Raw genomic sequence first — 56,626 nt, forward strand, 5'->3', positions numbered from 1 at the left:
CTACGAATTATTCCGTTCAGGGAAACCTTGTTGAGAAAGGCGAAGTGCTTTATTTGCGTTATGAAGAAAGCCTGGAGATTGGGAAGGTTTCAACAACGGTGAAAATAGATCAAGAACAAGTGACCGTGATTCGAAGAGGAGCACTTTCCATGCGTCAGCAGTTTGCGCCAGGACAAGTGTCAGAATCTCTTTATAAAACGCCGTTCGGAGCGATGCCGATGCAAATTCGAACAGAACGTATTGAGCAGCTGGTGGACAAGGAGAAGTTGAAGGGCCGTTTAACGCTACGCTATTTGCTTTACCTTGAAGAAGATGAAACGCAGCGACATGAGCTGTCGCTAAGCTGGAAAGGAGCAAGTCAATGAACAGTGTGGAACAAAAGAAAGAGCAGTTAAAAGAAGAGATTAAGCAGGCCGTCATCAAAGCGAACCTTGCATCCGAAAGTGAAATGCCTGAAGTAATTCTGGAATCACCGAAAGATAAAGCGCACGGTGATTATGCAACGAATATGGCGATGCAGCTTGCTCGTATTGCAAAGAAAGCACCTCGTGCCATTGCAGAGGATCTAAAAGCAAATCTTGATATGACAAAAGCAGGCATCAAACAAATTGATATTGCGGGTCCAGGATTTATTAACTTTTTCATGGATACAGCTTATTTAACAGAGCTCATTCCAACGATTCTTGATAAAGGAAATAACTACGGTCGTTCCGCTGACAAGAATGAAAAAATCCAGGTAGAGTTCGTTTCAGCCAATCCGACTGGAAGCTTGCACCTCGGTCACGCGCGAGGAGCAGCAGTTGGCGATACGCTATGTAACGTACTAGACCGTGCTGGTTATGATGTATCACGTGAATATTACATCAATGATGCTGGAAACCAAATTCATAACCTTACTGTATCTCTTGAAGCGCGCTACATGCAGGCACTTGGAAAAGAAAAAGACATGCCTGAAGATGGCTATCAAGGACAGGATATCGTTCAGTTCGGGAAAGATCTTGTTGAGAAAGAAGGCGATCGTCTCCTTCAACTTAACGACAAAGAGCGCTATGCTTATTTCCGTGAATATGGACTTGAGCGCGAGCTTGAAAAGCTTAAAAAAGATTTGAAGGAATTTGGCGTTGAATTTGATGTCTGGTTCTCTGAAACATCTCTTTATCAATCAAACAAGATCGATAACGTTCTTGCGAAGTTAAAAGAGCGTGGTGAAACGTTTGAGCAGGACGGTGCAACTTGGTTCCGTTCCACCACTTACGGCGACGACAAAGATCGCGTTTTGATCAAAGGTGACGGCTCTTATACGTACTTAACGCCGGATATCGCTTACCACCAGGATAAGCTATCACGCGGTTTTGATAAGTTGATCAATATCTGGGGAGCAGACCATCACGGTTACATCCCAAGAATGAAAGCAGCCATTGAAGCGCTTGGCTATAAGCGTGAGCAGCTTGAAGTGGAAATCATTCAGATGGTGAATCTCTTTAAAGACGGCGAGAAAATGAAAATGAGTAAACGAACAGGGAAAGCCGTTACCCTTCGTGAATTAATGGATGAAGTGGGCATTGATGCAATGCGCTATTTCTTCTCCATGAGAAGCTCGGATTCACATCTTGATTTTGATATGGATCTTGCTGTATCTCGTTCGAACGAAAACCCTGTGTACTACGTGCAGTATGCGCATGCTCGCGTATGTAGCATTCTTCGTCAAGGCGAAGAAATGGGCTTAACAGAAGACGCAGATCTTTCTCTCATTACATCTGAGAAAGAAATGGACCTTCTTAAGAAGCTCGGTGAACTTCCTGAGGCGATTGCAGAAGCAGCGGAGAAGCGCATGACGCACCGCATCACGAACTATGCATTTGAGCTTGCTCAGGCGCTTCACAGCTTTTATAATGCGGAACGCGTGTTGGATTCAGAAGATCTTGCGAAAAGCGCAGCACGCTTTAAGCTAATGAAGGCCGTTCGTCAAACGATCCAAAACACGCTAGAGATCATCGGCGTCACAGCTCCAGAAAAAATGTAATAACGAAGTCCTGTCGCGTTTGCGACAGGACTTTTTTTCTTAATCACGATGCCGTTCCAATCATTTTTTATAATGAATCATTCATTCGGTCATACTTTAAAGAAGAGGTGATCGGATGAAGACGGTATTAATCGCAACATTAACGGGATTTTTAGTAGGTCTTATTTTTGCTTTCTTAAAACTTCCGATTCCAGCTCCGCCTGCTTTTGCAGGAATTGCTGGTATTGTTGGCATTTACCTTGGATTTAAAGCGTACGAGTGGATGGTCGGATTTTTTTCATTATAAGGAAATGAGGTTAACGGATTGGCGTATGTAAAGGTAGACGATCTTGACTTATTTTATGAAGAGAAAGGGAGCGGGCTGCCGCTAATTTTTCTTCATCCACCGGGGATGGGGCATGTTGTGTTTCATGAACAGGGGAAGCTTGCGGAGCATTTTCGCATCATTGTTTTTGATATGAGAGGTCACGGGAGAAGCGGTTTAGGTTCAAAGGAATTTTCGATTGCTCTGTTAGCAAATGATTTAAACCTTCTGATGGAGGCACTCAGCATAAAAGAAGCAGTGCTGATTGGCTATTCCAGCGGAGGAAGTGTCGCTCAGGAATTTGCCATTCAGCATCAAGAAAAAGTAGCCGGACTCCTTTTATGTGGTGGGTTTTCTGAGGTGAGCGATCCATTTCTTCAAGCTGAATTTCGGGCGGGGAAGGCGCTTGTTCATAAGATGAAGGTGCTTTTTTGGATTCTTGCGAAAGGACATGCGAGAAGCGAGGCAGAATTTAAAATGTTACGTTCGTACATCGTTAGCACGAATCCATACCTGCTTGAGAACTTTTACGAAAAAGGACGTCGCTATGTGTGCACGAACAAACTAAGCGCGCTCCATATACCGTTTCTGCACGTAACGGGAGAGCGCGCCTTTTACTTTCATCATTATCAAAAAAAGTATCGAAACTATGTACCGCACTGTCAGCTCGTGCGCGTCTCGAATGCGTATCATGAGCTACCAACAAAATCGTGGAGAGAGTTAAATCAGATTATTTATCAGTTTGCTACTTCCATTGAATTGAACCGCCGTTAAGTCGCTTTACACCGCGAACGGCTGAAAGATCTTCGACAAGCTGGAGAGCTGCGAGATCTTTTTTCTTTGCTTCAATCATAATGTCTGCATCTTCTCCGTGTTCTTTCAACATGTTAAGAAACGGAATCGCAAACTCACTGTCCACATAATCAGCATGACTGCGATACGCACTCGTTGATTTGGGGGAAGAAAGGTGGAATTTAGGTCGAATGCTGTGCGATTCCCACGTCTTATACACTCGCTCAAAGAATTGATCAGGCAGGCCATCGCCTGGATTCGCCATATGATGATGGTAGTCGAAAATAAACGGCACGCCAGTTTGCTCACATGCTTCTAGTGTTTCTTTTGCAGTATAGGTTTTGTCGTCATTTTCAAGCGTTACGTGCGAGCGGACGGCAGTTGGCATTTTATCGAAGTTTTTATAAAACCGTTTCAATGTTTCCACTTTATCTCCATAAGCGCCACCAATATGGATATTGACGATTGAACGTGTGTCAAGACCCATTGCCTCTAACATGGCGACATGATAATGCAGATCACCAATTGCATTTTCTGTTACGTGTGATTTGGGACTTGTGAAAAGTGTAAATTGATTTGGGTGGAAGCTTACGCGAAGCTTGTGCTTCTTTACTAGATTTCCGATTTCTTCAAACAGTTCTCGAAAAGGCGTGATATAATCCCAAGTTGCTTCAGGATGCGTTGCAAGCGGCACGATGGATGAAGACATGCGATAAAGATCAATTTCATGCGCAATATTATAATGAAGCGCTCGAAGCGTACTTTTTAAATTCGTCTCTGTAATCCTGTGCAGTTTGGCTTCTCGCTCTTCTTTCGGTAGCTTTGACCACGTTGCAAATGTCATTGTTCGCGCGGGGGAAGCTTCGTATAATGCGAGCGCGTTCGATACATAGCCGAATCGAAGTTGCATGATGAGGTCGACTCCTTTCTTGAAAGGTCTGATCGTTTCATTCCCTTTGACCTTAAGTTAAAACGGAATGTAGCACATTTAAGCTTAAGGCTCTTCTCTAATAAGTTGTAGCTTTTCAATCAATTATTGATATTGAATAAAAAACCACATTTCGCTAATTGTAGCGGAAGGAGGCTCACCGCCCTCCCCGCGGAAAGCGGGTAGGAGCGGAAATTACCACTTATCTAAAAACAACAATATCTACGAAAAGAGCCAAACTTAAAGAAATGGACTAAAAAGACGTGCGATTGGAGCAAGCATGCGGTTCCCAATCGTTCGATCTTGAAGTCTTTTCAAATCGAGGCGTTCAGACTGAAGCAGGTCCTTTTTAATAACCTCCTTGATCTCCGTAACAAAGTCAGGAGAGTGTAAAAGGCAATTGATCTCGCCATTAATGTGAAAACTTCGCTGATCAAAATTCGCCGTACCAATATCACAAAACGTATCATCAATAACCATCACTTTGGCGTGGTAAAACCCGTTCATATATTGATACACTTCACAACCAGCCTGGATCAGTTCGACGAGATAGGGATAAGATGCTTCTTTTACGAGGGGATGATCAGCGCGCATTGGTAAAATGATTTGCACAGACACGCCGCATTTTAATGCACGTAAAAGACTCGTCTGGACGGTTTGTCCTGGAATATAGTAGGGTGTCCCAATTTTGATTGATGTGGTTGCTTTATCAATGTAAGAAGCGAATGATTTTTCGATATCACTTCCATTTGTAATATGAAATGTAAGTGTTTCGGCCCCTTTTTCCAAATCGGCTGAAACAGCTTCAATAGGAGAGGAATGGTTTTCCATCCAATCTTGAACAAATTGATCTTGTAGTCCTTTTACAGCTTCACCAGTTAACCTAAGGTGGTAGTCGCGCCAATAGCCGAATTTCGGGTCTTTGCCCGCATATTCGTTGCCCACATTAAACCCACCTATATAGCCGATCTTTCCGTCAATAACCGTTATCTTCCGATGGTTGCGTTCATTTAAAGAAGTAAAGAGATTCGGAAAAGAAATTTTTCTAGAATAGGAAAAGTGGATGCCGCATGAGCGCATCTTGGTAATGGTGGATTTCTTTAAGCCATGACTACCTCCGTAGTCTGTAAGTAGGTAAATGAGAACGCCAGAACCAGCTTTTTTACAAAGATGATCAATCACCTTTTGACCTGTTTCATCATTACGAAAAATGTAAAACATCATCTGGATCTCTTTGCTCGCGCTGTCGATATCGCTAAGCAGCTGTCGGAAAAAATCATCTCCATCCCCGATGAAAGTGGCATTACCGGTCGTTTCAATCCACGAAGAAGAAGTCTGCTTTCTTTTTTTACTTCCGAAATGAAGATCAATAACGATCCATAATATGAGAACAAGGAGAACGAAAAAAAAATACCTCATGCGTTTCACCACTTTCCACTGCTGATTTGGACATAGTTTGTCCTAAACTTGAAAAAAGTAAAAAAAAATCTCTGACTGAATGCTCATTCATTTGTTTTTGTGTTATACTAAAGTCAGAAAATTACTTTCATTCTGACTTAAAAGCGTTTTCATAAATGGTTTGGACATTCGGGGAGCACCATCGTTCAAGCAACTTAGAAGCGGATAAGAAGGAATGACTCGAAAGGAGAGGTTTGCCAACATGGATGTTTTATTGATCGCTAACTGGATTGCTTTCATTCTTGTAACCGCTTACGCACTATTCTTGTTTGGTTATGTTGTTAAGACGCGATACGAATACATTAAGCTTGGAAAGAAAGCAGAATTTGATCATTCCATGAAAGAACGACTAGAAGCGATTCTAGTTAAAGTATTTGGGCAAAAGAAATTACTAAAAGATAAGAAGAGTGGAACGATCCATGTGATGATGTTCTACGGTTTCCTTCTCGTTCAATTTGGTGCGATCGATATGATTGTGAAAGGTCTATCGCCGGGGTCACACCTTCCTCTTGGACCGCTTTATCCAGCGTTTACGTTTTTCCAGGAGCTCGTGACGCTTATGATTTTAACAGCGGTCGTATGGGCATTCTATCGTCGCTATATTGAAGCCATTGCTCGATTGAAAAAAGGCTTTAAAGCAGGACTTGTCCTCTTATTTATCGGTCTTCTTATGATATCCGTCTTATTTGCCGGCGGTATGGAAATCATTTGGCATGATGCAGGTTACTCGTGGAGCGCACCAGTAGCTTCAGGGATTGCATTCCTGTTCTCCTGGATCAATGAAACAGCAGCGATTGCGCTATTCTTCTTTTTCTGGTGGATCCACCTGCTCGTCCTACTTACGTTCATGGTGTATGTACCGCAATCGAAGCATGCTCACTTAATTGCTGGACCAGTGAACGTTTTTCTCGGCCGCACGCACAAAGTTGGTCAGCTTTCATCCATTAACTTCGAAGATGAAAGTCAAGAAACATATGGTGTTAATACGATTGAAGATTTTAATCAAAAGCAGCTCGTCGATCTGTACGCTTGTGTAGAATGTGGACGCTGTACAAATATGTGTCCAGCAACCGCAACAGGAAAAATTCTTTCCCCGATGGATTTAATTGTGAAGCTACGTGATCATCTAACGGAAAAAGGAGCAGCCGTCACATCAAGAACACCTTGGGTTCCAGCGTATGCTTTCTCAAACACAGTTGGAAATCAAATCGCTTACCAATCCCGTGAACAGCAAGAAACAGCTGCAGCAGCAGAAGGGCTTGTAAGCGGAGATTTAATTGGAAATGTCATTACCGAAGAAGAAATTTGGGCTTGTACAACGTGCCGTAACTGTGAAGACCAGTGTCCGGTTGAGAATGAGCACGTTGATAAGATCATCGACATGCGCCGTCACCTTGTCTTAATGGAAGGAAAGATGGATAGCGATGTTCAGCGCGCGATCACAAACATTGAACGTCAGGGCAACCCATGGGGCATTAGCCGTAAAGAACGTGAAAACTGGCGCGATTTGCGTGACGATATCGTTGTTCCAACAGTAAAAGAAAAAGAAAAAGCAGGCGAAGAGTTCGAATACCTCTTCTGGGTTGGCTCAATGGGCTCTTACGACAACCGTAGCCAGAAGATTGCTGCTTCTTTTGCGAAAATCATGAATGAAGCAGGCATTTCATTCGCTATTCTTGGTAACAAAGAAAAGAATTCTGGTGATACGCCTCGACGTGTAGGAAACGAGTTCTTATTCCAGGACCTGGCGCAGAAAAATATTGAAACGTTCCAGAAGCATAACATTACAAAAATCGTAACGATCGATCCTCATGCTTATAACTCTCTTAAAAATGAGTATCCAGAGTTTGGGCTTGAAGCAGAGGTTTATCACCATACCGAATTATTATATGACTGGATTAAAGAAGGAAAACTGAAGCCGAAGCACGAAGTAAACGAGAGAATCACCTATCATGATTCCTGTTACCTCGGCCGTTACAACGAAGTGTACGATCCCCCACGTGAAATTCTTCGCAGTATTCCAGGCGTTGAAGTGATCGAGATGGACCGCAATCGCGAAAACGGCATGTGCTGTGGCGCAGGTGGCGGTTTGATGTGGACAGAAGAAGACACAGGATCTCGTATTAACGTTACGAGAACCGAGCAGGCATTAAGTGTGAAACCTTCCGTTATCGGAAGCGCATGTCCATATTGCTTAACGATGATGAGTGATGGGACGAAAGCGAAAGAAGTAGAAGAAGAAGTAGCAACGCTTGATATCGTCGAGATTTTAGAACGCTCGATTGTTCAAAAGGAAGCCGTTCTGCAATAGACTGTTTGGCAAAGGGTTAGCTTATGCTGTTACGACCGGCATGAGCTCTTTCCTTTGTTACTTTGTCGGTAAGGTGAGCGAGCGTTCAGTCGCATTTTATGCAATAATGATAGCGTTTTCAAAAAAGAGAGGAGAGGTTTTTGTGGGCAAAACGGTCATCGTTAGTGGCGTAAGAACGCCATTTGGAAAATTTGGAGGGGCTTTAAAATCAGTTGAAGCATCTAAACTTGGGGGAACAGCGATCAAAGAAGCGTTAGTTCGCGCTGGAGTTGAGCCTGGAGATGTTGATGAAGTGATCATGGGATCGGTGCTTCAAGGTGGGCAGGGTCAAATACCATCACGACAGGCTGCACGCCACGCGGGCATTCCGTGGGAAGTGAAAACAGAAACGATTAACAAAGTGTGCGCCTCTGGTCTTCGTAGCGTCACGCTCGCCGATCAGATCATTCGCTCTGGCGATGAAGAAGTAATCGTTGCGGGTGGGATGGAATCGATGAGCAATGCGCCATACATCATGAAGGATGCGCGCTGGGGTATGCGAATGGGCGACAAACAAGTGGTTGATCTTATGGTTCATGATGGCTTAACGTGCTCCTTTGACGGCTGTCATATGGGCGTTTATGGAAATACGACTGCTGAAGAATATGAAATTTCGAGAGAAGAGCAGGATCGCTGGGCGACAAGAAGTCAGGAGCGAGCAGTAAAGGCGATGGAAGCTGGGATTTTTGCTGAAGAAATTATCCCTGTTGAAGTGCCGCAGCGAAAGGGAGATCCACTTGTCGTTGAACATGATGAAGCGCCAAGAAAAGGCACAACGGAAGAGCAGCTCGCGAAACTAAAGCCTGTTTTCGGTGCTGATGGAACAATCACTGCGGGGAATGCACCTGGTGTAAATGATGGCGCAGGAGCGCTTGTCCTAATGTCGGAAGAACGCGCTTCGAAAGAAGGAAAAGAAGTGATGGCAACGATTCTTGCGCATACGGCCATTGCAGTTGAAGCAAAGGATTTCCCAAAGACGCCGGGTCTTGTGATCAATGAACTTTTAAAGAAAACAGGGAAGTCACTTGAGGAAATTGACCTATTTGAAATCAATGAAGCATTCGCGGCGGTTGCATTAACAAGCGGAAAAATTGCTTCTCTTGATGAGGAAAAAGTGAATGTACACGGGGGTGCAGTGGCACTTGGACATCCAATTGGCGCAAGCGGTGCACGTATTTTAATAACACTCATTCATGAATTGAAGCGACGCGGTGGCGGCATCGGAATAGCAGCGATCTGCAGCGGCGGTGGTCAAGGCGACGCGATTATGGTTCAGGTATAGAAGGGGGCATGACAATGGAAATCAAAACAATTATGGTGATTGGTGCTGGACAAATGGGATCAGGGATTGCACAGGTGTGTGCAGCGTCAGGCTATATCGTGTACTTAAATGATTTAAAGCAGGAGTTTATCGATAAAGGACTTGCAGGAATTGAGAAAAACCTCTCAAAGCAAGTTTCCAAAGAGCGGATTACACAGGACGATTTGAACGGAACGATGGAGCGTTTGAAACCAACAACAGATCTGCAGGATGCAAAGCACGTTGACATCGTCATTGAAGCCGCAGTTGAAAACATGGAAGTAAAGGGAAACCTTTTTGCGCGCCTGGATGAAATTGCCGAGGAACATACAATCCTTGCAACAAATACCTCTTCCCTTCCAATTACGGAAATTGCGGCAGCGACAAAGCGCCCTGAGAAAGTAATCGGCATGCATTTTATGAACCCGGTACCTGTCATGAAGCTTGTTGAAATTATTCGGGGCTTAGCGACAACGGATGAAAGCTATCAAGCGGTTGAAAAGCTGGCAGTGGATCTTGGAAAAACAGCGGTGGAAGTAAATGATTTTCCTGGATTTGTGTCGAATCGAATTTTGATGCCAATGATCAATGAAGCGATCTATACCGTTTATGAAGGTGTGGCGTCTCCTGAAGATATCGATAGCGTCATGAAGCTCGGCATGAATCATCCGATGGGACCACTAACGCTCGCTGATTTTATTGGGCTTGATACGTGTTTGTACATTATGGAAACGCTTCAAGAAGGATTTGGCGATGACAAATATCGCCCATGTCCGCTTCTGCGAAAGTATGTAAAAGCCGGCTGGCTCGGACGTAAGACAGGAAGAGGCTTCTACCAATACCAGGTTTAACACCACGAGGAGGAACGAGCATGGAGCTTGTATTTACGGAAGAGCAGAAGATGATGCAGAAAATGGTGCGGGACTTTGCGGAAAAAGAAATCGCCCCAATCGTTGAGGAAATGGAAGAGACGGATCGCTTTCCACGCGAAGTGATCAAACGAATGGGCGAGCTCGGTTTAATGGGCATCCCGATTCCAGAAGCCTACGGTGGAGCGGAAATGGACTATTCGTCTTATATTATTGCGATTCATGAGCTCTCAAAAGTAAGCGCCACGGTTGGCGTAATTCTATCGGTTCATACGTCCGTTGGGACACTACCGATCCTAGCGTTTGGAACAGAAGAACAGAAAAAACGCTACATTCCGAAGCTTGCGACTGGTGAATACCTTGGTGCGTTCGCACTGACGGAACCGAGTTCAGGTTCAGACGCAAGCAGCATGAAAACGCGCGCTGTAAGAGACGGAGATCATTACATTTTGAACGGCTCGAAAATCTTCATTACAAATGGTGGAGAAGCAGATACGTACGTCGCCTTCGCTAGAACGAATCCGGATGAAAAAGGAAGCAAAGGCGTAACCGCATTTATCATTGAGCGCGACATGCCTGGCTTTAGCGTTGGAAAGAAAGAGAAGAAAATGGGGCTACACGGCTCGAATACAGTGGAAATCATTTTCGAGAACTGCCGTGTACCTGTTGAAAATCGTCTTGGCGAAGAAGGGCAGGGCTTTAAAATTGCGATGGCGAATCTTGAAAGCGGTCGCATTGGAATTGCGGCTCAGTCACTTGGCATAGCGGAAGCCGCGCTAAACTATGCGACAGCTTACGCAAAAGAGCGTCATCAGTTTGGGAAGCCGATTGGGCAGCATCAGGGGCTTGGTTTTAAGCTTGCGGATATGGCAACAGAAGTAGAGGCGGCAAAACTCCTAACCTATCGTGCAGCTGACCTGAAAAACCACGGAATCCCATGCATGCAGGAAGTCTCGATGGCAAAGCTCTTTGCATCGAAAGCTGCCGTGAAAGCTTCGATTGAAGCGGTTCAAGTATACGGAGGTTACGGCTACACGAAAGATTATCCAGTAGAACGCCTCTTCCGCGATGCAAAAGTATGCGAAATCTATGAAGGAACGAGCGAAATCCAGAAAATCGTCATAAGTCGGAACCTGATGAAATAAAGAAAAGCTGCAGTGACCGAGGGTCTGGTCACTGCAGCTAGATCAGAAAAGCCGGTGATACCCGTTTTATTGGCCAAAAACCAATTATATTGGCCAAACTTCATTTTTATTGGCCAAATTCGAGATATATTGTCCAAAACCAACTTTTATTGTCCAAACCACCAAAAAGGAGAGAAACAGGATGAACTTTCAACTATCAGAAGAACATGAAATGCTACGGAAAATGGTGCGCGACTTTGCGAGGAAAGAAGTTGAGCCAACTGCAGCAGAGCGTGATGAAGAGGAGCGCTTTGATCGCAAGCTTTTTGATCAAATGGCGGAACTTGGCTTAACGGGGATTCCGTGGTCAGAAGAGTACGGCGGTATTGGCTCCGATTATTTAAGCTACGTGATTGCGGTGGAAGAACTTTCGCGCGTATGTGCCTCTACTGGGGTAACATTATCCGCTCATACCTCTCTAGCTGGTTGGCCACTTAATGCTTTTGGTACGGAAGAACAGAAGCAAAAGTTCCTACGTCCGATGGCGGAAGGGAAGCTAATGGGGGCTTACGGCTTAACGGAGCCTGGATCAGGTTCTGACGCTGGTGGAATGAAAACGACTGCGAAGCTTGATGGCGATCACTACATTTTAAATGGATCAAAGATTTTCATTACAAACGGTGGTGAAGCGGAGATCTACATCGTGTTTGCTCAAACGGATAAAGAAAAGCGTCACAAAGGAATTACGGCCTTTATCGTTGAGAAAGGAACGCCAGGTTTCTCTATGGGTAAGAAAGAGAAAAAGCTCGGGATTCGTTCTTCACCTACATTAGAAATTATTTTTGAAGATTGCCGTGTACCTGTTGAGAATCGTCTTGGCGACGAAGGGCAAGGCTTTAAGATTGCCATGAAGACGCTTGATGGTGGACGTAACGGGATTGCTGCTCAAGCTGTTGGAATCGCGCAGGGGGCACTAGATGCGGCTACGGCGTATGCGAAAGAGCGCAAGCAGTTTGGTAAGCCGATTGGTGAGAATCAAGGCATTGGCTTTAAGCTAGCCGATATGGCTACAAAGATTGAAGCAGCTCGACTATTAACTTATCAGGCAGCATGGAAAGAAAGTCAGGGTCTGCCGTATGGTAAAGAATCGGCGATGTCTAAGCTATATGCCGGCGATATTTCAATGGAAGTGACGACAGAAGCGGTGCAAGTCTTTGGTGGCTATGGCTATACGAAGGATTATCCGGTTGAGCGCTACATGCGTGATGCGAAAATTACGCAAATCTATGAAGGTACAAATGAAATTCAGCGTCTTGTTATTTCAAGAATGCTGATGGCTGATTAAGAAGCGCCATGCATCCACTCGCAGAACGACTTTCACAAAAGGATGAGCGAGCGCTCGCTAAAGCCATTAGTCTTGTCGAAAATGATGCTGAGGATAAATTAGATTTGCTGAAGGATATTCATCCGATGACAGGGCGGGCCCACTACATTGGCATGACTGGGTCACCTGGTGCCGGAAAAAGTTCTCTTGTAAATCGATTGATTACGTATTTAAGAAAACAAAACCTTACCGTTGGCGTTGTCGCTGTTGACCCAACGAGTCCGTTCAGCGGTGGGGCTCTTCTTGGCGATCGGGTTCGGATGGCGGAGCATTTTACAGATCCAGGCGTCTTTATTCGGAGCATGGGAACGAGAGGAAGCCTTGGAGGTCTATCGCGAACGACGAAAGAAACCGTCCGTTTGATGGATGCTTTTGGTTTTGATGTTATTTTGATTGAAACGGTTGGGGTTGGGCAATCGGAGCTCGACATTATGAAAATCGCAGATACGATTGCGGTTGTTTTAAATCCGGGTAGCGGAGATGTCGTGCAAGTCTTTAAGGCTGGCATCATGGAAATTGCAGATCTCTTTGTGGTGAATAAAGCGGATTTACCAGGCGTTCCGAAGCTTCTTGCCGAGCTTGAAAGTATGCTTGATCTTGTTAAGCACGATGCGCCGTGGCGTCCACCGATCGTGAAGGCGATCTCTGTTCAGAATCTAGGTCTTGAAAAAGTGTGGAAACGAATGCAGGAGCACTTTGAATACAGCAAAGCATCCGGTGAGCGTGATGCTCGGCGTAAAACGTCACTTGAGCGTGAAGTGATGGAAGTAGTACATGCTGAAATGATGAAAAAGCTTATGGAATATGAAGAAACGGAGAAAGGCTGGGTCGAGGAAGTGACAAGCGGTTCCATTGACCCTTACTCAGCTGCTGTAAAGCTGCTTCAGAATTACATGGAGGGCAGTCTTGAGAGGAAGGGGATGGGAAGGTGAAGAAGAACGTGCCTTCGATGGTGAAAGATGAGAAGCTGATCCAGAAACGTCGCGAGCAAATGATTAAAGCAGCGGTCTCTCTTTTTAAAGAAAAAGGGTTTCATCGAACAACGACGAGAGAGATCGCTCGTGTCGCCGGGTTTAGCATTGGAACGCTGTATGAATACATTCGTAAAAAAGAAGACGTACTTTACCTTGTTTGCGATAGTATCTACGATGAAGTGCGCGAGCGGCTTGAAGAACAGCTGAAGCCAGATATAACGGGGATTGAGCGGCTGAGGCAGGCCCTTCATGCGTTTTATCATGTGATGGATGATATGCAGGATGAAGTGCTTGTCATGTACCAGGAAGCCAAATCGCTCCCGCGGGAGACGCTCCCCTATGTATTGAAAAAGGAACTCGGTATGGCCGAAATTTTTGAGCGACTGATTGAAGAGTGCGTGATGGAAGGGAAGCTACGCCTGACAGAAGACGAGATCTATGGCGCTGCGCATAACATTCTTGTGCAGGGGCAAATGTGGACCTTTAGGCGTTGGGCGCTGCATTCACATTACTCAATTGAAGAATACACCAAAATGCAAGAAAGATTTTTGATGCAGGCGATCGAAGCCAAAAACGTATAGAGGAGGAACAGCAGTGAGTGTAGTTAAAACGTATAAACCGGTTAACCACGTTCGTTTTGTAACCGCTTCAAGTTTGTTTGACGGCCACGATGCATCCATTAACATTATGCGTCGTATTTTACAGGCCAGTGGCGCGGAAGTAATCCATCTTGGTCATAACCGGTCCGTTGAGGAAGTTGTGAATGCTGCGATTCAGGAAGATGCGCAGGGAATTGCGATTTCTTCCTATCAAGGCGGTCACATGGAGTATTTTAAATACATGTACGATCTTTTGAAGGAAAAGGGAGCTTCTCACGTTAAGATTTATGGTGGGGGAGGCGGCGTCATTATTCCTAAAGAAATTAAAGAACTTCACGCCTACGGAATATCACGTATTTTCTCACCTGATGATGGCAGCGATCTTGGACTTCAAGGCATGATCGACCACATGATTAAGGAATGTGATTTCCCGACATTTAAACAAATTGATAATCAGATTGATCGTTTGCATGAACGTGATCCTCAAGCTGTATCAAGTCTCATTACGCTAGCGGAAAGCTATGGAGGAGAGCGCACAGAAGAGACGGCGGCCGCTGCTGAGCAAGTGTTCGATAAGCTAAAGAATATGGAAACCGATTCACCAGTTCTTGGGATTACTGGAACCGGTGGCGCCGGTAAAAGTTCCTTAACCGATGAGCTTGTGCGACGTTTCATTAATGAATTTGATGATAAGACGGTAGCGATTCTTTCCATTGATCCGACAAAACAAAAGACTGGCGGCGCTCTGCTCGGTGACAGAATTCGTATGAACGCGATTCACAATGATCGCGTCTTTATGAGAAGCCTTGCAACGCGAAAATCAAAAACCGAACTTTCGCTTTCGATTCGTGAAGCGCTAACGGTGGTGAAGGCGGCTGGCTATGACTTGATCATCATTGAAACGAGCGGAATCGGCCAGGGAGATGCCGAAATCGTTGATATTTCCGATGTTTCGATGTATGTAATGACAAGTGAATTCGGTGCGCCTTCTCAGCTTGAGAAAATTGATATGATCGACTTTGCTGACTTGATTGTCATTAATAAATACGAGCGAAAAGGTTCTGAAGATGCCTTGCGAGATGTAAAGAAGCAATACCAGCGCAGTCACATGCTGTTTGAACAAAATTTAGATCAAATGCCCGTCTATGGCACGATTGCCAGTCAATTTAATGACCCGGGCACGAATACACTTTTTAAAGCATTGGTTGATACTATTCATCGCAAGTGTCGCAATGACTGGGCAACAAATATCGAAACGAGTGACATTGTTGAAAAGCTGAATTTGATTATTCCGCCACAGCGCCAGCAATATTTACAGGATATCTCTGGCTCGGTTCGACGCTATCATGAATATGTTGAGAAACAAGTTCAGCTTGCGCGAAAAGCGTTCCAGCTCCAAGGGACAATAGAGATGCTTAAGAGTGCGGAAAATAGCGACGAGACAATTACCATGCTAACGAAGATGAAAGATCAAAACATGGAAGACATGCATACAGAAACTCGGAAAATCATCGAGAACTGGCCTGAAGTGAAAGAAAAGTATAGCGGAAAAGAGTTTGTGACGGTGATTCGAGAGAAGGAAATCGTGACGGAGCTTACGACAAAGAGTTTGTCTGGCCTTGATATCCCTAAAGTTTCTCTACCGAAATACGAGGACTGGGGAGAAATCGTTCGCTGGGTTCTAAAAGAGAACGTACCAGGCTCGTTTCCTTATACAGCGGGAGTTTTTCCGTTTAAACGAAAAGGCGAAGACCCGAAGCGTCAATTCGCAGGGGAAGGTACACCGGAGCGCACGAATCGCCGCTTTCATTACCTTTCTGAGAATGAAGATGCAAAGCGCTTAAGCACGGCCTTTGATTCCGTCACGCTATATGGAGAAGATCCAGACTATCGACCAGATATTTATGGAAAAGTTGGCGAAAGTGGCGTAAGCATTTGTACGCTTGATGATATGAAAAAGCTTTATGCAGGGTTTGATTTGTGTGCGCCTTCTACTTCGGTATCGATGACGATTAACGGCCCTGCGCCAATCATTCTTGCGATGTTTATGAATACGGCAATCGAGCAGCAAATCCAGCGCTTTGAAGAAAAAGAAGGACGGAAAGCAAATGCCGAAGAGCTTACAAAGATTAAGGCACACACGCTGAGCACTGTTCGTGGTACGGTTCAAGCTGATATTTTAAAAGAAGATCAAGGACAGAACACGTGTATCTTTTCAACGGAATTTGCCCTTCGAATGATGGGAGACATTCAGGAATATTTCATTAACGAAAACGTGCGTAATTATTACTCCGTATCAATTTCTGGGTATCATATTGCAGAAGCTGGAGCCAATCCAATATCGCAGCTGGCATTTACGCTTGCCAATGGTTTTACGTACGTTGAATACTATTTAAGCCGCGGCATGGATATTGATAAATTTGCGCCAAATCTCTCGTTCTTCTTTAGCAATGGACTGGATCCAGAATATACGGTCATTGGAAGAGTGGCGCGCAGAATTTGGGCAACGGTGATGCGTGAGAAGTACGGTGCTAATGCGCGCAGTCAGAAGTTAAAGTACCATGTTCAAACGTCAGGTCGCTCCCTGCATGCGCAAGAGATGGACTTTAATGATATACGCACAACACTACAAGGTTTAATGGCGATTCATGATAACTGCAACTCGCTTCACACGAATGCGTACGATGAAGCGGTAACAACACCGACAGAGGAGTCGGTTCGTCGGGCGATGGCCATTCAAATGATTATTACAAAAGAGCACGGGTTAACGAAGAACGAAAATCCGCTCCAAGGTTCGTTTATTATCGAAGAATTAACAGACCTTGTTGAAGAAGCCGTTCTTAGTGAATTTGAGAAAATCAATGCGCGCGGTGGGGTATTAGGTGCGATGGAGACGCAGTACCAGCGCGGCAAAATTCAAGAAGAGTCTATGCATTACGAGATGCTAAAACATAGCGGCGAGCTTCCGATCGTTGGTGTAAATACGTATAAAAATCCGAATCCACCAGCAGAAGAAGAGTGGAACATGGAACTTGCCCGAGCGAGCAAAGAAGAGAAGGAACAGCAGATTACGAACTTAAAGCAGTTTCAGGAAGCGCATGCTGATAAGACAGAAGAAGCGCTTAATCGCTTAAAGCGTGCCGCCCTTAGTAAAGGAAACATTTTTGAAGAGTTAATGGAAACCGTTAAGGTCGCGAGCCTTGGCCAAATTACAAGAGCTCTTTATGAAGTGGGCGGGAAATACCGTCGTAATATGTAGGCAGTAAAGAACTTGTCAAATGCAAGCGTTCATATTATTGTAGGAGGAAGGACTTCCCTTCCTCCTTTTTGTTCGAAAGAGAAGAGCATTTGGAAGATTAAATCCTGTTATTTCAATAGATTTGTTTGAAAATCGTAGCATAGATTGTGTAAATTTGTTTATAATGAATGGTATGTTTTGAATTAGGGTATAACGAGCAACATGAAACGCGATCGTTTTAAAAATAGTGAAATTCTAGTAGCTATTATTCATAGGAGATAATTGAAAGGGAGTGCCGATATCGTGAGTAGCTTAAAGCAACTGTCTGCTGAAGACATTCAAGAAACATCCATGATTGATATTATGTATTTCATCCTGCAGGACGAGAAGAAACCCGTTTCTTTCTATAAACTGATGGACCAGATTGGAAAGATGAAAGGTTTATCTTCCTCACAGCTTCAGGAAATGCTTGCAGAAGTTTATACAAACCTGAACACGGATGGTCGATTTGTAACGCTTGGAGACAACCAGTGGGGTCTAAAAGGCTGGTATCCAGTTGAGCAATCACAAGAGGAGCTAGCAACAACAATCAAGCCTAAGAAACGCAAGAAGTCTGAAGATGACCTTGGTTTCGATGAAGATGAGGAAGACGATCTTGAAGATCTTGAAGTAGACGATCTTGACGACTTTGATGACGACGACTTCGATGATGATACAGAAGATTTGGATGATGAAGACCTTGATGATGAAGATGACGACGATGTGGAAGACGACGAAGAAGAAAACAAATAATTTCTGTCGCTTCTTGACTTTCAGTAGCGAAATCGGTAGAATCATTTTTGGGCTTCACCAAAATACTAAACTAATTTATAGATCCGATATAAAAACAAAAGTGCCCCCCATTTATGGGACAGGTGCCACTTTTGTTTTTTTTGTTTTTATACTCACCTTGAGAAGCTTTTAGCCAGTAAGAGTGGACCTTCCGTTTTAAGTAAAGAAAATTGTATCCATCTGCATGGATTTTATTAAAAAAATAAAATCTCTCGTTTCAGATGAATCCTCTCCCTTTCTAAAAGGGCAGAATACAAACCATGAGGGGGCAGAAAGATGACAGCAAAACATAAGAAGTACATCTTTGTAACAGGCGGCGTTGTATCGTCACTTGGTAAAGGTATCACAGCAGCTTCACTAGGACGACTTTTGAAAAACCGTGGCGTGAGTGTAACGATTCAAAAATTCGATCCATACATTAACGTTGACCCGGGGACAATGAGTCCTTATCAACACGGAGAGGTATTTGTCACGGATGATGGCGCTGAAACAGATCTTGACCTTGGTCACTACGAGCGCTTCATCGATATCAACCTTTCAAAAAACTCGAACGTAACGACAGGTAAAGTCTACTCAACTGTTCTTCGTAAAGAGCGTCGCGGTGACTACCTTGGTGGTACGGTTCAGGTTATTCCGCACATCACGAATGAAATCAAAGAGCGTATTTTCCGTGCTGGAAATGAAACAAATGCTGATGTCGTGATTACGGAAATCGGTGGAACAGTTGGAGACATCGAAAGTCTTCCATTCCTTGAAGCAATCCGTCAAATTAAGAGCGATATTGGTAAGGAAAATGTGATGTACATTCACTGTACGCTACTTCCTTATTTAAAAGCTGCAGGTGAAATGAAAACAAAGCCAACACAGCATAGTGTAAAAGAACTTCGTAGTCTTGGCATCCAGCCAAATGTGATCGTTGTTCGTGCTGAGCAGCCAGTTCCTCAAGAAATGAAAGACAAGATTGCTTTGTTCTGTGACATCGATGAGCACGCCGTGATCGAAGCACAGGATGCTGACACGCTTTACAAAGTACCTCTAGCTCTTCAGGAACAGAAGCTTGACGAAATTACTTGTCAGCACTTGAAGCTAAACTGTCAGGAAGCAGACATGGATGAGTGGAACGCACTTGTAGACAAGGTTCAAAACCTTTCTAGAAAAACGAAAATCGCCCTCGTTGGTAAATACGTAGCCCTTCAAGATGCTTATATTTCAGTTGTGGAATCTTTAAAGCATGCTGGCTATGCGTTTGACGCAGACATTGATATTAAGTGGGTAAACTCTGAAACAGTGACACAAGAGAATGTAAAAGAGCTTCTTTCTGATGTCGATGGAATCCTCGTTCCTGGTGGTTTCGGCGATCGCGGAATCGAAGGAAAGATCACGGCGATTCAGTATGCGCGTGAAAACAAAGTACCTTTCTTAGGTATCTGTCTTGGTATGCAGCTTGCTTCTGTTGAATTTGCTCGCAACGTTCTAAACCTAGAAGGTGCGCATTCAGCCGAAATTAAGCCAACAACGAAATACCCTGTCATTGATCTTCTACCTGAACAAAAAGATGTGGAGGACCTTGGCGGTACGCTTCGTCTTGGTCTTTACCCTTGTAAGTTAACAGAAGGTACAAAGGCTTATGCTGCTTACAATGATGAAGTTGTCTATGAGCGTCATCGTCACCGCTATGAGTTCAGCAACCAGTATCGTGCGCAAATGGAAGAGGCAGGATTTATTTTCTCTGGTACGAGCCCTGATGGCCGTCTCGTTGAAGTTGTTGAAGTGAAAGATCACCCGTGGTTTGTCGCTTCACAATTCCACCCAGAATTTACGTCACGTCCAACACGTCCACAGCCGCTGTTTAAAGAATTTATCGGCGCTTCAATGGCGAATAACTAATTAAAAAAAGGCTCTTTTCTAATAGATTGTTGCTTTTGAATCAATTATTAAATAAAAAACCACACTTCGCTAATTGTAGCTCCAGGATGCTCACCGCCCGCCACGCGGAAAGCGAGCATCCTGGAGCGGAAATTTAACCACTTATCTAAAAGCAACAATATCTACGAAAAGAGCCTAAAAAAAGACATCCTTTTCTACTGCGAAAAGGATGTCTTTTTGTATAGGTTTAAAATTCGTAGCCATGTTCTTCTAGTATTTCCCGAGTGGTTAAATAGAGAGCATGATAAACATATAAAGAAGTGAGTAAGGCTGGATAACCTATGCGTTCTCCTTCATCATTTGGAACAAGACCGGTTGTTAATCCGGTGTTAATATGAAAATCGGTGTTTTGCTCAAGGATAGGATCGGCTTCTTTTCGCGTAGCGGAAATACCGACGACCGTTGCACCAGTCGCTTTAAACGTCTCCGCATGCTTCGCAGCCGCTTCGTCTTCACTAAGCCTTGAAAATAAAAGGACACAATCATTCTCAGTTAAGTCGGCAGGATCATGAAGTATCGCACTTGAGGGAAGCTTTTCAGAGCCGTACACTGCTTCGAGAGCAGCTCCCTGAAGTTCGTTTTCTCCATAGAAATAAACTGTACCACCGCCTGTAATAATTTGAGCAAACAAGCGTGAAATATCTTCAATGATCATTTCATGTTGATCCTGAATCCCTTTAAATTTACCCATTAACTGAGTCGTGAAAATCTTAAGCATTGGATCACTGCCTTTCTGTTTTTTTATGAAAAATTGAAAGCTAATTTTGTGTCGATCTGGGTATAGGTATACAAAAAAGGAGGTGGGATGAGCGAATACATTTGGCATGTATAACCGGTCACTATTATAACGAAACTGTTCAACACTTGCGAATATCAGCTCTCAATGTATAATCAGGAAGGGATTTACGATCTTTAAGCGAACTTAAACATAAGACTAACGGAAAAGTAGGTGCTCACATATGAATGAAAAAATCTTAATCGTAGACGATCAATACGGTATACGCATCCTTCTTAACGAAATCTTTCAAAAAGAAGGCTATCAAACATTCCAGGCAGCAAACGGCGTTCAAGCACTCTCAATCGTAAAAAGTGAGGATCCTGACTTAGTTATTCTCGATATGAAAATCCCGGGAATGGATGGGCTAGAGATTTTAAAACGAATCAAAAAGATGGAAGCAAGAGCGCTTGTTATCATCATGACGGCATATGGCGAATTAGACATGATTCATGAAGCGATGGACTTAGGGGCAATAACGCATTTTGCGAAGCCTTTTGACATCGATGAGATTCGAGCAACAGTCAAAAAAGAATTAGCATCGCTTTCATAACAAAAGGTAACGCTTACATAAACAAATCCTATTAAATCAAGCTTTTTCCCCTTCTATTATAGAAGTGATATGCTATAATAGAACCGTGTTTTTGGATAAATTGTAGACGAAATGAATTCAGATTAGCTGAAATTTCTTAAGCTGTGGCATACATAAAAACACCACGTTTGTGCCATCTTGTAGAAGACAGTTTTTTCTGGATGCATCTGCATGTTTCAATAACAAGTATTCGTTATTAAGATGTTCCAGGTCAGACCTGGCAATTTTAAATTAGATTGAGGAGGATTTACCATGCCTTTAGTTTCTATGAAAGAAATGCTCGAAAAAGGTAAAGCAGAAGGCTACGCAGTTGGCCAATTTAACCTTAACAACCTTGAGTTCACTCAAGCGATCCTACAAGCTGCACAAGAAGAACAATCACCAGTTATCCTTGGTGTTTCTGAAGGTGCTGCTCGTTACATGGGCGGATTTAAAACAATCGTAACGTTGGTTGAAGCGCTAATGGAAGAGTACAAGGTTACAGTACCAGTTGCGATTCACCTTGACCACGGTTCTAGCTTCGAGAAGTGTATGCAAGCGATCAACGCTGGATTTACTTCTGTTATGATCGATGGTTCTCACTACCCACTAGACGAAAACATCGCTCTTACTACAAAAGTAGTAGAAGCTGCACACGCAGTTGGTGTTTCTGTTGAAGCTGAGCTTGGCCGCATTGGTGGACAAGAAGATGACCTAATCGTTGACGATGCAGAAGCTGCATACGCGATCCCTGAAGAGTGTGAGCGTCTAATCAACGAAACTGGTGTAGATTGCTTCGCTCCTGCACTTGGTTCTGTACACGGTCCTTACAAAGGTGAGCCTAACCTAGGATTCGACCGCATGGAAACAATCAGCAAAATGACTGGTGTTCCTCTCGTACTTCACGGTGGTACTGGTATTCCAACAGCTGACGTTAAAAAAGCGATCAAATTTGGACATGCTAAGATCAACGTTAACACGGAGAGCCAACTTTCTTCTGCTAAAGCAGTTCGTTCTGTACTTGAAGAAAAGCCAGATCTTTACGATCCTCGTAAATACATGGGACCTGCACGCGATGCAATTAAAGAAACTGTAATTGGCAAAATGCGTGAATTCGGTTCTTCAAACAAAGCATAATCTTCTTAAAATCGGATCATCAAAACCGCTCTATTATGAGCGGTTTCTGATTTCCGTTTTTTAATCCCCTACCTACTACCTTGCAACTATTTTTCATTTATTTACAATCAAATCAGCTAACGCAAAACAAAATATGTTAAAATTTTTCTCGTAAACGCTTTCTAAATTAAAGGAGGACGAATGCAATGAAAATTTTCATAGATTCCGCTAACTTAACTGACATTAAAGAAGCACATGATATGGGTATCGTTTCAGGTGTAACAACGAATCCGTCTCTTGTTATGAAAGAGAAAGTGAATTTTCACGATCGTCTTCGTGAAATTACTAGCCTTGTAGCTGGATCGGTTAGTGCTGAAGTGGTTTCCACTACAGCTGAGGAAATGATCGAAGAAGGTAAACAGCTTGCTGAAATCGCTCCAAACATTACAGTGAAAGTACCGATGAACCGTGAAGGAATGAAAGCAGTTAAAGCATTCTCTGAAGCTGGTATTAAAACAAATGTAACGCTTGTTTTCTCTGCGAACCAGGCATTGCTAGCAGCACGAGCTGGTGCTTCTTACGTCTCGCCATTCCTTGGTCGTCTTGATGATATCGGTCAAAATGGTCTTGATCTTATCTCTGAAATCTCCGAACTGTTCGCGGTCCATGGCATCGAAACTGAAATCATTGCTGCGTCGATTCGTCACCCTATGCACGTAACAGAAGCCGCACTTCGCGGAGCTGATATTGGTACAATGCCATTGAAAGTTGTTCTTCAAATGCTTGAGCACCCGCTAACAGACAAAGGAATTGATCAATTCCTTGCCGATTGGGAAGAAGCGAAAAAAGCAAACGAATAAAATAAACGAATTGGCATGAACTTCCTGTTTTTGCCCATACTATTCTTATGAAGTATCATGACAGAACGAGGAACATACGATGCGGACGAAGAAGGGAGACCGTTATGGAAAAGTTGATGATCGCTGGAGGCCACCGTTTAAGTGGAACCGTTCAGGTGAGCGGGGCCAAGAATAGTGCGGTAGCATTAATCCCGGCGGCTATTCTAGCAGATTCCACTGTCACTATTGATCACTTGCCGAACATTTCTGACGTTGGGATTCTCCGTGATTTGCTTGAAGAAATCGGGGGACAAGCTGAGCTAAACGGAAATACATTAACTGTAAATCCAAAAGATATGATTGCGATGCCGCTGCCGAATGGCAAAGTAAAGAAGCTACGTGCTTCTTATTATTTAATGGGTGCGATGTTAGGTCGTTTTAACAAGGCGGTTATCGGACTTCCGGGCGGATGTAATCTTGGACCACGTCCGATTGATCAGCATATTAAAGGATTTGAAGCGCTTGGCGCAAAAGTAACGAATGAACAAGGGGCCATTTATCTTCGGGCAGATGAACTAAGAGGCGCTCGCATTTACCTTGATGTTGTAAGCGTTGGAGCGACGATTAACATTATGCTTGCAGCCGTTCGTGCGAAAGGTCGTACCGTGATTGAAAATGCAGCGAAAGAACCTGAAATCATTGACGTTGCCACACTTTTATCAAGCATGGGCGCAAAGATTAAAGGGGCTGGAACGGACGTTATTCGAATTGACGGCGTGGACGAGCTAACCGGCTGCTATCATTCCATTATTCCTGACCGCATTGAGGCAGGAACATATATGATCATGGCAGCTGCGATGGGTGATGAAGTGGTGATCGACAATGTTATATCTCAGCACTTAGAATCGCTTATTGCGAAACTACGTGAGATGGGTGTACAAGTCGAGACAAATGAAGATCAAGTTTTTATTCGTTCGCCGCGTGAAGGTTGGAAAGGCGTTGATCTTAAAACCCTTGTTTATCCAGGCTTTCCAACCGATCTTCAGCAGCCGTTTACTTCGCTTTTAACAAACGCTGAAGGAAGCAGCATTGTAACGGATACCATTTATGGCGCGAGATTCAAACATATCGATGAGCTTCGTCGGATGGGTGCAAACGTCAAAGTTGAAGGGCGATCTGCGATTATTAACGGTGCCGTTAAACTCCAGGGAGCCAAAGTGCGCGCTTCGGATCTAAGAGCCGGTGCAGCCCTTGTGGTCGCTGGTCTAATGGCTGAAGGGATAACAGAAGTCTCAGGTCTTGAACACATTGATCGCGGCTATGAGCGACTCGTAGAGAAGCTCAGTAACCTTGGAGCGCGGGTTTGGCGTGAGAAATTGGATCAAGAAGAACTAAAAGAAGTTGAAAGTTCTTAATGTAAAAAGCAGAAGGCGGTGAAAACCGCCGTTCTGTTAGCTGACTTTTGAAAGCGTTTTACTTAAGGTGTGTACCCCGGGGGAGGAAAGCATAATGGAAAGAAGTTTAACGATGGAACTTGTCAGAGTCACAGAAGCTGCTGCGCTCGCTTCAGCACGCTGGATGGGAAGAGGGAAGAAAGAAGAAGCGGATGATGCCGCGACGACGGCGATGCGCGATGTGTTTGACACCGTACCGATGAAGGGAACGGTGGTTATCGGAGAAGGAGAAATGGATGAAGCTCCGATGCTGTACATTGGTGAAAAGCTTGGAACTGGATACGGTCCACGGGTAGACGTAGCCGTTGATCCTCTCGAAGGAACGAATATCGTAGCGGCAGGAACGTGGAATGCTCTCGCTGTGTTAGCGGTTGCTGATCATGGCAATTTGCTGCATGCACCTGACATGTACATGGACAAAATTGCGGTCGGCCCAAAAGCGGTTGGCAAAATCGATATTAACGCTTCTGTTTATGATAATTTGAAGGCGGTTGCTGAAGCGAAAGGAAAAGAAATTGAAGACTGCGTGGCGGTCATATTAGACCGCAAACGTCACGAAAAGATTATAGAAGAAGTTCGTGCTGCAGGCGCTAGAATTAAGCTGATTTCTGATGGAGATGTGGCAGCGGCAATTAACACGGCCTTTGATGACACAGGCGTTGATATTCTATTTGGGTCTGGTGGGGCCCCAGAAGGTGTGCTTGCGGCCGTTGCATTAAAATGTCTCGGTGGAGAAATACAGGGTAAACTTCTCCCCCAAAATGAAGAAGAGTTGAAACGCTGTAACAAGATGGGAATTCATGATGTTTCCCGCGTTCTTTACATGGAAGATCTCGTAAAAGGGGAAGATGCCATTTTTGCGGCAACTGGCGTGACAGATGGCGAATTATTAAAGGGTGTTAGATTCCAGGGAACTTCTGGTACGACCCAATCGGTTGTTATGCGCGCAAAGTCCGGTACTGTGCGCTTTATCGACGGAGAACACAGTTTAAAAAAGAAACCAGACCTTGTTATTCGTTCTTAAAAGTTCATGAGACGTACATGATTCAACACCACAAGTATGATTTCATGTTGAATATTTTTTAGGAATCTGGTAAAACTATAAGGTGCTGTATTATTTCCTATTACTATTCGCTCAACATCGTTGAGTAGAAAAGTTGATTTTTGGCTCAAATGTCGTCATTCGCGTCGTGGACACCTGTCCCCTTTTAGTTAATGGCGAAAATGAGCCAAAAATCATTAAAGATCATGTTCAAGAGTAACGATTGCTAAGCAACACCTTCGTTGTGCACTTCCTCTACTCTCACTTAAGAGATTCCTGAATGGATCATCTACTAGCCTCTCACAGGATCTCAACAAACTCTTTCTCTCTTTCTTTATTATTCATAATCAAAAGGGCGATCTGTACACAACATACCTCTGTTGTTTGAATGAACCTTTTGTGCACTTATTTCATTTTCCAATCATTTGGGTAAAACCCATAATCATTTAAAAAGTGTGGTGTCAACATGGCAGTAAATATATCAGAACTAGAACAAATGACATTAAAAGAGCTTTATGAACAAGCTCGATTATACAAAGTCTCTTACTATAGTAAGTTAAACAAACGAGAGCTTGTTTTCGCTATTCTAAAAGCCCAGGCAGAGCAATCAGGACTTCTGTTCATGGAAGGAATTCTTGAAATTATTTCGTCTGAAGGATTTGGCTTCCTTCGCCCGATTAACTACTCGCCAAGCGCAGAAGACATTTATATCTCGGCATCTCAAATTCGCAGATTTGACCTACGTAATGGGGATCGCGTTTCTGGGAAAGTACGTCCTCCAAAAGAAAATGAACGCTATTATGGTCTTCTACACGTAGCAGCAGTGAACGGGGAAGACCCTGACTCTTCGAAAGAACGCGTCCATTTTCCAGCGCTAACACCGCTTTATCCTGAGAAGCGCATGAATTTCGAAAACAAATCAGGCAATCTGTCTACACGAATTATCGACATGATTTCACCAGTTGGGTTTGGTCAGCGTGGACTAATCGTAGCGCCACCTAAAGCTGGTAAAACGATGCTTTTGAAGGAAATTGCCAATAGCATTACAACGAACCATCCTGAAACAGAATTAATCGTTCTTCTCATTGACGAGCGTCCTGAGGAAGTAACGGATATTGAGCGTTCCGTTGATGGCGATGTGGTTCATTCTACGTTTGATGAAACGCCAGATAACCATATTAAAGTAGCTGAGCTTGTACTCGAACGTGCGATGCGATTGGTTGAGCATAAGAAAGATGTTGTCATTCTTTTGGATAGTATTACACGTCTTGCTCGTGCTTATAACCTCGTCATCCCACCAAGTGGCCGTACGCTTTCCGGTGGTATTGATCCTGCTGCCTTCCATCGTCCAAAACGATTCTTTGGTGCGGCACGTAACATTGAAGAAGGCGGAAGCTTGACGATTTTAGCAACAGCGCTAGTTGAGACAGGTTCGCGTATGGATGACGTCATTTATGAAGAATTTAAAGGAACGGGTAACATGGAGCTACATCTTGATCGTCGTCTTGCAGAACGCCGCGTCTTCCCTGCGATTGATATTCGTCGATCTGGTACGCGTAAAGAAGAGTTGCTTCTTCCGAAAGAACAGCTTGAAATGCTTTGGACAATTCGTAAGAGCATGGATGACTCCTTTGAATTCGTGGATAATTTCTTAAAGCGTCTTAAGAAAACGAAAGAAAATCGTGAGTTTTTCGACCTGTTTGAGAAAGAAAAAAGCGGTTCTTCCAGGTAAAGAATGAAGGTGTTTCGTCACAAGATGATCAATTGCATTGTCTGGAACACCCTGCTATAATACGTCTATGTGTGCAGAAGCTAAAAGGCACTGCCTTTTAGCTTCATTTAACTCTGTTTCCTCAGGAATCAGGGCGGAAGGAGATGAAATTCATGAAACAAGCGATTCATCCTGGTTATGAAACCATTAAGGTAAGATGTGCTTGCGGTAACGAATTCGAAACTGGTTCTACAAAACAGGACGGCGTGAGCGTAGAGGTTTGCTCGGAGTGCCATCCATTCTATACTGGACGTCAGAAGTTCAATGACGCTGGTGGACGCGTAGATAAGTTTAGAAAAAAATACAACCTAAAAGGTTAATGATAGAACAGGCAAGTTTTTACTCCTTGCCTGTTTTTTAACTCAATGAAGCAAGAAATGATCATCATGCAGAGCTACTTTGCACATATTTGTAGGAAGAAACGGTTCGAACAAACCGATTTGTTCACTCGTTTCTTCCTATGAAGGATGGTTTTTAAGATGGGCGAAGCCTTTTTAAGCGAATACGAGTGATGACGTTTTGGAAGCACTCTACGATCAATAATTGGATGAAAGTATACGCAAAATAAGGACTGCGCTGATCAGTCATTTTTTTATGCTTATGCTGGGAAAGGAGAAGCGGTTGAATGCATGTTATGAAGTACAGCGGCTGGATTGAGGTTGTTTGCGGGAGTATGTTTTCCGGAAAGTCTGAAGAATTAATTCGTCGTGTAAGACGAGCGACTTATGCCAAACAAAAAGTTCAGGTGTTTAAACCAAAAGTGGATAACAGATATAGCGAAGAATCTGTTGTATCTCATAATGGAATGTCCGTCATCGCTGTTCCAGTTGATCATTCACAGGCGATCCTGGACCGCGTTTCTGAAGATACGGATATGGTTGCGGTTGATGAAGTGCAGTTTTTCGATGAAGGTATTGTTGATGTGGCGCAACAGCTTGCGGATGAAGGGGTTCGTGTGATCGTTGCAGGATTGGATCAGGATTTCCGCGGCGAAGCTTTTGGACAAGTTCCAAAGCTTTTAACCGTTGCAGAATCCGTCACAAAGCTTCAAGCGATCTGTGTCGTGTGTGGTTCTCCAGCAAGTCGTACGCAGCGTCTTATTGATGGCAAACCTGCTCATTACGAGGATCCGATCATCCTTGTCGGTGCATCTGAATCTTATGAACCGCGCTGTCGTCATTGCCATAAAGTCCCTGGGAAGCCGACGGCACGGGGGCATCAAGAACAAGAAATCTCAAAGTAAGTCCGGGAAACCGGGCTTTTTTTTGTACCTAAATAGTGGAATCACAACAAAAAGGATAAGAAAAGCGCTGTTTTGAATCTAACCATCATTTGTTGGGCACCTTAAAAACAGGAGGTGACTGACTGATGAGAAAGATAACCTGGATGATGCTTGTGTTTCTGTTGCTTGTATCAGCCTGTTCGCCACTCAAGCCGCCAGAAGCAAATGGACAGGCGGGAGAAGGTCAAAATTTAAATACCGATATTAACCTAAATCCACAGTCCTATCGGAATATGAGCGTGGATAAGCCAACGATTAGTGACGATCAAGATAAAATTCGAGAGGTAGTCGAAGCAGAAGGTTTCGATGCTGGATTGATTTCGATTACAGGCAACCATGCGTGGGTAAATGTTAAATTTACGAACAAGCAAGAAGCGGAACTAACTAATCAGAAAAAAACGCTTGCCGCTAAAATTTATCAAGCAGTGCCAAGATACAAAATACACGTGCGAGCAAGATAAACCCTCTCATCAGCGAGAGGGTTATTTTTATTAATGCTGTGCTCGTCTTGCTGCTTGTTGCAACGGATCCCAAACGCTGTTGTATGGTGGAGCGTAGGCGAGATCGAGGTCCTCGATGTCATGTAACGTCATTTGGTGATAAAGAGCAGTCGCAAGTACGTCAACGCGCTTATCCACGCCATACTTACCGATGAACTGCCCGCCTAGGATGCGTTCATTATCATCACGGAAAATGATTTTGACACAAAGCTCTCGTGCATCAGGGTAGTATCCAGCGATATCTGTCGCTTCAGTAGAACAGCTAGCGAACGGTAAGTTTAGTGCTTCTGCTTCACTTGTTGAAAGCCCTGTGCGACCAAGCGTTAAGTCAAAGAATTTAATGACAGAAGTACCGACAATTCCTTTAAAAGTACTCGGCTGTCCGACCATATTCAGTCCTGCAATACGCCCCTGCTTGTTTGCTGTCGTCCCTAGTGGAACAAAGTCATCACGTTCTTTGACACGATGGTAATGTGTCGCACAGTCTCCAGCGGCATAGACGTCCTCTTTGCTCGTTTGCATGTAGCGATTCACTTGTATTGCCCCGTTAGAAGCGGTGTGTAGCCCGCACTCCTTAAGGAAACCTGTATTAGGCTTTACTCCAACAGAAACGAGAACGAGATCTGCTTCATATTCTCCTTTATCTGTTACAATCTTTTTCACGCGCTTTTCACCTTTAAATGATTCGACGCCTTCGTTTGTATGAACGGCAACCTCGTTTCGCTCTGCCTCATCATGGATCATTTTTGCCATGTCTTCATCAAAAATGCTAGCGAGGTGTGGCCCTAATTCAATGATGCGCACATTTTTACCGAGTTCACGGAAGGTCTCAGCCATTTCAAGACCGATATAGCCCCCTCCAATAACCGCAACGTTTTTAACGGATTCATCCAAATCATTGATTACCTTCTCAGCATCCGGAATCGTTTTTAATGTATGTATTCCTTTGAGATCAATTCCTTCCCAATTTGGTTTCACAGGACTAACCCCAGTTGCGATCAACAGCTTATCGTATTTTTCGGTAAAATGTTCGCCGGACTTTAAATTAATTCCTTTTACAATTTTTTTATCGGTATCCACATTTGTTACTTCATGATACACACGAGCATCGATGCCATACTTCTCTCGAAACGTATCCACAGATCTAGCGATAAGTTTTTCAGTGGATTCAATTTTTCCACTAATGACATACGGGAGGCCGCATTGCCCATAAGAGTAGATATTCCCCTTCTCGAGCGTCACAACTTCCGCTTCCTCATCATTTCGAATAATTTGCATGGCTGCACTCATACCAGCTGCATCGCCGCCAATAATGACGAATTTCATAATCAAACTCCCCCTTCCGGAATCGTTCATTTTTACTAACCTACTTCCAGTTTACCCTGAATAAATCAAGTTCAAGCTATTTTTGCTTTTGACCTGTGAAATGTCCTATACTATAATTAGAATGTTATGCAACGAAAACGAGGTGAAAGATCTTGTTAGACCGTTTAGAAATTGTTGAAGAACGTTATGATAAGTTAAATCAGTTGTTGAGTGATCCAGAAGTCATTAATGACACGACGAAACTCCGGGAATATTCCAAAGAGCAAGCAAGCCTTGAGGAAACCGTTCAGGTGTATCGTGAATATAAGGAAATTCTCGAAGGCATTCAAGATGCGAAAGCGATGCTTGAGGAAGAAAAAGATGCAGAAATGCGCGAAATGGTGAAGGCGGAGCTTTCCGAGCTTACACCTAAAGAAGAAGAGTATGCAGAACGCTTACGAGTGCTGCTTCTTCCAAAAGACCCGAACGATGATAAGAACGTTATTATTGAGGTTCGCGGAGCAGCGGGCGGAGACGAAGCCGCTCTATTTGCCGGTGACTTGTACAAAATGTACAGCCGCTTTGCTGAAATGCAAGGTTGGAAGTCTGAAGTGATTGAATCAAGTTCGACCGAGCTCGGTGGTTTTAAAGAGATTATCTTTATGATCAACGGCGCTGGCGCTTATTCAAAAATGAAGTATGAGAACGGAGCACACCGCGTTCAGCGCGTTCCGTCTACAGAATCAGGCGGTCGTATTCATACGTCTACGGCAACCGTTGCGGTTCTACCTGAAGCAGAAGAAGTAGAAGTTGACATTCATGATAAAGACATTCGTGTCGATACCTTTACTTCAAGTGGACCAGGTGGACAGAGTGTTAATACAACGATGTCAGCCGTTCGCTTAACGCATATGCCAACTGGTGTTGTAGTTTCGTGTCAGGATGAAAAATCTCAGATCAAGAACAAAGAAAAAGCGATGAAGGTTCTTCGTGCTCGTGTATATGATAAGTTCCAGCAGGAAGCACAGAAAGAGTACGACGATAACCGTAAATCAGCTGTTGGTACTGGCGATCGTTCAGAGCGTATTCGCACGTACAACTTCCCGCAAAACCGCGTTACGGATCACAGAATTAACCTGACGATCCAGAAGCTTGACCAGATTCTTCAAGGAAAGCTTGATGAGTTCATTGATGCGCTTATTACAGAAGAGCAAACGCGCTTAATGGCGGAAGCTGGAGAGTGACCCTATGATGACAATATTCGAAGCCCTTAAATGGGCTTCTTCTTTTTTAGAGAAGCACGGACGTGAAGCATCGGCTGCCGAGTGGCTGATCAAACACGAGTTAAATGTATCAAGAACAGAACTTTTACTTCAAATGCAAGATCAAATGCCGGATTTTGCAAGTTTTGAAGCGAAAATAAACGAGCATGCTAGTGGCATTCCTGTTCAGCACATTGTTGGAAAAGAAGAGTTCTACGGAAGAACGTTTCGCGTGAATCATCATGTCCTCGTGCCAAGACCTGAAACAGAAGAGCTGGTGGAAGGGATTCTTTCTAGGGCAAAAAGGCTGTTTCCTAACCCGGAAAAAGCCACGATCGCCGACATTGGTACCGGAAGCGGGGCGATTGCGATTAGTCTTGCGCTAGAACTGCAAAATCAAAACGTCACAGCAGTGGATATTTCTCAGGAGGCTCTCGAGGTAGCGAAGGAAAATGCGTGTCAGCTTGACGCTTCCATCACGTTTCTTCACGGTGATTTACTTCAGCCGTTACAAGGACAAACGTTTAATATTGTCGTTTCTAATCCTCCTTACATTTCAGAAGAAGAATATGCCACTCTTGACCCATTAGTTCGAGACCATGAACCGATTGGTGCTCTTGTAGGAGGAGAAGATGGCTATGTACTTTATCGCAGACTTGCGGAAGGTTTGCCTAGGCTAATCTCTTCTCCAGGGTTAATTGGATTTGAGGTAGGCGAGAAGCAGGCAAGAACAGTTGCCGCAATGCTTGAAGCTTCTTTTGGTGAGCGTATTGAGGTCGAGGTTGTGAAAGATATTAGTGGGAAAGAACGAATGGTATTTGGTGTTGTAACGTAACCCTGTCGATTCTACTCGCATTCTGGTGAACAGTTCTACGTTTAAAACGTATGAATCTGGCCAGAATGAGAGCTAGAAGGGACGGGATACAAGATGAATCAAAGAGGACTTATTAATCTATTAATCTCATTTTTTATTCTTGCTTCAAGTCTCCAAGGTTCGGGCGTTGTTACAGCAAATCAGCAGATCATTCCAGACGAAGCGATTCGTCTTCGCATTTTAGCAAATAGTAATAGTGAGGAAGATCAATCAGTAAAGCGTAGCATTCGTGATGAAGTGAACGAATCAATTAATAAGTGGGTCGCTGATTTAACTTCCATTGAAGATTCACGTCGCGTGATTAAAAGTCATTTGAATGAAATTGAAACGATTGTAGAAAAAGAGCTTGATCAGATTGGAAGCAGTGAATCATTTTCTGTTTCTTTTGGAGAAGTTGCTTTTCCAACAAAGCTGTATGGTGATTTCGTATATCCGGCAGGTAATTATGAAGCTGTTTTAATTACCATTGGGGAAGGACTTGGGGATAACTGGTGGTGCGTTCTTTTCCCGCCTCTTTGTTTCCTAGACTTCTCAAATGGAGACGCTGTTCAGGCGGAAAGCGACTCGCCTGTAGAAGAGCCGGCAGAAGACGTGGAAGTTGACTTCTTCTTGGTGAAAATCATGGATACGATTGTGGACTGGGTGAAAGGAATATTCAGCTAACTGGTCTATTCTCCTTCTTCAACGCATAAGACGATAACAGAACGGTTTTGTGTGAAAACTGAAGGAGGAGATCCATTTGTTTCTCGTTAGAAAAGCAACGACAGATGATGCCGTAGCCGTTAGGAATTTTGTTATGCAATCCGGCCTTGATGTGGACGGGCTACCTGATATTGAGTCGTTTCTGATCGCAGAATCAGAAAAAAAAGACCTGTTAGGTGTGATTGGACTTGAAACGATAGGTACGTCAGGCCTCCTAAGAGCACTCGTCTTAAATCGCTCTGAATCAACTTCTGAACGATTATTACAGTTTTTTGACCAGGTCCTTCTTTACGCGAAAAAAGCAAATTTGGACGAGTTGTTTCTTACATCAAAAGAAGAATCATTTTTCTTTCAAGTTTTCGGTTTCTCGACAATTTCCTTTGAAGAAGTTCCGAAGAAAGTAAGGGAACATGAGCTATTTTCCAATCAATCAGATCAGCGAGTAATTATGAGAAAACGTTTAAACTAGTTGATCTCATCAACATGGTTATACACAAATCGAACATGCGTTATCCACATTGTGTGGATACTTGTGAATTAAGCGAAAGGTAGCGTTTTTACGAATTGTGTAGAATCCTGTGGAAAGATCACTTATTATCCCGAAATAACCGGGTTTATTAGCATTTATTGAATAAGAAGGTGAATAACGTGGAAGGTATCCACACAAATGTTTGGTATGTGGATGAAAATGTGGATAGTGAAAAAGTTTATCCACAGGTTGTGGAAGCTGCCGAATGTTTACAACGCAATGAAGTCGTCGCTTTTCCTACTGAAACCGTCTATGGCTTGGGGGGAAACGCGTTATCTGAAGAAGCTGTGGCCAAAATATTCAGTGCGAAAGGCCGTCCTGCGGATAATCCACTGATTGTACACGTGGCGAGTCGTCCACATGTGGAAAAGTTAGTATCGCACATTCCAAAACAAGCGGATAAGCTAATGAATGCGTTCTGGCCAGGACCATTAACGATTGTATTACCTGGTGGTAAGAGCGTAGCTTCAAATGTGACTGCCGGGCTAGATACGGTGGCCATTCGTATGCCTGACCATCCAGTAGCACTTGCGCTTTTAAAGGCAGCGAATTTACCACTTGCCGCGCCGAGTGCAAACTTATCAGGAAAGCCGAGTCCAACCACAGCGAAACATGTGATTCATGATTTAAGTGGCAGAATTGCTGGTATTGTGGACGGCGGTTCGACAGGTGTAGGTCTTGAGTCTACGGTTGTGGATTGTTCAGGCGATCACGTGACCATCCTTCGTCCGGGTGGTGTAACGAAAGAGCAGTTAGAAGAAGTGGTAGGAGAAGTAATCATTGATCCAGCCCTGAGTGATGAAGGACAAAGACCTAAGTCTCCTGGTGTGAAGTACAAGCATTATGCTCCAACGGCTCCGGTCACGCTTGTGGATGGTTCTCCGTCATACTTGCAATCACTTGTGGACAAGCGTAGAGCAGAGGGTAAAAAGATTGGTGTTCTCGCTACGGAAGAATCAAAAGCAACGTACCGTGCCGACGTGGTCATCCCGTGCGGAACGAGAGCAGATCTGATTTCAGTTGCGAACCGCTTGTATGATGTCCTAAGGCAGTTCGATGAATCAGATGTGGATGAAATTTATAGCGAAATGTTTACACATGAGGGCGTAGGAGCAGCCGTTATGAACCGGCTATCAAAAGCAGCCAGCAATCGTGTGATCAAAGAATAACAAAAAACCCGCTCAGGCCTTGAGCGGGTTTTTCCTATAGACTAGCTGCGTTTTTTGTTGACGAACTCTTCTACCATTTGCGGTGTTACGTACGTACGGGTAGGGATGCTTCCTTGTTTTGCAAGTTCATTAATTTGTAGAGAAAGTTCGTTAATGCGATCTGTTGTAAATGGTTCGTTAGCTGCACATAATTCGGCCGCATGCGCAATTGCGACTTCTCGCTCTTTATCTAACTGAATAAACAAATTGATTTCCCTGTTTTTTTGACTAAGCTGATTTGAAATCCCTTTATGCACACTCATCGTATTCGTTCCTCCAATTTGGCTCAATCATTACTAAAACACTACCCTTAACGAGCCTTACTTAATCTATTATTCATTCTTTCCCTTCTATTTTCAAGAGGACTTGCATAAAAGTTGAATAGCACGTCCCGGGGGGAGATGGAATGATTTCCACTGCATTAATTGGAGAGCTCGCCACATTAAGCATAATGGCATTTGCTCTCGGTATGGATGCTTTTTCGGTTGGACTTGGCATGGGTATGATCCCGCTCCGTCTCCGCCAAATTGCTAAAATCGGTGTGGTGATTGGACTATTTCATATGGGAATGCCTCTTGCCGGAATGATCATTGGCCGCGTTTTATCCGAACATTTTGGCACGGTCGCGACGATGGTCGGCGGCGGCCTTTTGCTGTTACTCGGTATTCAAATGGGACTTTCCTCGCTATCATCTCGAGATAAACCGTTTGTAACCCCTGTCGGATTCGGTCTGCTTGTTTTTTCGTTAAGCGTTAGCCTTGATAGTTTTTCCGTTGGTCTAAGTCTCGGTATTTATGGAGCAAGAGTAGTTGTCACGATTCTATTGTTCGGCCTGATCAGCATGCTATTAACCTGGTCTGGTTTAATGATGGGACGGAAATTTCAGAGCTGGATCGGCTCGTACAGCGAACTCCTTGGCGGCTGTATCTTATTTTGTTTTGGGTTAAAGTTGTTGATCGTGTAATGGTGTGATGATGTGTGGGCTGGTGGGGATTTGGCCAATAAAGCACTTTCAGGGAGGGCGCTCGGTCATACAAGCGGCCTCCCTGAAAAAATTTACTCCGTAATGCCTTGTAAAAGCTTCGCATACGGAGAACCTGCCGGCAGCATGATCACCGTTTCGTCATTTAATGTTGTTTTATACGATTCAAGCGTACGGTAAAGCTCATAAAATTCTGGATCCTTACTAAACGCTTTGTTGTAAATTTTCGCCGCTTCGGATTCACCTTCTGCGCGAATTTCTTCCGCATCCGCATCGGCTTTGGCAAGAATCGTATCAACCTCTTTATCTGTTTCTGCTTTGATTCGATCGGAGTCGGCATCCCCTTGAGATAGGTACTCTTGTGCTTTCGATTCACGCTCTGAAATCATCCGTTGGTAGACAGACTGTTCATTCGCATCAGGAAGGTCGGTCCGCTTCATGCGCACATCTGTCACTTGGATGCCGTAGGAATCGCGTTCAAGTAATTCATTCACGCGCTCGCGCACATTGTCATTAAAACTGCCTCGATTCGACTTTTCTTCGTTAATGATCTGGTCGTACTCAAGCTGACCAAGTTCTGAGCGAATGACGGAGAAAATGAATTCCCCCATTTTTGCTTCTGCATTTTCAATCGTCCGGGCATTAGAAATCATATCCTGTGGGTCACTAACTGACCAAACTGCATAGTTATCAACCGTCATCCGCTTTTTATCTTTCGTTGTAATTTCTTCTGGATTCACATCATAAAGCATTTGATACTTTGGAAGTGTCGTCACAGATTGGATAAAGGGCACCTTTATCTTTAGTCCAGGCTCCGTTTCAATTTTAACAACGTCTCCAAATTGGCGGATCACTTTGTACTCGCCTTCCTTTACAACGAAGAGAGTGCTGAAAATGCTGCCAATGATAATGAGGAGGAGAACAATAAGCAGAATGCTTTTCACAATTTTGCCGGGACTCATCTTACGGCGATGTTCATCCATATTAAAAACGTTCTCACTCATTCTTTTCACTCTCCTTTGGCTTCGGTGTTTCAGTCGTTTTCTCTTGCGCAGGTTGGATTGGTAAATACTTCACCGTGTCTCCGCCTTCATCGGTAACATAAATCTTTGTATCAGGTAGCACTTCTTCAAGCGTTTCTAAGACAAGTCGCTGTCTTGTGATGTCTGGATTGTTCTTGTATTCATTGTAGAGAGCGTTAAATGTCGCGACATCCCCACGGGCCTGCTCGATTCGCTGTGCTTTTTCACCTTCTGCTTTGGAAATACGCGCATCCTTTTGACCTTCCACAACGCTTAGTTCCTGGTTTTTGTATTTCTTCGCTCCATAGATAGTCGTTTCTTTTTGTTCGCGCGCATCGACAACGTTTGTGAACGCTTTTCGTACTTCATCATTTGGGAGTTCCACGTCTTGAAGCTTTACATCAAGTATGGAAATCCCAATTTCGTAGCGGTCAATCAATTTTGTAAGAATGTCTCGAACGTTTCCTTCAATTTCTGCTTTTCCTGACGTTAGCGCTTCATCGATTTCGGAACTACCGATAACGCCTCTTAATGAAGAAGAAGTCGCGTTGTAGAGTATTTCTTTCGGTTCGTCTGAGTAATATAAGTATTGTTTTGGATTCGTGATGCGCCACTGAACGACCAGGTCAGCGAGCACAATGTTCTCATCTCCAGTAACCATTTTGGTTTCCTCTGGATAATCCACAATCTTTCCATCTTCTTCGTCATATCCGAACGTTAAGCTGAATGTCTCTCTTGGTAGAATATCAACCTGCTGGATCGGCCATGGGAGTTTAAAATGAAGACCAGCATCGCTAATTTCTTCATCAACCTTTCCGAACGTCATAATGACAGCCTGCTCGGATTCATCCACGGTATACCAGCTTGTAACGAGGATTACGCCAAGAATAAGAAATAGAACAATGCTTCCTGCTAAAATAACGATTTTTCTTTGTGACATGCGACTTTCCCCCCTTGATTTGCTTCTAACAAGTATTACGGACAGATGACAAAAAGGTTTCAGAACTTCAAGATTTTTTCACTACGCGCGAGGGGTGGATTTATCCCCTTTCTTCTCTCATAATAAGAAGAGAAGGGAAGTGGACAAGGTGAGAGTTGTATTTGTGTGTACAGGTAACACATGCCGCAGCCCAATGGCGGAAGTGATCTTAAAAAATAAAACCAACAAAATTGAAGCGAAATCGGCTGGCGTTTTTGCAGCGAATGGCGCACCGGCGAGCCGTCAGGTAGAAATACTTTTAGAAGAGAAAAACGTGCCATTTACGCATACAGCGAAAATGTTGGATCGGAATCTAGCAGAATGGGGCGATCTTCTCCTAACGATGACGAGTAGCCATAAAGCGCTCGTGCTTCGGGATTTTCCTGAAATTTCTCATAAGGTGTATACCTTAAAAGAGTATGCCGCAACAGAAAACGAAAAAAAGTACAATGAGTACCAGGAAAAAGCAGCTGAAATCGAAATGAAGAGAGCGGCCTTTCTTCATGACATCACAAAATTAGATACAGAAAAACAAGCTGAAAAGCGTCAACAATTCGAAGCAGAAATGAGAAAAGAGTTAAGTGAGTTACAAACGCTTGAACAAGCGTTACCTTCGATGGATATATCGGATCCGTTTGGCGGAACCATTGAGCAATATCGAACAACATATGCAGAAATTGAGGAAGCGATTGAGCGAATGATTGAGCGGCTTGATCAAGAAGAATTGGAGGGATAACCATGAAAGTTGCCGTAGGTGCCGATCATGCTGGTGTGAAAATTAAAGAAGACATTATTCACGTGATTCAAGAATTAGGGATGGAGCCTATCGATCTTGGCTGTGACTGCCATGATTCAGTTGATTATCCTGACTATGCGATCCCTGTAGCCGAGAAAGTAGCGGCTGGTGAAGCGGATCGCGGCATTTTAATTTGTGGTACGGGTATCGGAATGTCGATTGCAGCCAATAAAGTAAATGGCATTCGCTGTGCGCTCGTGCATGATCTTTTTAGTGCGAAAGCCACAAGACAGCATAATGATTCCAACGTCTTAGCAATGGGCGAGCGTATTATTGGACCAGGACTTGCGACTGAAATTGCGAAGGTGTGGCTTGAGACAGAGTATGAAGCAGGTCGCCATGCAAAACGAGTCGGCAAGATTACGGAATACGAAGCAAAGGGATAAGGAGGCGTTTTCTGTGAATGAACAAACAGCACGTCAAATCACCCGTCATACGCTAGAAGCGCTCGGAGATCTCCAGAAAGATGCGCGTCTTTCAGAGCGTCATTTACTTGTCGTTGGGATGAGCTCAAGTGAAGTAGTCGGTCAGCGAATCGGAACGGCAGGCACCATCTCAGCGGCAGAAGCGATTTATGAAAGTGTTCAAGTCTTTCAAAAAGAAACAGGTGTACAGCTTGCCTTTCAGTGCTGCGAGCACTTAAATCGAGCACTAGTCGTTGAACGTGAGACAGCTTATGCGAAAGGCTATGACATTGTCGCAGCAATACCGACAACACGAGCAGGTGGTTCCATGGCAACGCATGCGTATGCAAACATGGCTGATCCGGTCCTAGTGGAGTTCATTTCAGCAGATGCCGGGATTGACATAGGGGATACGTTTATTGGTATGCACATCCGGCATGTAGCAGTACCTGTGAGAGGGCGACACACGTCGATCGGTGAGGCTCACGTGACGATGGTTCGTTCAAGACCAAAGTTAATTGGTGGAGAGCGTGCGTCGTATCCAGGAAAAAATGAGCACTGCTTTTAGCCTTAAAACCGAACGATAATTTAGTTCATTTATCTAATATACGGATTCGAACTTCTGTGGTACAATGCAATCGAGATGAAATACGAACTGTTCGTGTTCACGAATGGTAATTTGTGTGGGATGGAAAGGGGATATCAATGCAAAACCTAGCAAAGCAGGATCAAGAACTTTTACAGGCAATGAAAGACGAGCTTGGTAGACAGCGCAGCAAGATTGAACTTATCGCATCAGAGAACTTTGTATCAGAAGCCGTGATGGAGGCGCAAGGATCTGTTTTAACAAACAAGTATGCGGAAGGCTATCCAGGTCGACGTTATTACGGTGGCTGTGAATATGTCGATGTCGCTGAAAATATTGCAAGAGACCGTGCGAAGCAGCTGTTTGGTGCAGAGCATGTGAACGTGCAACCTCATTCAGGAGCACAAGCTAACATGGCCGTTTATTTCACGATTCTTGAGCAGGGTGATACGGTTCTTGGTATGAACCTTTCTCACGGTGGTCACTTGACGCACGGAAGCCCTGTTAACTTCAGTGGCGTTCAATATAACTTCGTGGAGTATGGCGTTGACAAAGACTCACATCGCATTGACTACGATGACGTTCTTGAGAAAGCGAAAGCGAATCGTCCAAAGTTAATCGTTGCGGGTGCGAGTGCTTATCCGCGTGAAATTGATTTTAAACGATTCCGTGAAATTGCAGATGAAGTGGATGCTTACCTGATGGTGGATATGGCTCATATTGCAGGTCTAGTTGCAACTGGTCATCATCCAAATCCTGTGCCACACGCCCATTTCGTAACGACAACAACACATAAAACCCTTCGTGGCCCGCGTGGCGGCATGATTCTTTGTAAAGAAGAATTTGCGAAGAAAATTGATAAGTCGATTTTCCCAGGAATTCAAGGCGGTCCGTTAATGCATGTGATTGCAGCGAAAGCCGTAGCATTTGGTGAAGCACTTTCTGACGATTTTAAAGCTTATTCTGAAAAGGTAGTAGCGAACGCTAGAAAACTCGCATCAGCACTTGAAAAAGAGGGCATTAACCTTGTCTCAAACGGCACGGACAATCACCTTGTCCTTCTAGATTTACAAAGCCTGGATTTGACAGGAAAAGTGGCTGAAAAAGCCCTTGATGATATTGGCATTACAACGAATAAAAATACGATCCCATTTGATCCACAAAGCCCATTCGTTACGAGCGGCCTTCGTATCGGGACGGCAGCTGTAACGTCTCGAGGGTTTGGTGAAGCAGAAATGGAAGAAATCGCAAGCATTATTGGTGATGTGTTGAAGCAGCATGAAGACACGGACGCTCTTCAAAAAGCAGAGAAGCGTGTTCAAGACCTTACTGCTAAATTCCCAATGTATGAAAACCTATCATATTAAATAGACACTGACGCCGGGAGATGATCATTTCCCGGCGTTTTTCTAAAAGGATACGCCTTCGTTATTTAATGGGAAGAGCGTGAATATTTCATCATTTTTGAAAGCCTTGAATCAACTCGCGTTTTTCTGTAAAATTGCGAAGAAGATTTAGGAACGAAACCAAAACGAAAAGGGGAGTGCATACGATGGGTAAAGTATACGTGTTCGATCATCCGTTGATTCAGCATAAGCTTACATACATTCGTGATGAGAAAACAGGAACGAAGGAGTTCCGTGAACTTGTGGACGAAGTGGCAGCGTTAATGGCTTATGAAATTACAAGAGAGCTTCCGACTGAAGAAGTGATGGTCAAAACGCCTGTAACCGAAGCGAAATCAAAGGTTCTTTCAGGTAAAAAGCTTGGACTAGTTCCGATTCTAAGAGCGGGTCTTGGCATGACAGACGGAATCCTTAAGTTAATTCCTGCTGCCAAAGTAGGACACGTTGGTCTTTATCGTGATCCTGAAACGCTTCAACCGGTAGAATACTATGTAAAGCTTCCTGCTGATATTGAAGAACGTGAATTCATCGTGATTGATCCAATGCTTGCTACAGGTGGTTCGGCTGTTGAAGCAATTAACTCCCTTAAGAAACGCGGTGCGAAAAACATTAAAATGATGTGTCTGATTGCAGCACCTGAAGGCGTAGAGCTTCTTAACGATGCGCACCCTGATGTAGACATTTATATCGCAGGTCTTGATGAGAAACTAAATGAAAAAGGATACATTGTTCCAGGTCTCGGCGATGCCGGAGATCGTTTGTACGGAACGAAGTAATTTGGAAAAATCTCTTCCTTCTCTGGAAGAGATTTTTTTGTCGAGATAGCAACAAATGTGAAAAAAAAGTGACAAATTCCAACTTAAATTACAGGGAATCATTCCCTGTTTTCTTTGATTAACACATCTCTGCTCCTGTAAGCGTTACTATCCTTGGTATTACAGGCTTTTTTAAGCGTTTTTTCATTTGTGAATTTGATCACACCATTTCCTCCAAACACATTGACATCATGTACACCCTATTGTAGACTTACAAAGGGTATAGTGATAAGGTTTTCATTTACTCGAAACATCCTTTTCAATGACTTACCTTTCTAGCAAAGGAGCGCTTTTATTGAAGGCGATGGCTCTCTATACGACAATCCTTTCTTATCTTGTTGGATCGATCCTTACGGGAGTATTTTTGGGGAGATGGATGGATCGCCTATTCGACACTTTTCCACTTTTTCTCATCATTGGTCTTTTGCTCGGTTTGGGCGGAGGGGTTTATGGATTGGTTCGTCTTCTACATAAGTTTACAGGGGAAGATTAAATGACAGAATACACGCAAAGTTTTCGCCGCTACATGCAATTTACCCTGTATTTGCTCGCCATTTTCGTAATGGGTTGGGGGATTACCTCATATAAAGCATTATTCCTCGGGTTAATTCTTGGCACCATTTTCAGTATTTACAACCTATTTAACATGTTCCGTAAGATAGATCGTCTTGGTGAAGCTACAGTAAAAGGGACAAAGGCTAGGTCACTTGGTCTGTTAACAAGACAGGCTGTTGCTGGACTCAGCGTACTGATTGCATTAAGGTACCCAGAGTATTTCAATTTGCTAGGTGTGGTAATTGGGTTAATGACCACCTACATTATCATTCTCATAGATTCAACATCCAAAATACGCTTTAAGTAGGAAGAGAGGTGAAAAGCTGTTGGAACATCATGCACCTACAACTGAATTTTTAGGAATGACTTTCAATCTATCCAATATTCTGATGATCACGATTGCTTCTGCCATTGTATTCATTCTTGCAGTAGTGACAACTCGCTCTTTAGCAATGCGACCTACGGGATTGCAGAACTTCATTGAGTGGGTAATGGACTTTGTTAAAGGACTTATTGGAAGCACAATGGATTGGAAAACTGGTGGACGTTTCCTGTTTCTAGGGATGACGCTACTCATGTATATCTTTGTATCAAACATGCTGGGGCTACCGTTCGCCATTGCCGTCGATTCTGAACTTTGGTGGAAGTCTCCAACTGCAGATCCGACGATCACGCTAACATTAGCAACGATGGTCGTGTTGTTAACACATTATTACGGTATTAAGATGAAAGGTGCGAAGGAGTACGGAAGAGGATTTGTTAGTCCACTGAAATTCCTATTTCCTTTTAAAATTATTGAAGAATTCTCGAACACCTTAACTCTTGGCCTTCGTCTTTATGGTAATATCTACGCTGGTGAAATTCTGCTTGGACTTCTCGCAGGACTCGGTGGCGCAGGAATTGCTGGAGCGCTTGGAGCCTTTCTTCCTATGCTGTTGTGGCAAGGTTTTAGTATTTTTGTCGGTACAATTCAGGCGTTTATCTTTACAATGCTAACAATGGTTTACATGGCGCATAAAGTGGCAGACGACCATTAAAACAAGGTATCAATGAGTTTTGATTATATAAAAATATTTATGAATTATAAGGAGGAAATTTAGCATGGGTTTATTAGCAGCTGCAATTGCAGTAGGTTTAGCGGCAGTAGGTGCCGGTATTGGTAACGGTCTTATCGTAAAGAGTACAGTTGAGGGAATTGCTCGTCAGCCAGAACTTCGTGGTACGCTTCAAACAACAATGTTTATCGGTATTGCACTAGTTGAGGCACTTCCAATTATTGCGGTCGTTATTGCATTTATCGTAATGGGTCAATAATTCAATTAGATAAGGATACAGATTTGTTTCATGATGGCGGAGAAAGTTTCGAAATGAAACCTTCGCCATTCGTTTTGTATGACCTCTGAAGGGAGTGAACACGGTGTTCAATAGTTTAATTCTAGGAGCAGGATTTGCTGCAGGCGATATTCTTTTCCAACTTGTCGCATTTATTGTTCTTCTTGCACTACTTAAGAAGTTTGCATGGGGTCCGCTCATGGGCATCATGAAAGAACGTGAGCAGCACATTGCGAACGAAATCGACTCAGCTGAGAAGAACCGTAAAGAAGCTGAAGCATTCTTGAATGAGCAGCGCGATGAAATGAAGCGTGTTCGTCAGGAAGCGAAAGCTATGCTTGAGAATCAAAAACAAATGGCTGACCAACAAGGTCAGGAAATGATTGAAGCGGCTCGTCTTGAATCCGAGCGTTTGAAAGAAGCGGCTACTGCTGAAATCAAGCGTGAACGTGAAAATGCAGTTGCCTCTCTACGTGAACAGGTAGCTTCATTATCTGTCATGATTGCTTCAAAAGTTGTTGAGAAAGAACTCGATGAGCGTGCACAAAAGCAGCTGATCGATGAGTATCTTGACCAGGCAGGCGATCAGAAATGAGTAGAGAACATGCAGTAATCGCAAAACGTTATGCCGGTGCTCTTTTTGACATCGCTCGTGAGAACGATAACGTCGAGCAAATCAAGAATGAGCTAACTGTAGTTAAAGATGTCTTTCATCAAACGCCAGATTTAATGAATGTATTGAAGCATCCAAAATTCACAACAGCTGAGAAGAAGAACATGATTCAGACTAGTTTTGGGTCGTCCCTCTCCACTCACGTGATGAATTTGCTTCTTACACTGATCGAACGTAAGCGTACAGCAATCGTTTTCGAACTTGTTGATCAATATGAAACATTAGCATATGAACAAAAGCAAACAGCAGTAGCGAAAGTTTATTCTGTGAAGCCTCTAACGGAAGAGGAGCAGATGAAGGTCTCTGCAGTATTTGCGAAACGAGTAGGCAAAACAACGCTTCTGATCGAGAATGTGATCGATCCTACTTTAATCGGTGGTATTAAAGTACGTATTGGCAATCGCATTTTTGACGGTAGCATTAGCGGAAAACTTAAACGCATGGAACGAGAATTAGTTTCAGCGAAGAGCTAGAAGATAGGGGTGAATATGCATGAGCATCAATGCTGAAGAAATCAGTGCGCTGATCAAGCAGCAAATCGCAAATTATCAAACTGATATTAAAGTTGATGATGTTGGTACCGTTATCCAGATTGGTGATGGTATTGCTCGTGCCCACGGTCTCGATAACGTGATGGCAGGAGAGCTTGTTGAATTTTCAAACGGTGTTATGGGTATGGCTCAGAACCTAGAGGAGAGCAACGTTGGTATCATTATCCTTGGACCATACACTGAAATTCGTGAAGGCGATGAAGTACGTCGTACTGGACGCATCATGGAAGTGCCAGTCGGTGAAGAACTTCTTGGCCGTGTTGTAAACCCTCTTGGACAACCTGTTGATGGACAGGGGCCACTAGGTACAACAAAAACTCGTCCGATCGAAAGCCCAGCACCAGGGGTTATGGATCGTAAATCAGTACATGAGCCACTTCAAACAGGAATCAAAGCAATTGACTCTCTTATTCCAATCGGACGCGGACAGCGTGAGCTAATCATCGGTGACCGTCAGACTGGTAAGACTTCGATTGCCATCGATACAATCCTAAACCAAAAAGACGAAGATATGATCTGTATCTACGTTGCAATTGGTCAGAAAGAATCTACGGTACGTGGCGTTGTTGAAACGCTTCGTAAGCAGGGTGCACTTGATTACACAATCGTTGTAACTGCAGGCGCATCTCAGCCTTCTCCACTTCTTTTCCTTGCACCATATGCTGGTGTCACAATGGGTGAAGAATTCATGTATAACGGCAAGCACGTTCTTGTTGTATACGATGATTTAACAAAGCAGGCTTCTGCATACCGTGAACTTTCCCTACTACTTCGTCGTCCTCCAGGTCGTGAAGCATATCCAGGGGATGTATTCTATCTTCACTCACGCCTTCTTGAGCGTGCAGCGAAGCTTAGTGATGCAAAAGGAGCAGGTTCACTAACTGCCCTTCCGTTTATCGAAACACAAGCTGGTGACGTATCAGCTTATATCCCAACGAACGTTATCTCCATCACTGATGGACAGATCTTCCTTCAATCTGATCTCTTCTTCTCGGGTGTACGTCCAGCGGTTAACGCCGGTCTTTCCGTATCTCGTGTAGGTGGTTCCGCTCAGATTAAAGCGATGAAGAAGGTTGCGGGTACACTACGTCTTGACCTTGCATCATACCGTGAGCTAGAAGCATTTGCTCAGTTCGGATCTGACCTTGATAAAGCAACGCAAGCGAAGCTGAACCGCGGTGCTCGTACGGTTGAAGTTCTTAAGCAGGGGCTAAACAAGCCACTTGCTGTTGAGAAGCAGGTTGCGATTCTTTACGCTCTAACTCGTGGATTCCTTGACGATATCCCGGTTACCGATATTCAGCGTTTTGAATCTGAAATGATGACATGGATCGAACACAATAAGAAAGATATTTTCAATACAATTCGTGAAACAAAAGCTCTTCCTGATGAAAAAGAATTCAACGGTGCAATCGAAGAATTCAAAAAGAGCTTCGCAGTATCTGAATAAGAGGGATGCGGCGGAAACGCCGCGGCCAGCTTAAAAGGTGGTGAAATGAATGGCATCTTTACGCGATATTAAGTCGAGAATTACATCGACGAAGAAAACAAAGCAGATTACAAAAGCCATGCAGATGGTTTCGGCTGCGAAATTGAACCGTGCTGAAATGAATGCCAAGTCATTCGTTCCATACATGGAGAAAATTCAAGAAGTTGTTGGAAGCATTGCAAATGGATCAAGCGGCGGAAGTCATCCGATGTTAGAAAGCCGTGAAGTGAAGAAAACGGGCTATGTGGTGATCACATCTGACCGTGGACTTGCTGGGGCATACAATAGCTCGGTACTACGTCACGTGTATAGAACAATTAATGAGCGTCATAACTCAACTGATGAGTACGCGATTATCGTAGCTGGTAAAGTAGGACTTTCCTTCTTTAAAAAGCGCGGAATGCCTGTTGTCGAAAGTATCGTTGGTCTTTCTGATCAGCCTGCTTTTGCAGACATTAAAGACATTGCGTCTCGAACAGTAGGGATGTTTGAAGACGGAGCTTTCGATGAGCTTTATCTTTACTACAACCACTATGTAAGTGCCATTCAGCAAGATTTAACGGAGAGAAAACTTCTTCCGTTAACAGATATTGAGACAGGTGGAGGCAAATCACTCGCAAGCTACGAGTATGAGCCATCAGAAGAAGAAATTCTTGAGACCCTCCTTCCTCAATATGCTGAAAGCTTGATCTACGGAGCGCTTCTCGATGCGAAAGCAGCAGAGCACGCATCTCGTATGACAGCGATGAGAAGTGCGACAGACAATGCGGACGATCTTATCGGCGACCTTACACTTTCTTACAACCGTGCCCGTCAGGCTTCAATTACTCAGGAACTAACTGAGATTGTAAGTGGGGCAGCGGCACTCGAGTAGAAATGAAATGAAATAGATAGTCTTAAATGCCAAACAGGAATGCTTATTGTTTTGGCAGCTTAAAGCAAGTTAGGAGGGAACAGGATGAACAAGGGATACATTACCCAGGTTATGGGTCCGGTTGTAGACGTTAAGTTTGAGAGCGGCAAGCTCCCAGAAATCTACAACGCCCTTAAAGTTAACTATATCGCTCAAACCGGTGCTGAAGAGAGCATCGAATTGACGCTTGAAGTCGCGCTTCACCTTGGCGATAACTCTGTTCGTACCGTAGCAATGGGTTCAACAGACGGTCTTGTACGTGGAGTTGACGCTCTCGATACAGGTGCACCAATCTCCGTTCCAGTTGGAGATATCACACTAGGACGTGTATTTAACGTACTAGGTGAGAAAATTGACCTAAATGAAGAGCTCGGCGAAGTTCGCCGCGATCCGATTCACCGTCTTGCACCAGTATTTGAGAACCTTTCAACAACAACGGATATTCTTGAAACAGGAATCAAAGTAGTTGATCTTCTTGCACCATACGTTAAAGGTGGTAAGATCGGTCTCTTCGGTGGTGCCGGTGTAGGTAAAACGGTACTGATCCAGGAATTGATCAATAACATCGCACAAGAGCACGGCGGTATTTCTGTATTCGCAGGTGTTGGTGAACGTACGCGTGAAGGTAATGACCTTTACTACGAGATGACTGATTCTGGTGTTATTAAGAAAACGGCAATGGTATTCGGTCAGATGAACGAACCACCAGGTGCACGTATGCGTGTTGCCCTTTCAGGTCTTACAATGGCAGAGTACTTCCGTGATGAGCAAGGACAAGACGTTCTTCTCTTTATCGATAACATCTACCGCTTTACACAAGCTGGTTCAGAGGTATCGGCATTGCTTGGACGTATGCCATCAGCAGTAGGTTACCAGCCTACACTTGCGACTGAGATGGGTCAACTTCAAGAGCGTATCACTTCTACAAATAAGGGTTCTGTTACTTCAATTCAAGCAATCTACGTACCAGCCGATGACTATACTGACCCGGCACCGGCAACGACGTTTGCTCACCTTGATGCAACAACAAACCTTGAACGTAAACTATCTGAGCAAGGTATCTACCCTGCGGTGGATCCACTTGCTTCAACTTCTCGTGCGCTTTCTCCGGAAATCGTTGGAGATGAGCACTACAACACAGCCCGTGAAGTGCAACAAACACTTCAGCGCTACAAAGAGCTTCAAGACATCATCGCAATCCTTGGTATGGATGAGCTTTCTGATGAAGATAAGCTAACTGTTTCTCGCGCTCGTCGCATTCAGTTCTTCCTTTCTCAGAACTTCCACGTAGCTGAACAGTTTACTGGACAAAAAGGTTCATACGTACCAGTTAAAGAAACAATCAAAGGATTCAAAGAAATCCTTGATGGTAAACACGATGATATTCCAGAGGACGCATTCCGTCTTGTTGGGACAATTGAAGAAGTAGTAGAGAAAGCAAAACAAATGGCGTAAATAAAAAGTAGGGCGGAGACCCATAAGGCCTTCGCTCCCACTTTTTGCTATTTGGGCGATAAGCCTGCTTTTCTAATTACGATCACACCCAGGGAGGGGTACGATGAATACATTGAAAGTCAGTGTAGTCACCCCTGACGGCCCGGTATACGAAGGGGAAGCTGAATTGGTCAGCGTAAAAGCAAAGAGCGGTGAGCTCGGTATTTTACCAGGACACATTCCGCTTGTTGCCCCTCTTACAATCAATGCGGTGCGTTTCAAAAATGGAGCGGATACACATTTACTGGCCGTTAGCGGTGGGTTTGTTGAAGTAAGGCCAAAGCAAGTAACAATCCTTGCTGAGTCTGCTGAATTACCTTCTGATATTGACGTGGAACGCGCACGTGCAGCGAAGGAAAGAGCGGAACAACGCTTGGATCAAGCGAAGCAAGACAATGTTGATTTCAAACGCGCTGAGCTAGCGCTTAAGCGTGCAATCAACCGCCTTGATTTGGCAGGTAAATAAATGGAAAGCACCAGCGGGAAATTCCCGCTGGTGCTTTTTTTGCAATTAAGACTATACATTCGGTAGTAAGCTATTCATTTTGTTAATCGTTTTCCAATTTCGTACGGTCGCATACTCATTAGACCGAGTGATGAAAGCCGCAAGTTTTGAATTTCGAATGCTTTCATGAAACAGTAAATAAATTTCCCTACCTCTAATCTCACATTCTTCGGTTTCAGATGCATAGGTAAAAAGTTTCTTTTCGTCATCAGCTAAGAGAGGTTCTCCTATCATTGCCACATAAAGACTTTCTCCACTCGCTGTTTCCTGCGCTTTCGAAATTTGTTCGTCATGAAAAGGACAGTTTTCGATCAAGTTCTTCCACTCTACAGCGGTCCTTAAAACGATGGGAACCTTTAATTCAAACTGTTTACGAATCATCTCTTCCATCTTTTTTCTTAAGAGGACTTCAGATTCTTCTGATTGGAACAAAACGTTCCCACTTTGAATGTACGTTTTCACATACTGAAACCCTTCATTTGAGAGGGCATCGCGCAATTCAGACATGTTGATTTTATTTTTACCGCCGACGTTAATGCCCCTTAATAATCCCACATAGGTTGTCATTTTCATCCCACCTTCTTTTGTTGGTTAATTACGCGATGCTAACGTGGATATCCTTTTATTTTTCACTGCTTTCTAGATAATCTTCTCTTGAGACAATCCGCAACTGTTTTTGATCATACACCTCATTCCATTTCCTCTGTGGTTGAACAAAGCTGCTTTGTAACAAATAATCAGACGGATACGTTTTGAGAAGCTTCAAAAGCTGCATACGAAACAGTTCAATGTTGTAATCGGTTAAGGGATCTAAATCAGATAGTTGTTTATTCATAACGACGATAAATTCATCTTTTTCCTCACTTGTTGCTCTTTTTTTGAAATAGCCCCGCATATGTTGGAGTGTTGTCCGCATACCTTTTTTAGTATAGGGAAGAGTTAAGGTTTCCTTTAGTAAGTCATAGACGTAAAGCAATTCTTCAGGAGATTGCGCTTTTTTTAATGAATTCCCTATATTTTTGTAATGTTCATAGCCTTTGGCCATCACCGTATATTTATTTCTTGCCCACAGCTTTTCTGTCAGCGTTCGGATTCGTTTATCGCTCATTTGATCACCTCTGTTCGAAATTTTTAAAAAACTTACAAATAAAAGCAAGAATAAGAGTGGGGATGTTGAATTAGTATACAAGACTAGCAACTTTACAGCACGATGAGAGGAGAGACCTTCATGGGTGAATCGCTTAACGTGTACCAAAATAGTTACCTCTTCGTAATCATGTTCCTTTTCCTTGGCCTTCTTCTTCCAGCTGTTGCCCTAACGGCAGGAAGATTCCTTCGTCCCTCAAAACCAACATCTGAGAAACAAACAACCTATGAAAGCGGCATAGAGCCGTTTCACCAAAGCTGGATTCAGTATAACGTTCGTTATTATTTATTCGGACTGCTTTTTGTCATCTTTGATGTCGAAACCGTTTTCTTGTATCCATGGGCGGTCGCCTATCAAAAGCTTGGTTTCTTTGCGTTCATCGAAATGATGATCTTTATTGTCATGCTATTAATTGGCTTACTATACGCATGGAAAAAGAAGGTGTTGAAATGGATTTGAACTTAGAAAATATAACGCCGGAAGAATACGAGGAAATGAAGCATAACGTTTTTCTTGCAACGCTTGAAAATGTAAAGGCCTGGGCTCGAAGCAATTCGCTCTGGCCGTTAACGTTTGGTCTCGCCTGCTGTGCCATCGAAATGATGGGTTCAGGGGCTTCCCACTATGACCTTGATCGCTTTGGAACGTTTTTTCGAACGTCGCCAAGACAGTCTGATGTCATGATTGTATCAGGAACCGTAACGAAAAAAATGGCTCCTGTACTAAAGCGTCTTTATGATCAAATGCCTGAACCAAAATGGGTCATTGCGATGGGCTCATGTGCGACAGCGGGCGGCCCATATATTAACTCCTACGCTGTTGTTAAAGGAGTGGATCAAATCGTTCCTGTTGATGTGTATATCCCTGGCTGTCCGCCAAACCCAGCAGCCCTCATATACGGCATAAATAAACTACAAGAAAAAATTCGCTATGAAGCGCGCACCGGAAAGCGGGTGACGAATCGATGAGCGATCAAACACCAGAAGAGCTGGAAGCAAAGCGAAAAGCCGTAGAAGAAGCAAAACGGAAGGCAGCTGAGTTACGGAAAAAGAAAGCGGAAGCCGAGAATCCCGCCGATGACCTTGAGCTTCAAAAGAAAAAAGCGGTCGCAGCAGCTAAAGCAAAAGCAGCTGCGCTGAAAAAGCAAAAAGAAATGGAGCAAAGTGAACAGAACAGCGTAGCGGAGGAAGAAGACGTTGAACTTGCGAAAAAGAAAGCAGTCGCAGCTGCGAAGGCGAAAGCGGCGGCGCTGAAAAAAGAAAAGAACCAAAACGTAACGGATCAGGAAGCATCAGAAGACGATGTCGCCCTCGCGAAAAAGAAGGCGGTTGCTGCCGCAAAGGCGAAGGCCGCAGCGTTGAAAAAGCAGAAGGAAATGGCGAATGAAGATGGAGGTGACGACGAAGCTGCCCTCGCGAAAAAGAAAGCCGTAGCTGCTGCAAAGGCAAAAACAGCAGCCCTAAGAAAGCAACAAGAGGCAGGTAGTTCCGACACTACGGATGAGAAGGCAAAAGCGATCGCAGCTGCAAAGGCAAAAGCCGCTGCTGCTAAAGCAAAGAAGACTGCTTCAGAAACGGATGAGCCTCTAAAAGAAGAAATCCCTTCACCAAATCAGCCTGTGCTTGACCGGTACCTGCACATCATTCGAGAAAACCTTGGGGACGACCTTCTTGAAGATGCTTATATTAATCGTCTCGCGAAAGATGTGCCGACGCTTGTGGCAAGGAAAGAAACGTATTTAAAAGTGGCGCAGTTTCTTAAATACAATGAGCTTCTAGCTTTTGATTATCTTTCTGAAACGCACGGCACCGACTTTGAGACTCATATGGAAATTTACAATCACCTGTATTCGTATCAAAATCGCCAGAGCATTGCTTTAAAAGTGAAGATTGATCGAGACAAACCTGTCATCGATTCACTAACGTCCCTCTGGGCTGGGGCGAACTGGCCAGAGCGAGAAGGATATGATCTTCTTGGCATTGTTTTCAATGGGCATCCGAATTTGACGCGAATCATGATGCCGGATGACTGGGTCGGCCATCCGCTTCGAAAAGATTATGAGCCATATGATGTGGAGGTGTAGCGATGATTCGGACAGAGGAGATGCTCTTAAATGTAGGTCCACAGCATCCGAGTACGCATGGCGTCTTCCGCATCGTGCTTACAATTGATGGAGAAGTCATAAAAGAAGCAAAGCCTGTTATCGGTTACCTGCATAGAGGGACGGAAAAGATTGCAGAAAACCTGCAATACACGCAGATTATCCCGTATACAGACCGAATGGATTATCTTGCTGCCATGACGAATAACTACATTCTCTGCCATGCAGTTGAAACGATGATGGCAATGGACATTCCTGAGCGAGCGGATTACCTTCGCGTCATTGTGATGGAGCTTGGAAGAATAGCGAGTCACCTTGTTTGGTTCGGCACTTATTTGCTCGACATTGGCGCGATGAGTCCGTTTCTTTATGCCTTCAGAGAGCGAGAAGTGATCATTAATTTGTTAACGGAGATCTCAGGAGGGCGACTGACCTTTAATTATATGCGCGTAGGTGGCGTCAAATGGGATGCGCCTGAAGGCTGGCTCGAGAAGGTGCGAGAGTTTGTGCCGTATATGAGAGAACAGCTCGCCGGCTACCATGATCTCGTAACGGGGAATGAAATTTTTATGGCGAGAATGAAAGGGGTAGGCGCTTATTCAAAACAAAAGGCGCTTGCGTACTCATTAAGTGGTGCGAACCTACGCTGTACAGGCGTGCAGTGGGACCTCAGGAAAAACGAACCTTATTCGCTTTATGATCGCTTTCAGTTTGAAGTTCCCGCCTTTCCACAAGGTGACGCTCTGGCACGCTACAACTGTCGTATGGCTGAAATAGAAGAAGCACTAAAGATTGTGGAGCAGGCCGTGGAGCAAATTTCTCAAGGGCAGATTATGGCGAAAGTACCGCGCATTATTAAACCTCCTGCAGGTGAGACGTATGTACGCATTGAATCGCCGCGCGGTGAAATTGGCTGCTACATTGCCTCCAAAGGGAAAAAAGAACCTTATCGTCTGAAGTTTCGTCGACCGTCTTTTTATAATCTGCAAATCTTACCTGAGTTACTAGAAGGAGAGAATATTTCAAACTTAATCGCCATTCTCGGCGGTATTGATATCGTGCTCGGGGAGGTGGACGGCTAATGATCAACAACATGCTTGCTTCACCACCTGGATACTGGCAGACGCTCAGTTTTTTCCTCGTTGGTGCGGCTATGTTAATGGTTGTACTCGGGTTCGTGACGTACGCCATTTTGGCTGAGCGAAAAGTGCTTGGGTTTATGCAGCTTCGTCATGGTCCAAACAGAGTTGGTGGGCGATTCGGATTATTACAAACGGTAGCGGACGTTTTGAAGCTATTAATAAAGGAAGATACAATTCCACGCGATGCGGATCGCCCGCTATTTATTATTGCACCTGTTGTTGCCTTTGCACCGGCGTTTATCGTAATCGCTGCCCTTCCATTAACTGAGCAGGTTTCCTTTGCGAATATTGGCGTTGGCTTGCTTTATTACATTGCCATATCTGGGATTTCAACGATAGGGATTCTAGCAGGGGGATGGGCATCGAACAATAAATACGCGTTACTTGGTAGCATGCGATCAGCGGCGCAGATGATTTCTTATGAAATTCCGCTTGTGATGAGTGTTGTAGGAATTGTGCTACTAACAGGATCGTTAAATCTTAATACCATTATTGCCGAGCAGGAGTCTGTTGCCTTTTTGTTTAAACAGCCGCTTGCGTTTCTAATCTTTTTGATTGCTTCCGTTGCGGAATTGAATCGAACCCCATTTGACTTACCTGAAGCAGAATCAGAGCTCGTCGCAGGGTATCACGTTGAATATTCAGGATTTCGCTTTGCCTTCTTTATGCTTGCGGAATATGTTTATTTATTTGCGATGGCCTCGCTCACAACCATTCTTTTTCTTGGAGGATGGCAGGCAATCCCGTTTTTAACCTTTATACCAGGCGCAGTCTGGTTTGCGCTTAAATTTATTTTCATCGTATTTGTGATGATCTGGATTCGCGGTACGTTTCCTCGTCTCCGAGCCGATCAACTTATGTCATTTGGATGGAAAATCCTTTTACCGCTCGCTTTATTAAACATTTTTCTAACGACCATTGTGATCGAGATCATTCGCTCATTCTAAACAAGGGAGGAAGCCAACATGCGTGGACTAGCGAAAGGATTAGCTTACACCCTGAAAAACATGACGAAGGAGAAAGTGACGTACCAGTATCCAGATCAGCCCCTTGCTTTACCAGATCGCTTTCGCGGCATTCAAAAATTTTACCCTGAAAAATGTATTGTATGTAATCAGTGTGTTGCGATTTGTCCGACAGACTGCATTTCATTGACAGGTATCAAACATCCTGACCCAACTAAAAAGGGAAAAATTATCGATACGTACGATATTAATTTCGAAATTTGCATTTTGTGCGATTTGTGCACAGAGGTGTGTCCGACAGAGGCCATTATCATGACAAATAATTTTGAGCTCGCTACGTATAGCCGCGATGATCTATTTAAAAATTTAGAGTGGCTCGATGAAAATGATACGAACCTTCGAAAGGAAAACAAAGTATGACCGGGGAGCTGCTCATATTTATTTTCCTATTTCTTATTACGATGACCGGCGGCTTACTGATGATTAATCTCTCAAAAGTGATCCATATGATGATGGCGCTTGTCCTAACGTTTCTCGGCATTGCAGGACTCTATATTATGCTTTCCGCTGAATTTGTAGCGGTCGTTCAAATCTTAATTTATTCTGGAGCAATTACGATTATTATGTTATTTGGCATTATGCTAACAAAACATTCAGAGGAAGAGCCGAAGACAGGATGGGCAAAAAAAGGCATCGTGTTAACAGTTGTCACCGCTTTCTTTTTGATTGTATTTAAAGGCATTCGGACAATTTCACTCGGTCCGCAAGCGGAAAAACTTCATGAAAACAATACCGAGCAAGTGGGGCTAATGTTGTTCACAGATTATGTAATTCCATTTGAACTCGTATCCGTCGTTTTACTCGTTGCGCTTGTTGGAGCCATTATCCTCGCGAAAAAGGATGATGAAGAAGGTGAGAAGCCATGAGCTCGATTCCACTTTCCGCCTATTTATTAACCGCTTTGCTCCTGTTTTGTATAGGCCTATATGGCGCGCTAACGAAGCGAAATGCGGTCATAGTGTTAATTTCGATTGAATTAATGCTGAACGCCGTTAATTTAAATCTTGTTGCATTTGCAAAATACGGTGTTGGCGCATCGATTCGTGGTCAGGTATTTTCTCTTTTTACGATTACGGTTGCGGCAGCTGAAGCGGCTGTCGGGCTTGCGATCCTGATTGCCCTTTATCGAAACAGGGCTACCGTCAATGTTGATGAAATGAACACACTTAAAAAGTAGCGAAGGGGGTAGAAACGTGGACGCTGTCTGGCTTATCCCAATATTGCCGCTTCTCTCATTCCTGATCATTCTATTCACCCGGCCGATCCTCTATCGAAAAGCCGGTTTTGTTGGAACGATTTTCGCTGGAGCTGCCTTTGGCTGTGCGCTTCTTGTCCTATTCAGTCATTTAATACAAGGAAATCGGCTTGTAGAAACCAAT

At 43.9% G+C, this 56,626-nt stretch carries 62 protein-coding genes (2 of these 62 cut by a window edge); 53 read left to right on the forward strand and 9 right to left on the reverse strand.

Translation table 11 applies throughout. The annotated features are described in order from the left end of the window. The 4 genes from LCL91_RS07805 to LCL91_RS07820 form a co-directional block, all read left to right on the forward strand. A protein-coding gene (locus tag LCL91_RS07805; protein WP_224881456.1) for a DUF1934 domain-containing protein crosses the window boundary here: on the forward strand, nt 1-365 show its 3' portion. Its footprint begins 64 nt before the window's first position; 365 of the gene's 429 nt are visible here — the last part of the coding sequence; its start codon lies beyond the left edge, outside the window; it ends in the stop codon at nt 363-365. Next, nucleotides 362-2,023 (forward strand): arginine--tRNA ligase, encoded by a 1,662-nt coding sequence (argS, locus tag LCL91_RS07810; RefSeq protein WP_224881458.1) that lies wholly within the window; start codon nt 362-364, stop codon nt 2,021-2,023. Before LCL91_RS07805 ends, argS begins: the two co-directional genes overlap by 4 nt. Before the next feature lie 115 nt (nt 2,024-2,138). After that, nucleotides 2,139-2,309 carry a XapX domain-containing protein gene (locus tag LCL91_RS07815; protein WP_098445426.1) on the forward strand — a complete coding sequence of 57 codons (171 nt, stop codon included), beginning with the start codon at nt 2,139-2,141 and terminating at the stop codon, nt 2,307-2,309. 18 nt (nt 2,310-2,327) lie between these two features. After that, entirely contained in the window at nt 2,328-3,101 is a 774-nt protein-coding gene (locus LCL91_RS07820) for an alpha/beta fold hydrolase (protein ID WP_224881460.1), read from the forward strand. Here the strand turns inward: LCL91_RS07820 and uvsE are convergent. Beyond that, nucleotides 3,073-4,029, reverse strand: a complete 957-nt coding sequence (gene uvsE / locus LCL91_RS07825) for a UV DNA damage repair endonuclease UvsE (RefSeq protein ID WP_224881462.1) — start codon at nt 4,027-4,029, stop codon at nt 3,073-3,075. The two genes, LCL91_RS07820 and uvsE, sit on opposite strands and share 29 nt — an antisense overlap. Before the next feature lie 258 nt (nt 4,030-4,287). Then, nucleotides 4,288-5,466: a cardiolipin synthase gene (gene cls, locus LCL91_RS07830; protein ID WP_224881464.1), complete on the reverse strand. Its 1,179-nt coding sequence runs from the start codon at nt 5,464-5,466 to the stop codon at nt 4,288-4,290. A 241-nt stretch (nt 5,467-5,707) separates the two neighbouring features. On the opposite strand from cls, the gene LCL91_RS07835 reads away from it, so the two are divergent. The 10 genes from LCL91_RS07835 to LCL91_RS07880 all read left to right on the forward strand — a co-directional run bounded on the left by LCL91_RS07835 (nt 5,708) and on the right by LCL91_RS07880 (nt 20,061). Then, a complete protein-coding gene (locus LCL91_RS07835; protein WP_224881466.1) occupies nt 5,708-7,816 on the forward strand; it encodes a heterodisulfide reductase-related iron-sulfur binding cluster in 2,109 nt (702 codons plus the stop codon). A 106-nt stretch (nt 7,817-7,922) separates the two neighbouring features. Further along, nucleotides 7,923-9,137 carry an acetyl-CoA C-acetyltransferase gene (locus LCL91_RS07840; protein WP_255639971.1) on the forward strand — a complete coding sequence of 405 codons (1,215 nt, stop codon included), beginning with the start codon at nt 7,923-7,925 and terminating at the stop codon, nt 9,135-9,137. 14 nt (nt 9,138-9,151) lie between these two features. Further along, nucleotides 9,152-10,006 (forward strand): 3-hydroxybutyryl-CoA dehydrogenase, encoded by an 855-nt coding sequence (locus tag LCL91_RS07845; RefSeq protein ID WP_224881470.1) that lies wholly within the window; start codon nt 9,152-9,154, stop codon nt 10,004-10,006. Between the two features lie 20 nt (nt 10,007-10,026). Further along, nucleotides 10,027-11,169 carry an acyl-CoA dehydrogenase gene (locus tag LCL91_RS07850; RefSeq protein WP_224881472.1) on the forward strand — a complete coding sequence of 381 codons (1,143 nt, stop codon included), beginning with the start codon at nt 10,027-10,029 and terminating at the stop codon, nt 11,167-11,169. Between the two features lie 181 nt (nt 11,170-11,350). Continuing rightward, nucleotides 11,351-12,493, forward strand: coding sequence for an acyl-CoA dehydrogenase (locus LCL91_RS07855; protein ID WP_098445419.1), 1,143 nt, complete (start codon nt 11,351-11,353; stop codon nt 12,491-12,493). Nucleotides 12,494-12,501: 8 nt separating this feature from the next. Continuing rightward, nucleotides 12,502-13,464: a methylmalonyl Co-A mutase-associated GTPase MeaB gene (meaB, locus tag LCL91_RS07860; RefSeq protein ID WP_224881474.1), complete on the forward strand. Its 963-nt coding sequence runs from the start codon at nt 12,502-12,504 to the stop codon at nt 13,462-13,464. A 17-nt stretch (nt 13,465-13,481) separates the two neighbouring features. Continuing rightward, a complete protein-coding gene (locus tag LCL91_RS07865) occupies nt 13,482-14,087 on the forward strand; it encodes a TetR/AcrR family transcriptional regulator (RefSeq protein ID WP_224881741.1) in 606 nt (201 codons plus the stop codon). A 13-nt stretch (nt 14,088-14,100) separates the two neighbouring features. After that, entirely contained in the window at nt 14,101-17,364 is a 3,264-nt protein-coding gene (icmF, locus tag LCL91_RS07870; protein ID WP_224881476.1) for a fused isobutyryl-CoA mutase/GTPase IcmF, read from the forward strand. Nucleotides 17,365-17,646: 282 nt separating this feature from the next. Next, complete coding sequence (rpoE, locus tag LCL91_RS07875; RefSeq protein WP_224881478.1) at nt 17,647-18,135, forward strand: DNA-directed RNA polymerase subunit delta; 489 nt, start codon at nt 17,647-17,649, stop codon at nt 18,133-18,135. A 315-nt stretch (nt 18,136-18,450) separates the two neighbouring features. After that, nucleotides 18,451-20,061, forward strand: a complete 1,611-nt coding sequence (locus tag LCL91_RS07880; protein WP_165998672.1) for a CTP synthase — start codon at nt 18,451-18,453, stop codon at nt 20,059-20,061. 226 nt (nt 20,062-20,287) lie between these two features. On the opposite strand, the gene LCL91_RS07885 is transcribed toward LCL91_RS07880, so the two are convergent. Then, nucleotides 20,288-20,818, reverse strand: a complete 531-nt coding sequence (locus tag LCL91_RS07885; protein WP_224881481.1) for a DUF2529 family protein — start codon at nt 20,816-20,818, stop codon at nt 20,288-20,290. Nucleotides 20,819-21,059: 241 nt separating this feature from the next. Here LCL91_RS07885 and LCL91_RS07890 point away from each other — a divergent pair, with 241 nt between their 5' ends. The 9 genes from LCL91_RS07890 (at nt 21,060) to LCL91_RS07930 (ending at nt 29,411) form a co-directional block, all read left to right on the forward strand. After that, the gene (locus LCL91_RS07890) at nt 21,060-21,428 is read left to right on the forward strand and encodes a response regulator (protein ID WP_098445414.1); all 369 of its coding nucleotides are present in this window, start codon (nt 21,060-21,062) and stop codon (nt 21,426-21,428) included. 291 nt (nt 21,429-21,719) lie between these two features. Next, nucleotides 21,720-22,583: a class II fructose-1,6-bisphosphate aldolase gene (gene fba / locus LCL91_RS07895; RefSeq protein ID WP_224881483.1), complete on the forward strand. Its 864-nt coding sequence runs from the start codon at nt 21,720-21,722 to the stop codon at nt 22,581-22,583. A gap of 185 nt (nt 22,584-22,768) precedes the next feature. Beyond that, nucleotides 22,769-23,422 carry a fructose-6-phosphate aldolase gene (gene fsa / locus LCL91_RS07900; RefSeq protein WP_160918221.1) on the forward strand — a complete coding sequence of 218 codons (654 nt, stop codon included), beginning with the start codon at nt 22,769-22,771 and terminating at the stop codon, nt 23,420-23,422. Nucleotides 23,423-23,526: 104 nt separating this feature from the next. Further along, the gene (locus tag LCL91_RS07905; protein ID WP_224881485.1) at nt 23,527-24,816 is read left to right on the forward strand and encodes a UDP-N-acetylglucosamine 1-carboxyvinyltransferase; all 1,290 of its coding nucleotides are present in this window, start codon (nt 23,527-23,529) and stop codon (nt 24,814-24,816) included. Between the two features lie 94 nt (nt 24,817-24,910). Continuing rightward, entirely contained in the window at nt 24,911-25,879 is a 969-nt protein-coding gene (gene glpX, locus LCL91_RS07910) for a class II fructose-bisphosphatase (protein WP_224881487.1), read from the forward strand. Between the two features lie 484 nt (nt 25,880-26,363). Beyond that, the gene (rho, locus tag LCL91_RS07915; RefSeq protein WP_159786363.1) at nt 26,364-27,629 is read left to right on the forward strand and encodes a transcription termination factor Rho; all 1,266 of its coding nucleotides are present in this window, start codon (nt 26,364-26,366) and stop codon (nt 27,627-27,629) included. Nucleotides 27,630-27,781: 152 nt separating this feature from the next. Next, nucleotides 27,782-27,988 carry a 50S ribosomal protein L31 gene (rpmE, locus tag LCL91_RS07920; protein WP_098445408.1) on the forward strand — a complete coding sequence of 69 codons (207 nt, stop codon included), beginning with the start codon at nt 27,782-27,784 and terminating at the stop codon, nt 27,986-27,988. 305 nt (nt 27,989-28,293) lie between these two features. Continuing rightward, on the forward strand, nt 28,294-28,911 hold the full coding sequence (locus LCL91_RS07925) for a thymidine kinase (protein ID WP_224881489.1): 618 nt from the start codon (nt 28,294-28,296) through the stop codon (nt 28,909-28,911). 125 nt (nt 28,912-29,036) lie between these two features. Then, nucleotides 29,037-29,411: a hypothetical protein gene (locus LCL91_RS07930; protein WP_224881491.1), complete on the forward strand. Its 375-nt coding sequence runs from the start codon at nt 29,037-29,039 to the stop codon at nt 29,409-29,411. 30 nt (nt 29,412-29,441) lie between these two features. On the opposite strand, the gene LCL91_RS07935 is transcribed toward LCL91_RS07930, so the two are convergent. Further along, the gene (locus tag LCL91_RS07935; protein ID WP_224881494.1) at nt 29,442-30,776 is read right to left on the reverse strand and encodes a CoA-disulfide reductase; all 1,335 of its coding nucleotides are present in this window, start codon (nt 30,774-30,776) and stop codon (nt 29,442-29,444) included. 152 nt (nt 30,777-30,928) lie between these two features. On the opposite strand from LCL91_RS07935, the gene prfA reads away from it, so the two are divergent. The 5 genes from prfA (at nt 30,929) to LCL91_RS07960 (ending at nt 35,291) form a co-directional block, all read left to right on the forward strand. After that, complete coding sequence (gene prfA / locus LCL91_RS07940) at nt 30,929-31,999, forward strand: peptide chain release factor 1 (protein ID WP_224881496.1); 1,071 nt, start codon at nt 30,929-30,931, stop codon at nt 31,997-31,999. Between the two features lie 7 nt (nt 32,000-32,006). Then, on the forward strand, nt 32,007-32,852 hold the full coding sequence (gene prmC, locus LCL91_RS07945; RefSeq protein WP_224881742.1) for a peptide chain release factor N(5)-glutamine methyltransferase: 846 nt from the start codon (nt 32,007-32,009) through the stop codon (nt 32,850-32,852). Between the two features lie 93 nt (nt 32,853-32,945). Next, on the forward strand, nt 32,946-33,554 hold the full coding sequence (spoIIR, locus tag LCL91_RS07950; RefSeq protein WP_224881498.1) for a stage II sporulation protein R: 609 nt from the start codon (nt 32,946-32,948) through the stop codon (nt 33,552-33,554). 76 nt (nt 33,555-33,630) lie between these two features. Then, complete coding sequence (locus LCL91_RS07955) at nt 33,631-34,062, forward strand: GNAT family N-acetyltransferase (RefSeq protein WP_224881500.1); 432 nt, start codon at nt 33,631-33,633, stop codon at nt 34,060-34,062. A gap of 188 nt (nt 34,063-34,250) precedes the next feature. Further along, nucleotides 34,251-35,291, forward strand: coding sequence for an L-threonylcarbamoyladenylate synthase (locus tag LCL91_RS07960; protein WP_224881743.1), 1,041 nt, complete (start codon nt 34,251-34,253; stop codon nt 35,289-35,291). 41 nt (nt 35,292-35,332) lie between these two features. Here the strand turns inward: LCL91_RS07960 and LCL91_RS07965 are convergent, their stop codons facing one another. Beyond that, nucleotides 35,333-35,593, reverse strand: a complete 261-nt coding sequence (locus tag LCL91_RS07965) for a DUF2533 family protein (RefSeq protein ID WP_224881502.1) — start codon at nt 35,591-35,593, stop codon at nt 35,333-35,335. A gap of 143 nt (nt 35,594-35,736) precedes the next feature. Between LCL91_RS07965 and LCL91_RS07970 the strand changes: the two genes are divergently transcribed. Next, a complete protein-coding gene (locus tag LCL91_RS07970; protein ID WP_224881504.1) occupies nt 35,737-36,294 on the forward strand; it encodes a manganese efflux pump MntP family protein in 558 nt (185 codons plus the stop codon). Between the two features lie 92 nt (nt 36,295-36,386). Here the strand turns inward: LCL91_RS07970 and hflC are convergent, their stop codons facing one another. Together hflC and hflK are read right to left on the reverse strand one after the other, a co-directional pair. Further along, on the reverse strand, nt 36,387-37,316 hold the full coding sequence (gene hflC, locus LCL91_RS07975) for a protease modulator HflC (protein WP_224881506.1): 930 nt from the start codon (nt 37,314-37,316) through the stop codon (nt 36,387-36,389). Beyond that, the gene (gene hflK, locus LCL91_RS07980) at nt 37,309-38,274 is read right to left on the reverse strand and encodes an FtsH protease activity modulator HflK (RefSeq protein ID WP_224881508.1); all 966 of its coding nucleotides are present in this window, start codon (nt 38,272-38,274) and stop codon (nt 37,309-37,311) included. The genes hflC and hflK overlap by 8 nt, the downstream gene beginning before the upstream one ends. Nucleotides 38,275-38,422: 148 nt before the next feature. On the opposite strand from hflK, the gene LCL91_RS07985 reads away from it, so the two are divergent. The 15 genes from LCL91_RS07985 to LCL91_RS08055 all read left to right on the forward strand — a co-directional run bounded on the left by LCL91_RS07985 (nt 38,423) and on the right by LCL91_RS08055 (nt 49,793). Further along, a complete protein-coding gene (locus tag LCL91_RS07985; protein ID WP_224881510.1) occupies nt 38,423-39,049 on the forward strand; it encodes a low molecular weight protein arginine phosphatase in 627 nt (208 codons plus the stop codon). A gap of 2 nt (nt 39,050-39,051) precedes the next feature. Then, on the forward strand, nt 39,052-39,495 hold the full coding sequence (gene rpiB / locus LCL91_RS07990) for a ribose 5-phosphate isomerase B (protein WP_160918209.1): 444 nt from the start codon (nt 39,052-39,054) through the stop codon (nt 39,493-39,495). A gap of 13 nt (nt 39,496-39,508) precedes the next feature. Next, a complete protein-coding gene (locus LCL91_RS07995; RefSeq protein ID WP_224881512.1) occupies nt 39,509-40,081 on the forward strand; it encodes a TIGR01440 family protein in 573 nt (190 codons plus the stop codon). Nucleotides 40,082-40,218: 137 nt separating this feature from the next. Beyond that, the gene (glyA, locus tag LCL91_RS08000; RefSeq protein ID WP_224881514.1) at nt 40,219-41,466 is read left to right on the forward strand and encodes a serine hydroxymethyltransferase; all 1,248 of its coding nucleotides are present in this window, start codon (nt 40,219-40,221) and stop codon (nt 41,464-41,466) included. 185 nt (nt 41,467-41,651) lie between these two features. Then, nucleotides 41,652-42,281: a uracil phosphoribosyltransferase gene (gene upp, locus LCL91_RS08005; protein WP_098445392.1), complete on the forward strand. Its 630-nt coding sequence runs from the start codon at nt 41,652-41,654 to the stop codon at nt 42,279-42,281. A 301-nt stretch (nt 42,282-42,582) separates the two neighbouring features. Continuing rightward, entirely contained in the window at nt 42,583-42,813 is a 231-nt protein-coding gene (locus LCL91_RS08010) for an AtpZ/AtpI family protein (protein ID WP_224881516.1), read from the forward strand. After that, on the forward strand, nt 42,814-43,182 hold the full coding sequence (locus LCL91_RS08015) for an ATP synthase subunit I (protein WP_224881518.1): 369 nt from the start codon (nt 42,814-42,816) through the stop codon (nt 43,180-43,182). Nucleotides 43,183-43,201: 19 nt separating this feature from the next. Further along, the gene (gene atpB / locus LCL91_RS08020) at nt 43,202-43,912 is read left to right on the forward strand and encodes a F0F1 ATP synthase subunit A (RefSeq protein ID WP_165998647.1); all 711 of its coding nucleotides are present in this window, start codon (nt 43,202-43,204) and stop codon (nt 43,910-43,912) included. Nucleotides 43,913-43,976: 64 nt separating this feature from the next. Next, nucleotides 43,977-44,189 carry a F0F1 ATP synthase subunit C gene (gene atpE / locus LCL91_RS08025; RefSeq protein WP_048311363.1) on the forward strand — a complete coding sequence of 71 codons (213 nt, stop codon included), beginning with the start codon at nt 43,977-43,979 and terminating at the stop codon, nt 44,187-44,189. A 103-nt stretch (nt 44,190-44,292) separates the two neighbouring features. Next, nucleotides 44,293-44,802 (forward strand): F0F1 ATP synthase subunit B, encoded by a 510-nt coding sequence (gene atpF, locus LCL91_RS08030; RefSeq protein WP_224881519.1) that lies wholly within the window; start codon nt 44,293-44,295, stop codon nt 44,800-44,802. After that, nucleotides 44,799-45,353, forward strand: a complete 555-nt coding sequence (locus LCL91_RS08035; RefSeq protein WP_224881521.1) for a F0F1 ATP synthase subunit delta — start codon at nt 44,799-44,801, stop codon at nt 45,351-45,353. Before atpF ends, LCL91_RS08035 begins: the two co-directional genes overlap by 4 nt. Nucleotides 45,354-45,372: 19 nt before the next feature. After that, nucleotides 45,373-46,881, forward strand: coding sequence for a F0F1 ATP synthase subunit alpha (atpA, locus tag LCL91_RS08040; protein ID WP_098445386.1), 1,509 nt, complete (start codon nt 45,373-45,375; stop codon nt 46,879-46,881). 49 nt (nt 46,882-46,930) lie between these two features. Next, nucleotides 46,931-47,794: a F0F1 ATP synthase subunit gamma gene (locus tag LCL91_RS08045; RefSeq protein WP_224881523.1), complete on the forward strand. Its 864-nt coding sequence runs from the start codon at nt 46,931-46,933 to the stop codon at nt 47,792-47,794. Nucleotides 47,795-47,878: 84 nt separating this feature from the next. Next, on the forward strand, nt 47,879-49,288 hold the full coding sequence (gene atpD / locus LCL91_RS08050) for a F0F1 ATP synthase subunit beta (protein WP_159786297.1): 1,410 nt from the start codon (nt 47,879-47,881) through the stop codon (nt 49,286-49,288). Nucleotides 49,289-49,391: 103 nt separating this feature from the next. Beyond that, on the forward strand, nt 49,392-49,793 hold the full coding sequence (locus LCL91_RS08055) for a F0F1 ATP synthase subunit epsilon (RefSeq protein ID WP_098445384.1): 402 nt from the start codon (nt 49,392-49,394) through the stop codon (nt 49,791-49,793). A gap of 51 nt (nt 49,794-49,844) precedes the next feature. Here the strand turns inward: LCL91_RS08055 and LCL91_RS08060 are convergent, their stop codons facing one another. Next, nucleotides 49,845-50,399 carry a DUF1697 domain-containing protein gene (locus tag LCL91_RS08060; RefSeq protein WP_224881526.1) on the reverse strand — a complete coding sequence of 185 codons (555 nt, stop codon included), beginning with the start codon at nt 50,397-50,399 and terminating at the stop codon, nt 49,845-49,847. A gap of 55 nt (nt 50,400-50,454) precedes the next feature. Further along, nucleotides 50,455-50,940 carry a YbgA family protein gene (locus LCL91_RS08065; protein ID WP_224881528.1) on the reverse strand — a complete coding sequence of 162 codons (486 nt, stop codon included), beginning with the start codon at nt 50,938-50,940 and terminating at the stop codon, nt 50,455-50,457. A 120-nt stretch (nt 50,941-51,060) separates the two neighbouring features. On the opposite strand from LCL91_RS08065, the gene LCL91_RS08070 reads away from it, so the two are divergent. The 9 genes in view from LCL91_RS08070 to nuoL are tightly spaced (at most 18 nt apart) and all read left to right on the forward strand, a layout consistent with a single transcriptional unit that may run on beyond the window. Further along, on the forward strand, nt 51,061-51,438 hold the full coding sequence (locus LCL91_RS08070; protein WP_098445381.1) for an NADH-quinone oxidoreductase subunit A: 378 nt from the start codon (nt 51,061-51,063) through the stop codon (nt 51,436-51,438). Then, nucleotides 51,429-51,947: a NuoB/complex I 20 kDa subunit family protein gene (locus LCL91_RS08075; protein ID WP_142329594.1), complete on the forward strand. Its 519-nt coding sequence runs from the start codon at nt 51,429-51,431 to the stop codon at nt 51,945-51,947. Before LCL91_RS08070 ends, LCL91_RS08075 begins: the two co-directional genes overlap by 10 nt. After that, nucleotides 51,944-53,062, forward strand: coding sequence for an NADH-quinone oxidoreductase subunit C (locus LCL91_RS08080; RefSeq protein WP_224881531.1), 1,119 nt, complete (start codon nt 51,944-51,946; stop codon nt 53,060-53,062). The genes LCL91_RS08075 and LCL91_RS08080 overlap by 4 nt, the downstream gene beginning before the upstream one ends. A gap of 2 nt (nt 53,063-53,064) precedes the next feature. Further along, complete coding sequence (locus LCL91_RS08085; protein ID WP_224881533.1) at nt 53,065-54,162, forward strand: NADH-quinone oxidoreductase subunit D; 1,098 nt, start codon at nt 53,065-53,067, stop codon at nt 54,160-54,162. After that, on the forward strand, nt 54,162-55,169 hold the full coding sequence (nuoH, locus tag LCL91_RS08090; protein ID WP_224881535.1) for an NADH-quinone oxidoreductase subunit NuoH: 1,008 nt from the start codon (nt 54,162-54,164) through the stop codon (nt 55,167-55,169). The genes LCL91_RS08085 and nuoH overlap by 1 nt, the downstream gene beginning before the upstream one ends. A gap of 18 nt (nt 55,170-55,187) precedes the next feature. Then, nucleotides 55,188-55,607 carry an NADH-quinone oxidoreductase subunit NuoI gene (gene nuoI / locus LCL91_RS08095; protein ID WP_098445376.1) on the forward strand — a complete coding sequence of 140 codons (420 nt, stop codon included), beginning with the start codon at nt 55,188-55,190 and terminating at the stop codon, nt 55,605-55,607. Beyond that, the gene (locus LCL91_RS08100) at nt 55,604-56,113 is read left to right on the forward strand and encodes an NADH-quinone oxidoreductase subunit J (protein ID WP_165998630.1); all 510 of its coding nucleotides are present in this window, start codon (nt 55,604-55,606) and stop codon (nt 56,111-56,113) included. The genes nuoI and LCL91_RS08100 overlap by 4 nt, the downstream gene beginning before the upstream one ends. Then, nucleotides 56,110-56,424 (forward strand): NADH-quinone oxidoreductase subunit NuoK, encoded by a 315-nt coding sequence (gene nuoK, locus LCL91_RS08105; RefSeq protein ID WP_098445374.1) that lies wholly within the window; start codon nt 56,110-56,112, stop codon nt 56,422-56,424. The genes LCL91_RS08100 and nuoK overlap by 4 nt, the downstream gene beginning before the upstream one ends. Nucleotides 56,425-56,440: 16 nt before the next feature. Then, a protein-coding gene (nuoL, locus tag LCL91_RS08110) for an NADH-quinone oxidoreductase subunit L (protein WP_224881536.1) crosses the window boundary here: on the forward strand, nt 56,441-56,626 show its 5' portion. It continues 1,659 nt past the right edge of the window; the window shows 186 of its 1,845 coding nt (coding positions 1-186); it begins with the start codon at nt 56,441-56,443; its stop codon lies off the right edge, out of view.

Origin of the sequence: Guptibacillus hwajinpoensis, assembly GCF_020171785.1 — a bacterium.
Lineage (GTDB): Bacteria > Bacillota > Bacilli > Bacillales > Guptibacillaceae > Guptibacillus > Guptibacillus sedimenti.

Excerpts from the sequence above, each read along its gene's own strand:
- argS (WP_224881458.1), top strand. The coding sequence starts at position 362 with ATGAACAGTGTGGAACAAAAGAAAGAGCAGTTAAAAGAAGAGATTAAG.
- LCL91_RS07815 (WP_098445426.1), top strand. The coding sequence starts at position 2,139 with ATGAAGACGGTATTAATCGCAACATTAACGGGATTTTTAGTAGGTCTT.
- uvsE (WP_224881462.1), bottom strand. The coding sequence starts at position 4,029 with ATGCAACTTCGATTCGGCTATGTATCGAACGCGCTCGCATTATACGAA.
- cls (WP_224881464.1), bottom strand. The coding sequence starts at position 5,466 with ATGAGGTATTTTTTTTTCGTTCTCCTTGTTCTCATATTATGGATCGTT.
- LCL91_RS07835 (WP_224881466.1), top strand. The coding sequence starts at position 5,708 with ATGGATGTTTTATTGATCGCTAACTGGATTGCTTTCATTCTTGTAACC.
- LCL91_RS07840 (WP_255639971.1), top strand. The coding sequence starts at position 7,923 with ATGATAGCGTTTTCAAAAAAGAGAGGAGAGGTTTTTGTGGGCAAAACG.
- LCL91_RS07845 (WP_224881470.1), top strand. The coding sequence starts at position 9,152 with ATGGAAATCAAAACAATTATGGTGATTGGTGCTGGACAAATGGGATCA.
- LCL91_RS07850 (WP_224881472.1), top strand. The coding sequence starts at position 10,027 with ATGGAGCTTGTATTTACGGAAGAGCAGAAGATGATGCAGAAAATGGTG.
- LCL91_RS07855 (WP_098445419.1), top strand. The coding sequence starts at position 11,351 with ATGAACTTTCAACTATCAGAAGAACATGAAATGCTACGGAAAATGGTG.
- meaB (WP_224881474.1), top strand. The coding sequence starts at position 12,502 with ATGCATCCACTCGCAGAACGACTTTCACAAAAGGATGAGCGAGCGCTC.
- LCL91_RS07865 (WP_224881741.1), top strand. The coding sequence starts at position 13,482 with ATGGTGAAAGATGAGAAGCTGATCCAGAAACGTCGCGAGCAAATGATT.
- LCL91_RS07880 (WP_165998672.1), top strand. The coding sequence starts at position 18,451 with ATGACAGCAAAACATAAGAAGTACATCTTTGTAACAGGCGGCGTTGTA.
- LCL91_RS07885 (WP_224881481.1), bottom strand. The coding sequence starts at position 20,818 with ATGCTTAAGATTTTCACGACTCAGTTAATGGGTAAATTTAAAGGGATT.
- LCL91_RS07890 (WP_098445414.1), top strand. The coding sequence starts at position 21,060 with ATGAATGAAAAAATCTTAATCGTAGACGATCAATACGGTATACGCATC.
- fba (WP_224881483.1), top strand. The coding sequence starts at position 21,720 with ATGCCTTTAGTTTCTATGAAAGAAATGCTCGAAAAAGGTAAAGCAGAA.
- fsa (WP_160918221.1), top strand. The coding sequence starts at position 22,769 with ATGAAAATTTTCATAGATTCCGCTAACTTAACTGACATTAAAGAAGCA.
- LCL91_RS07905 (WP_224881485.1), top strand. The coding sequence starts at position 23,527 with ATGGAAAAGTTGATGATCGCTGGAGGCCACCGTTTAAGTGGAACCGTT.
- glpX (WP_224881487.1), top strand. The coding sequence starts at position 24,911 with ATGGAAAGAAGTTTAACGATGGAACTTGTCAGAGTCACAGAAGCTGCT.
- rho (WP_159786363.1), top strand. The coding sequence starts at position 26,364 with ATGGCAGTAAATATATCAGAACTAGAACAAATGACATTAAAAGAGCTT.
- rpmE (WP_098445408.1), top strand. The coding sequence starts at position 27,782 with ATGAAACAAGCGATTCATCCTGGTTATGAAACCATTAAGGTAAGATGT.
- LCL91_RS07925 (WP_224881489.1), top strand. The coding sequence starts at position 28,294 with ATGCATGTTATGAAGTACAGCGGCTGGATTGAGGTTGTTTGCGGGAGT.
- LCL91_RS07930 (WP_224881491.1), top strand. The coding sequence starts at position 29,037 with ATGAGAAAGATAACCTGGATGATGCTTGTGTTTCTGTTGCTTGTATCA.
- LCL91_RS07935 (WP_224881494.1), bottom strand. The coding sequence starts at position 30,776 with ATGAAATTCGTCATTATTGGCGGCGATGCAGCTGGTATGAGTGCAGCC.
- prmC (WP_224881742.1), top strand. The coding sequence starts at position 32,007 with ATGACAATATTCGAAGCCCTTAAATGGGCTTCTTCTTTTTTAGAGAAG.
- spoIIR (WP_224881498.1), top strand. The coding sequence starts at position 32,946 with ATGAATCAAAGAGGACTTATTAATCTATTAATCTCATTTTTTATTCTT.
- LCL91_RS07965 (WP_224881502.1), bottom strand. The coding sequence starts at position 35,593 with ATGAGTGTGCATAAAGGGATTTCAAATCAGCTTAGTCAAAAAAACAGG.
- LCL91_RS07970 (WP_224881504.1), top strand. The coding sequence starts at position 35,737 with ATGATTTCCACTGCATTAATTGGAGAGCTCGCCACATTAAGCATAATG.
- hflC (WP_224881506.1), bottom strand. The coding sequence starts at position 37,316 with ATGAGTGAGAACGTTTTTAATATGGATGAACATCGCCGTAAGATGAGT.
- hflK (WP_224881508.1), bottom strand. The coding sequence starts at position 38,274 with ATGTCACAAAGAAAAATCGTTATTTTAGCAGGAAGCATTGTTCTATTT.
- rpiB (WP_160918209.1), top strand. The coding sequence starts at position 39,052 with ATGAAAGTTGCCGTAGGTGCCGATCATGCTGGTGTGAAAATTAAAGAA.
- glyA (WP_224881514.1), top strand. The coding sequence starts at position 40,219 with ATGCAAAACCTAGCAAAGCAGGATCAAGAACTTTTACAGGCAATGAAA.
- upp (WP_098445392.1), top strand. The coding sequence starts at position 41,652 with ATGGGTAAAGTATACGTGTTCGATCATCCGTTGATTCAGCATAAGCTT.
- LCL91_RS08010 (WP_224881516.1), top strand. The coding sequence starts at position 42,583 with ATGACTTACCTTTCTAGCAAAGGAGCGCTTTTATTGAAGGCGATGGCT.
- LCL91_RS08015 (WP_224881518.1), top strand. The coding sequence starts at position 42,814 with ATGACAGAATACACGCAAAGTTTTCGCCGCTACATGCAATTTACCCTG.
- atpE (WP_048311363.1), top strand. The coding sequence starts at position 43,977 with ATGGGTTTATTAGCAGCTGCAATTGCAGTAGGTTTAGCGGCAGTAGGT.
- LCL91_RS08035 (WP_224881521.1), top strand. The coding sequence starts at position 44,799 with ATGAGTAGAGAACATGCAGTAATCGCAAAACGTTATGCCGGTGCTCTT.
- atpA (WP_098445386.1), top strand. The coding sequence starts at position 45,373 with ATGAGCATCAATGCTGAAGAAATCAGTGCGCTGATCAAGCAGCAAATC.
- LCL91_RS08045 (WP_224881523.1), top strand. The coding sequence starts at position 46,931 with ATGGCATCTTTACGCGATATTAAGTCGAGAATTACATCGACGAAGAAA.
- atpD (WP_159786297.1), top strand. The coding sequence starts at position 47,879 with ATGAACAAGGGATACATTACCCAGGTTATGGGTCCGGTTGTAGACGTT.
- LCL91_RS08055 (WP_098445384.1), top strand. The coding sequence starts at position 49,392 with ATGAATACATTGAAAGTCAGTGTAGTCACCCCTGACGGCCCGGTATAC.
- LCL91_RS08060 (WP_224881526.1), bottom strand. The coding sequence starts at position 50,399 with ATGACAACCTATGTGGGATTATTAAGGGGCATTAACGTCGGCGGTAAA.
- LCL91_RS08065 (WP_224881528.1), bottom strand. The coding sequence starts at position 50,940 with ATGAGCGATAAACGAATCCGAACGCTGACAGAAAAGCTGTGGGCAAGA.
- LCL91_RS08070 (WP_098445381.1), top strand. The coding sequence starts at position 51,061 with ATGGGTGAATCGCTTAACGTGTACCAAAATAGTTACCTCTTCGTAATC.
- LCL91_RS08075 (WP_142329594.1), top strand. The coding sequence starts at position 51,429 with ATGGATTTGAACTTAGAAAATATAACGCCGGAAGAATACGAGGAAATG.
- LCL91_RS08080 (WP_224881531.1), top strand. The coding sequence starts at position 51,944 with ATGAGCGATCAAACACCAGAAGAGCTGGAAGCAAAGCGAAAAGCCGTA.
- LCL91_RS08085 (WP_224881533.1), top strand. The coding sequence starts at position 53,065 with ATGATTCGGACAGAGGAGATGCTCTTAAATGTAGGTCCACAGCATCCG.
- nuoH (WP_224881535.1), top strand. The coding sequence starts at position 54,162 with ATGATCAACAACATGCTTGCTTCACCACCTGGATACTGGCAGACGCTC.
- nuoI (WP_098445376.1), top strand. The coding sequence starts at position 55,188 with ATGCGTGGACTAGCGAAAGGATTAGCTTACACCCTGAAAAACATGACG.
- LCL91_RS08100 (WP_165998630.1), top strand. The coding sequence starts at position 55,604 with ATGACCGGGGAGCTGCTCATATTTATTTTCCTATTTCTTATTACGATG.
- nuoK (WP_098445374.1), top strand. The coding sequence starts at position 56,110 with ATGAGCTCGATTCCACTTTCCGCCTATTTATTAACCGCTTTGCTCCTG.